The organism is Proteus penneri, from assembly GCF_003144535.1.
GTDB classification, from domain to species: Bacteria; Pseudomonadota; Gammaproteobacteria; order Enterobacterales; family Enterobacteriaceae; genus Proteus; species Proteus penneri.
The window spans coordinates 230,685-288,355 of record NZ_PHFJ01000002.1 but is presented as its reverse complement, the minus strand read 5'-3'; the positions used below and the strand labels follow the sequence as shown (position 1 = coordinate 288,355).

The 57,671-nt window shown below is 37.8% G+C and carries 47 protein-coding genes (2 of these 47 cut by a window edge); 25 read left to right on the top strand and 22 right to left on the bottom strand.

What is annotated here, in order from left to right:
- From CUB63_RS04320 to serC, 6 genes are all read right to left on the bottom strand, one after another.
- Positions 1-382, bottom strand: the beginning of a protein-coding gene (locus CUB63_RS04320) for a DNA internalization-related competence protein ComEC/Rec2 (protein ID WP_109847534.1). Its footprint begins 1,988 nt before the window's first position; 382 of the gene's 2,370 nt are visible here — the first part of the coding sequence; it begins with the start codon at positions 380-382; its stop codon lies off the left edge, out of view.
- Between the two features lie 399 nt (positions 383-781).
- Positions 782-1,069, bottom strand: coding sequence for an integration host factor subunit beta (ihfB, locus tag CUB63_RS04315; RefSeq protein ID WP_006537420.1), 288 nt, complete (start codon positions 1,067-1,069; stop codon positions 782-784).
- A 62-nt stretch (positions 1,070-1,131) separates the two neighbouring features.
- Positions 1,132-2,805 (bottom strand): 30S ribosomal protein S1, encoded by a 1,674-nt coding sequence (gene rpsA / locus CUB63_RS04310; protein WP_109847533.1) that lies wholly within the window; start codon positions 2,803-2,805, stop codon positions 1,132-1,134.
- 185 nt (positions 2,806-2,990) lie between these two features.
- Positions 2,991-3,665 carry a (d)CMP kinase gene (gene cmk, locus CUB63_RS04305; protein ID WP_006537422.1) on the bottom strand — a complete coding sequence of 225 codons (675 nt, stop codon included), beginning with the start codon at positions 3,663-3,665 and terminating at the stop codon, positions 2,991-2,993.
- A gap of 311 nt (positions 3,666-3,976) precedes the next feature.
- Positions 3,977-5,263 (bottom strand): 3-phosphoshikimate 1-carboxyvinyltransferase, encoded by a 1,287-nt coding sequence (gene aroA / locus CUB63_RS04300; protein ID WP_109847532.1) that lies wholly within the window; start codon positions 5,261-5,263, stop codon positions 3,977-3,979.
- Between the two features lie 200 nt (positions 5,264-5,463).
- Entirely contained in the window at positions 5,464-6,552 is a 1,089-nt protein-coding gene (gene serC, locus CUB63_RS04295) for a 3-phosphoserine/phosphohydroxythreonine transaminase (protein ID WP_006537426.1), read from the bottom strand.
- 136 nt (positions 6,553-6,688) lie between these two features.
- Here serC and CUB63_RS04290 point away from each other — a divergent pair, with 136 nt between their 5' ends.
- The 3 genes from CUB63_RS04290 (at position 6,689) to CUB63_RS04280 (ending at position 10,867) form a co-directional block, all read left to right on the top strand.
- A complete protein-coding gene (locus CUB63_RS04290; protein ID WP_109847531.1) occupies positions 6,689-8,116 on the top strand; it encodes an MFS transporter in 1,428 nt (475 codons plus the stop codon).
- 130 nt (positions 8,117-8,246) lie between these two features.
- Positions 8,247-9,467, top strand: coding sequence for a two-partner secretion domain-containing protein (locus CUB63_RS04285; RefSeq protein ID WP_109847530.1), 1,221 nt, complete (start codon positions 8,247-8,249; stop codon positions 9,465-9,467).
- Positions 9,468-9,604: 137 nt separating this feature from the next.
- Positions 9,605-10,867, top strand: a complete 1,263-nt coding sequence (locus CUB63_RS04280) for a two-partner secretion domain-containing protein (protein WP_109847529.1) — start codon at positions 9,605-9,607, stop codon at positions 10,865-10,867.
- Between the two features lie 82 nt (positions 10,868-10,949).
- Here CUB63_RS04280 and ansB read toward each other — a convergent pair whose 3' ends face one another.
- Positions 10,950-11,987: an L-asparaginase 2 gene (ansB, locus tag CUB63_RS04275; RefSeq protein ID WP_109847528.1), complete on the bottom strand. Its 1,038-nt coding sequence runs from the start codon at positions 11,985-11,987 to the stop codon at positions 10,950-10,952.
- 228 nt (positions 11,988-12,215) lie between these two features.
- On the opposite strand from ansB, the gene ycaO reads away from it, so the two are divergent.
- From ycaO to CUB63_RS04250, 5 genes are all read left to right on the top strand, one after another.
- Positions 12,216-13,973 (top strand): 30S ribosomal protein S12 methylthiotransferase accessory factor YcaO, encoded by a 1,758-nt coding sequence (gene ycaO, locus CUB63_RS04270; protein WP_109847527.1) that lies wholly within the window; start codon positions 12,216-12,218, stop codon positions 13,971-13,973.
- Between the two features lie 672 nt (positions 13,974-14,645).
- A complete protein-coding gene (gene focA, locus CUB63_RS04265) occupies positions 14,646-15,500 on the top strand; it encodes a formate transporter FocA (RefSeq protein WP_072062807.1) in 855 nt (284 codons plus the stop codon).
- Between the two features lie 54 nt (positions 15,501-15,554).
- Complete coding sequence (pflB, locus tag CUB63_RS04260) at positions 15,555-17,837, top strand: formate C-acetyltransferase (protein ID WP_109400828.1); 2,283 nt, start codon at positions 15,555-15,557, stop codon at positions 17,835-17,837.
- A 109-nt stretch (positions 17,838-17,946) separates the two neighbouring features.
- A complete protein-coding gene (gene pflA, locus CUB63_RS04255) occupies positions 17,947-18,687 on the top strand; it encodes a pyruvate formate lyase 1-activating protein (RefSeq protein ID WP_023581312.1) in 741 nt (246 codons plus the stop codon).
- A 372-nt stretch (positions 18,688-19,059) separates the two neighbouring features.
- Positions 19,060-19,947 carry a BPSS1780 family membrane protein gene (locus CUB63_RS04250; RefSeq protein WP_072062809.1) on the top strand — a complete coding sequence of 296 codons (888 nt, stop codon included), beginning with the start codon at positions 19,060-19,062 and terminating at the stop codon, positions 19,945-19,947.
- A gap of 83 nt (positions 19,948-20,030) precedes the next feature.
- On the opposite strand, the gene allD is transcribed toward CUB63_RS04250, so the two are convergent.
- Positions 20,031-21,080 (bottom strand): ureidoglycolate dehydrogenase, encoded by a 1,050-nt coding sequence (gene allD, locus CUB63_RS04245; RefSeq protein WP_109847526.1) that lies wholly within the window; start codon positions 21,078-21,080, stop codon positions 20,031-20,033.
- A gap of 385 nt (positions 21,081-21,465) precedes the next feature.
- On the opposite strand from allD, the gene CUB63_RS04240 reads away from it, so the two are divergent.
- Positions 21,466-21,798 carry a hypothetical protein gene (locus tag CUB63_RS04240; RefSeq protein WP_109847525.1) on the top strand — a complete coding sequence of 111 codons (333 nt, stop codon included), beginning with the start codon at positions 21,466-21,468 and terminating at the stop codon, positions 21,796-21,798.
- A gap of 103 nt (positions 21,799-21,901) precedes the next feature.
- On the opposite strand, the gene serS is transcribed toward CUB63_RS04240, so the two are convergent.
- The 5 genes from serS to lrp form a co-directional block, all read right to left on the bottom strand.
- Complete coding sequence (serS, locus tag CUB63_RS04235; RefSeq protein ID WP_072062811.1) at positions 21,902-23,191, bottom strand: serine--tRNA ligase; 1,290 nt, start codon at positions 23,189-23,191, stop codon at positions 21,902-21,904.
- 118 nt (positions 23,192-23,309) lie between these two features.
- Positions 23,310-24,659 carry a replication-associated recombination protein A gene (locus tag CUB63_RS04230; protein ID WP_109847573.1) on the bottom strand — a complete coding sequence of 450 codons (1,350 nt, stop codon included), beginning with the start codon at positions 24,657-24,659 and terminating at the stop codon, positions 23,310-23,312.
- Between the two features lie 7 nt (positions 24,660-24,666).
- The gene (gene lolA / locus CUB63_RS04225; protein ID WP_109847524.1) at positions 24,667-25,275 is read right to left on the bottom strand and encodes an outer membrane lipoprotein periplasmic chaperone LolA; all 609 of its coding nucleotides are present in this window, start codon (positions 25,273-25,275) and stop codon (positions 24,667-24,669) included.
- A gap of 112 nt (positions 25,276-25,387) precedes the next feature.
- Entirely contained in the window at positions 25,388-29,047 is a 3,660-nt protein-coding gene (locus CUB63_RS04220; RefSeq protein WP_109847523.1) for a DNA translocase FtsK 4TM domain-containing protein, read from the bottom strand.
- A gap of 132 nt (positions 29,048-29,179) precedes the next feature.
- A complete protein-coding gene (lrp, locus tag CUB63_RS04215) occupies positions 29,180-29,674 on the bottom strand; it encodes a leucine-responsive transcriptional regulator Lrp (protein ID WP_109847522.1) in 495 nt (164 codons plus the stop codon).
- Positions 29,675-30,219: 545 nt separating this feature from the next.
- Here lrp and trxB point away from each other — a divergent pair.
- From trxB to infA, 5 genes are all read left to right on the top strand, one after another.
- A complete protein-coding gene (trxB, locus tag CUB63_RS04210) occupies positions 30,220-31,179 on the top strand; it encodes a thioredoxin-disulfide reductase (protein ID WP_072062814.1) in 960 nt (319 codons plus the stop codon).
- 140 nt (positions 31,180-31,319) lie between these two features.
- Positions 31,320-33,089 (top strand): heme ABC transporter permease/ATP-binding protein CydD, encoded by a 1,770-nt coding sequence (gene cydD / locus CUB63_RS04205; RefSeq protein WP_109847521.1) that lies wholly within the window; start codon positions 31,320-31,322, stop codon positions 33,087-33,089.
- Between the two features lie 3 nt (positions 33,090-33,092).
- Entirely contained in the window at positions 33,093-34,844 is a 1,752-nt protein-coding gene (cydC, locus tag CUB63_RS04200; RefSeq protein WP_072062816.1) for a heme ABC transporter ATP-binding protein/permease CydC, read from the top strand.
- 1 nt (position 34,845) lies between these two features.
- Positions 34,846-35,538 (top strand): leucyl/phenylalanyl-tRNA--protein transferase, encoded by a 693-nt coding sequence (aat, locus tag CUB63_RS04195; protein WP_109847520.1) that lies wholly within the window; start codon positions 34,846-34,848, stop codon positions 35,536-35,538.
- Between the two features lie 340 nt (positions 35,539-35,878).
- Positions 35,879-36,097, top strand: a complete 219-nt coding sequence (infA, locus tag CUB63_RS04190; RefSeq protein ID WP_004244560.1) for a translation initiation factor IF-1 — start codon at positions 35,879-35,881, stop codon at positions 36,095-36,097.
- 122 nt (positions 36,098-36,219) lie between these two features.
- Here infA and clpA read toward each other — a convergent pair whose 3' ends face one another.
- Both clpA and clpS read right to left on the bottom strand, forming a co-directional pair.
- Positions 36,220-38,511: an ATP-dependent Clp protease ATP-binding subunit ClpA gene (clpA, locus tag CUB63_RS04185; protein ID WP_109847519.1), complete on the bottom strand. Its 2,292-nt coding sequence runs from the start codon at positions 38,509-38,511 to the stop codon at positions 36,220-36,222.
- A gap of 30 nt (positions 38,512-38,541) precedes the next feature.
- Positions 38,542-38,856: an ATP-dependent Clp protease adapter ClpS gene (clpS, locus tag CUB63_RS04180; RefSeq protein ID WP_072062819.1), complete on the bottom strand. Its 315-nt coding sequence runs from the start codon at positions 38,854-38,856 to the stop codon at positions 38,542-38,544.
- Between the two features lie 288 nt (positions 38,857-39,144).
- Between clpS and cspD the strand changes: the two genes are divergently transcribed.
- A complete protein-coding gene (gene cspD, locus CUB63_RS04175) occupies positions 39,145-39,354 on the top strand; it encodes a cold shock domain-containing protein CspD (protein ID WP_006537462.1) in 210 nt (69 codons plus the stop codon).
- Positions 39,355-39,494: 140 nt separating this feature from the next.
- Here the strand turns inward: cspD and macB are convergent, their stop codons facing one another.
- The 3 genes from macB to CUB63_RS04160 form a co-directional block, all read right to left on the bottom strand.
- Positions 39,495-41,441, bottom strand: coding sequence for a macrolide ABC transporter ATP-binding protein/permease MacB (gene macB, locus CUB63_RS04170; protein WP_109847518.1), 1,947 nt, complete (start codon positions 41,439-41,441; stop codon positions 39,495-39,497).
- Positions 41,441-42,550, bottom strand: a complete 1,110-nt coding sequence (gene macA, locus CUB63_RS04165) for a macrolide transporter subunit MacA (protein ID WP_109847517.1) — start codon at positions 42,548-42,550, stop codon at positions 41,441-41,443. The genes macB and macA overlap by 1 nt, the downstream gene beginning before the upstream one ends.
- Positions 42,551-42,685: 135 nt before the next feature.
- On the bottom strand, positions 42,686-44,362 hold the full coding sequence (locus CUB63_RS04160; RefSeq protein WP_109847516.1) for an ATP-dependent nuclease: 1,677 nt from the start codon (positions 44,360-44,362) through the stop codon (positions 42,686-42,688).
- Between the two features lie 338 nt (positions 44,363-44,700).
- Between CUB63_RS04160 and CUB63_RS04155 the strand changes: the two genes are divergently transcribed.
- The 6 genes from CUB63_RS04155 (at position 44,701) to artM (ending at position 50,093) form a co-directional block, all read left to right on the top strand.
- Positions 44,701-45,603, top strand: coding sequence for a LysO family transporter (locus tag CUB63_RS04155; RefSeq protein WP_072062825.1), 903 nt, complete (start codon positions 44,701-44,703; stop codon positions 45,601-45,603).
- A 52-nt stretch (positions 45,604-45,655) separates the two neighbouring features.
- Positions 45,656-47,113: a DUF2867 domain-containing protein gene (locus CUB63_RS04150; RefSeq protein ID WP_109847515.1), complete on the top strand. Its 1,458-nt coding sequence runs from the start codon at positions 45,656-45,658 to the stop codon at positions 47,111-47,113.
- A gap of 112 nt (positions 47,114-47,225) precedes the next feature.
- Entirely contained in the window at positions 47,226-47,954 is a 729-nt protein-coding gene (gene artP, locus CUB63_RS04145; RefSeq protein ID WP_006537475.1) for an arginine ABC transporter ATP-binding protein ArtP, read from the top strand.
- Between the two features lie 14 nt (positions 47,955-47,968).
- On the top strand, positions 47,969-48,703 hold the full coding sequence (artJ, locus tag CUB63_RS04140; RefSeq protein ID WP_006537476.1) for an arginine ABC transporter substrate-binding protein: 735 nt from the start codon (positions 47,969-47,971) through the stop codon (positions 48,701-48,703).
- 17 nt (positions 48,704-48,720) lie between these two features.
- The gene (gene artQ, locus CUB63_RS04135; protein WP_006537477.1) at positions 48,721-49,425 is read left to right on the top strand and encodes an arginine ABC transporter permease ArtQ; all 705 of its coding nucleotides are present in this window, start codon (positions 48,721-48,723) and stop codon (positions 49,423-49,425) included.
- Positions 49,425-50,093, top strand: coding sequence for an arginine ABC transporter permease ArtM (artM, locus tag CUB63_RS04130; protein WP_006537478.1), 669 nt, complete (start codon positions 49,425-49,427; stop codon positions 50,091-50,093). Before artQ ends, artM begins: the two co-directional genes overlap by 1 nt.
- Before the next feature lie 142 nt (positions 50,094-50,235).
- On the opposite strand, the gene rlmC is transcribed toward artM, so the two are convergent.
- From rlmC to CUB63_RS04115, 3 genes are all read right to left on the bottom strand, one after another.
- Positions 50,236-51,369, bottom strand: a complete 1,134-nt coding sequence (gene rlmC / locus CUB63_RS04125) for a 23S rRNA (uracil(747)-C(5))-methyltransferase RlmC (RefSeq protein ID WP_109847514.1) — start codon at positions 51,367-51,369, stop codon at positions 50,236-50,238.
- 30 nt (positions 51,370-51,399) lie between these two features.
- Positions 51,400-51,909: a type III secretion system chaperone family protein gene (locus CUB63_RS04120; RefSeq protein WP_109847513.1), complete on the bottom strand. Its 510-nt coding sequence runs from the start codon at positions 51,907-51,909 to the stop codon at positions 51,400-51,402.
- A gap of 166 nt (positions 51,910-52,075) precedes the next feature.
- A complete protein-coding gene (locus tag CUB63_RS04115) occupies positions 52,076-52,378 on the bottom strand; it encodes a YbjC family protein (RefSeq protein ID WP_072062830.1) in 303 nt (100 codons plus the stop codon).
- A gap of 171 nt (positions 52,379-52,549) precedes the next feature.
- Here CUB63_RS04115 and CUB63_RS04110 point away from each other — a divergent pair, with 171 nt between their 5' ends.
- Positions 52,550-52,813, top strand: a complete 264-nt coding sequence (locus CUB63_RS04110; RefSeq protein ID WP_036912158.1) for a GrxA family glutaredoxin — start codon at positions 52,550-52,552, stop codon at positions 52,811-52,813.
- Positions 52,814-53,066: 253 nt separating this feature from the next.
- On the opposite strand, the gene CUB63_RS04105 is transcribed toward CUB63_RS04110, so the two are convergent.
- Positions 53,067-53,492 carry a secondary thiamine-phosphate synthase enzyme YjbQ gene (locus tag CUB63_RS04105; RefSeq protein ID WP_109847512.1) on the bottom strand — a complete coding sequence of 142 codons (426 nt, stop codon included), beginning with the start codon at positions 53,490-53,492 and terminating at the stop codon, positions 53,067-53,069.
- Positions 53,493-53,728: 236 nt separating this feature from the next.
- Here CUB63_RS04105 and ybjG point away from each other — a divergent pair, with 236 nt between their 5' ends.
- The 3 genes from ybjG to CUB63_RS04090 form a co-directional block, all read left to right on the top strand.
- Positions 53,729-54,340, top strand: coding sequence for an undecaprenyl-diphosphate phosphatase (gene ybjG, locus CUB63_RS04100; RefSeq protein WP_072062832.1), 612 nt, complete (start codon positions 53,729-53,731; stop codon positions 54,338-54,340).
- A 904-nt stretch (positions 54,341-55,244) separates the two neighbouring features.
- Positions 55,245-56,561: an HAAAP family serine/threonine permease gene (locus CUB63_RS04095; RefSeq protein WP_006537486.1), complete on the top strand. Its 1,317-nt coding sequence runs from the start codon at positions 55,245-55,247 to the stop codon at positions 56,559-56,561.
- Positions 56,562-56,683: 122 nt separating this feature from the next.
- A protein-coding gene (locus tag CUB63_RS04090) for an L-serine ammonia-lyase (RefSeq protein WP_072062833.1) crosses the window boundary here: on the top strand, positions 56,684-57,671 show its 5' portion. 377 nt of this gene lie beyond the right edge of the window; 988 of the gene's 1,365 nt are visible here — the first part of the coding sequence; it begins with the start codon at positions 56,684-56,686; the stop codon falls past the right edge of the window.

Here is a 57,671-nt window from a genome sequence, read left to right as displayed (position 1 = left end):
CTGTTAATTGGCGATACTCTATCACTTTGGTTTCGATTGTTGCCACATTATCAGCAAATTGTTCCGTTCTCGTCATTAAGGATGACGCTGCCATATTTGAATAAACCCAAAAAAATAGAAATATTGCTAAAAATCGGAATAAAGCAAAAGGGACAAGTAATAGAAATAGTGCAACAAGAATAATAATGTAATAAATAGTCTGGCTAAAAAGTGAATGTTGAATTAATAACGGTAAGCAGCCTAATATCATCGCCAAAGCAATATTATCTAAAGTTAACGTTGTGAAATAGAGTTTTTGCAAATAGATTGAATGAAAGCACCTCCGTTTTATTGAAGCCACCTCTAAACCCAAAAAACTTATCATTCGATTCAATAAAATCATTTCCAGCATCCTTACTTTCAATCATTCTTTAAATATCATGATATTACCATTTGATTAAAGAAAGGATTTTAGGCTATTTTTTAGTAATGCTTTATAAAAAGAAAAAGCTCCCTTGTTACATACAATAAATTTTGAGAAGAAACTCATAAAAAGTAAAACAACTAAGTGATATCGATAATTAAGTAGAGAAATTAAAACTGAAATAAAATACAGTAATAGAAAAGAAAGATGCGAGTAAGATAAAGTAAATAGAACGAATCGATTAATTCAGGATTAGAAATAGAAGAAGATTAGGGAGTAAAAAACACACTAAAAGCTATAATAATTACTAATAAAAAACGGCACCTAAGCGCCGTTTTGAGAAAGTTAACTAACATCGTGCCATTTCGACAGGAGTTATTATTCCGTATAAATATTTACACGGTCACGTAACTCTTTACCTGGCTTAAAGTGTGGAACGTATTTGCCTTCCAGATCTACTTTATCACCAGTCTTCGGGTTACGACCCGTACGCGGCGCACGGTAGTGTAGAGAAAAACTGCCGAATCCGCGGACTTCGATACGCTCACCATCAGCTAAAGTATCAGCCATATGATCAAGCATTTCTTTTACAGCTTCTTCAACCGTCTTAGCCGAAAGATGAGATTGTAGGCCTGCAAGTCTTTCGATTAACTCAGACTTGGTCATATTACCTCCCTAAACTACCGATAAATAGGCAACGATTAACGTTGCCTCGTTAATAACTTAAATTATTCGCCTTTAGCTGCTTTGAAAGCTTCAGCCATAGCGTTGTTTGAAAAACCAACTTCTTCTTTATTGTTTACAGAAGCGATAGCGTCTTTCTCGTCTGCTTCGTCTTTAGCACGAACAGATAAGTTGATAACGCGGTTTTTACGGTCAACGCCAGTGTATTTAGCTTCTACAGCTTCGCCAACATTCAGAACCAGAGTTGCATCTTCAACGCGGTCACGTGAAGCTTCTGAAGCACGCAGGTAACCTTCAACACCGTCAGCTAATTCTACAGTTGCGCCTTTAGCGTCAACAGCAGTTACTTTACCAGAAACAATAGCACCTTTTTTGTGAGCAGACAGGTAATTATTGAATGGATCTTCTGATAATTGTTTAACGCCCAGTGAGATACGCTCACGCTCAGCATCAACTTGCAGAACTACAGCAGCGATTTCGTCGCCTTTTTTGTATTCACGAACAGCTTCTTCACCTGCAACATTCCAAGAAATGTCAGATAAATGAACCAGACCGTCAATACCGCCGTCTAAACCGATGAAGATACCGAAGTCAGTGATAGACTTGATTTTACCTTCAACACGGTCGTTCTTGTTATGAGTTTCTGCGAACTGCTGCCATGGGTTAGATTTACACTGTTTTAGACCCAGTGAAATACGACGACGTTCTTCATCGATGTCAAGAACCATAACTTCAACAACATCACCAACATTAACAACTTTAGATGGGTGAATGTTTTTGTTAGTCCAATCCATTTCAGAAACGTGTACCAGACCTTCAACGCCTTCTTCGATTTCTACGAAGCAACCGTAATCAGTCAGGTTAGTTACACGACCAGTCGGTTTAGTACCTTCTGGATAACGTTTAGCGATAGCTACCCATGGATCTTCGCCCAGTTGTTTCAGACCTAATGATACGCGAGTACGTTCACGGTCGAATTTCAGGACTTTAACAGTGATTTCGTCGCCAACATTGACAATTTCGCTTGGGTGTTTAACACGTTTCCAAGCCATATCAGTGATGTGCAGTAAACCGTCAACACCGCCCAGATCAACGAATGCACCGTAGTCAGTAAGGTTCTTAACGATACCTTTAACTTCCATGCCTTCTTGCAGGTTTTCTAATAACTGATCGCGTTCTGCGCTGTTTTCAGATTCGATAACCGCACGACGAGACACAACAACGTTGTTACGTTTTTGGTCTAATTTGATGACTTTGAACTCAAGCTCTTTGTTTTCCAGATGAGTTGTATCGCGAACTGGGCGAACGTCTACCAGTGAACCTGGTAAGAACGCACGAATGCCGTTCAGTTCAACAGTGAAACCACCTTTAACTTTACCGTTGATGATACCAACAACAGTTTCGTTTTCTTCGTAAGCTTTTTCCAGCATCAGCCACGCTTCGTGACGTTTAGCTTTTTCACGAGACAGAACGGTTTCACCGAAGCCATCTTCAACCGCGTCCAGAGCAACATCAATTTCGTCGCCCACTTGGATTTCTAATTCGCCTTGAGCGTTTTTAAATTGTTCTACAGGAATAGCAGATTCTGATTTCAGACCTGCATCAACCAGAACAACGTCTTTATCGATAGCAACTACAACGCCACGAACGATAGCGCCAGGACGAGTTTCGATTGTTTTTAGGGATTCTTCAAAGAGTTGAGCAAAAGATTCTGTCATGTTAATGATCTTCAAGTAAATTTAATTAACGTCCATTTAGCATCCAGCCGAATGGGGTTGTTTCACATACCTCGTTACATCCTTTGTGACAAGGTCATCGGGCATTGTTGTGTTTTCATTAACACGTCAACCCGATTTTGATAATTACCTAGTATAAACGAAATAAAAATTAATTACGCTGATAATTACAGATTTTTTTTAGCATAAGTTAACGATTTTTCAATAACTTCGTCGATAGACAAACTTGTAGAATCGAGAATTAATGCATCTTTCGCTGCAACAAGTGGCGCAACTGCGCGATTCCGATCACGGTGATCGCGTTCTTTTATCTCGGATAAAAGGCGTTCAAAGTTAACATTAAAGCCTTTTTCCTGCAACTGTAACATGCGACGACGTGCTCGTTCCTCTGCGCTAGCTTCAAGAAAAATTTTCACTTGAGCATCAGGGAAAACTATCGTTCCCATATCTCGCCCATCGGCAATAAGACCAGGTTCTGTACGAAATGCTCGCTGACGACGCAATAATGCTTCTCTTACACGAGGAAACGTTGCTGCTTGTGAGGCCGTGTTCCCAACTGTTTCCGTACGAATTTCATTCGACACGTCTTCACCTTCGAGAATAACACTTAAACCCTTCTCACTAGGAACAAAACGTACATCTAAATTTGCTGCTAGAGGTACTAATGCATCTTCAGAAGTAATATCAACATGGTGGTGTAAAGCAGCTAATGCCAACACTCGATAAATAGCACCAGAGTCAAGTAAGTGCCAGCCAAATGCTTTTGCTAATGCTTGGCATAATGTTCCTTTACCTGCTCCGCTAGGCCCATCAACAGTTATAACAGGGACGATAACCGCCATGAGTTTCTCCTTTTCATGGGCACTGTGTTTCTGTGTTTAATGCTTTTATTGCATTGATATAATAGACATTGTATTCAAACAGAGAAAAACAGTATTAATGTATACGCGACATTATACGCATACAATGTATAGGAAGAAACAAGCAGATAAGCGCTAAAGTGTCTTATTTAATATAATTTTTTCGAGATAGCGAGTTTTTTAGAAAAATTAGTTTAATTACAATAAAAATCGGCCATATTATTCTTTAAAAAATCCAATACGGCCGATTTAACTGATTTAATTTTAACTCATTTTAATTAATGATTTTCACATTAATTATTACAATGAGAAAGTGTTTCTAACTTCTCAAAATAATCAGGAAAGGTTTTTGCGGTACATCCTGGATCAAGAATGGTGATTGGCGTATCTGAAAGTGCCACCAGCGAAAAACACATCGCAATGCGGTGATCATTATAAGTTTCGATATCCGCAGTTGTTAACTGTTTTGGTGGTATTACTTTTAAGTAGTCGTGCCCTTCTTCGACAATCGCACCCACTTTTTGTAACTCTGCTGCCATTGCTGCTAATCGATCAGTTTCTTTTACGCGCCAATTATAAATATTGCGGATAACGGTTTCACCTTCAGCAAAAAGTGCCGTGGTAGCAATGGTCATTGCTGCATCAGGGATAGTGTTCATATCCATATCAATGCCTTTTAATATTCCACGTTCACACTCAATATAGTCATCCCCCCAACGCACTTTCGCCCCCATTTTTTCAAGTACAGAAGCAAAATGAATGTCCCCTTGTAAGCTATTTTTACCGATACCTGTAACGCGTACAGTACCACCTTTAATGGCAGCAGCAGCTAAAAAATAAGAAGCAGATGAAGCATCACCTTCTACAAGGTATTTTTCTGGAGATTGATATTGCTGACCACCTTTTATAACAAAGCGTTGGTAGTCTTGGTTTTCAATTTTCCCACCAAAAGTATTGATTAACGCTAAGGTAATATCGATATACGGTTTAGATACTAACTCACCTTTAATTGTAATCGTTGTATCTTGCTCAGCTAATGGAGCGGTCATTAATAAGGCGGTCAAAAATTGGCTTGAAACACTGCCATCGACTTCTACATTTCCCCCCTTAAAACCACCACGTAAACGAATAGGTGGATAGTCCGTTTGTTCAAGATAATCGATACTCGCGCCACCTTGGCGTAAAGCGTCAACTAAATGCCCAATTGGACGTTCTTTCATTCGTGGTTCACCCGTCAATATAATATCATGCGAACCTAAACTTAATGCGGCTGCCAATGGACGCATTGCTGTACCTGCATTACCTAAAAAGAGCTCTAATGGTGAATGTGTGTTAAATTCCCCTCCTAGCCCTTCAATATCACATACCGTATTGTTATTTGATAATTGATACTGCACACCTAATGTTTTTAATGCATTTAGCATATGACGAATATCATCACTATCTAATAGGTTAGTTAAACGTGTATTACCTTTAGCTAAAGCGGCTAATAATAACGCACGATTAGAGACACTTTTTGAACCTGGTAAATTAATAGTGCCTTCAATATGAGCAATAGGCTGTAATGTTAACGATTCCATAAACAGGTAAGAACTCCGATAAACAAATAAAATATGATGGGATGGGATGCTGTTTAATCAAAAAAAATAAGAAAACGACTTAGGTACTTATTATTTATTTTTATTTTTTAGTACAGGGATAATTTGATTGTCATTATCAACATCTTTGGATAAAAGGAAACCCACTTTCACATAGGTTTCCTAAACATATAATGTATGAATTATGCGTGGCGACGTTCAAAATCAGCCATAAAATCAACTAATGCTTGAACACCAGCTAATGGCATTGCGTTATAAATTGATGCACGCATACCTCCTGATACACGGTGGCCTTTTAATGCGACTAACCCTTGAGCTTCGGCCTCTTTTAAGAAGACTGAATCTAATTCAGGGGAAGACATTTGGAAAGGTACATTCATTAGTGAACGATTTTCTGTAGCAATACGATTGATATAGAAATCACTATTATCAATTGCGCTATAAAGAAGCGTCGCTTTTTCATAGTTACGTTTTGCCATTTCTTGCAAGCCACCTTGCTCTTTTAGCCATTTAAAGACCATGCCTGATAAATACCAAGCAAAGGTAGGTGGTGTATTAAACATGGAATCATTTTCAGCAAGCACTGTGTAATCAAACACAGAAGGTGTTTCTTTACGCGCTTTACCTAATAGATCTTCACGAATAATAACGATGGTTAGACCCGCAGGGCCAATATTTTTTTGTGCACCTGCATAGATAACACCAAAACGGCTAACATCTATTGGTTGAGATAAAATAGAAGATGAATAGTCAGCAATAACAATTTTGCTGTCATCAAAATCTGGCTCTTCATGAATGGCAATACCATCAATAGTTTCATTTGGGCAATAATGTACATAAGCAGCATCGGTACTTAATTGCCACTCTTTCATTGGCTTAACACCAATTTTGCCATCAACTTCTGTTTTAATTTTAATGATATTTGGCGAACAATATTTTTCAGCTTCTTCGGCTGCACTTTTAGCCCAGTAACCACCATCAATATAATCAGCGCTTGCTTTATCACCCAATAAATTGAGAGGTAAAGCAGCAAAATGGCCTCGAGCGCCACCGTGACAAAAAAGAATTTTGTAGTTTTCTGGCACATTGAGAAGATCGCGAAGATCTTGTTCTGCCTGATGAGCAACTTCAAGAAACTCTTTACTGCGGTGACTAATCTCCATAACCGAACGCCCAAGTTCATGCCAGTTGCATAATTCCAATTCTGCACGACGAAGAACTTCTGCCGGTAACATAGCCGGGCCTGCACTAAAGTTATATACCTGACTCATTCAAATTCACCCTATCTGAATATGTTTTTACAAAATGACCTTTATCGGTTGTATCATTCCCGTTAAATTGGCGCAATGATTATTGTGAACTAACGCATAATATGCAGAACATAAAAATGATGGTTAGGAGTGTTTTATGTCGGGGAGTGTAAATAAAAAAGAAGAAGCGAGCTGGGGAATGCTTCTTCATGGAAAAAATAGTCTAAAATCGCTTGCTTTAGCAGGAGGCGTCGCATTACACGCCATTAATGTCTATATTACGATCACAACGCTACCTTCAATTGTGCGTGATATTGGTGGGCTTAATTTATACGCATGGAACACCACCGTTTTTATTCTGGCTTCAATTCTCTCTTCTGCATTAACTTCACGATTATTGAGTGTATTTGCACCTCGCAATAGTTATCTTTTTGCCACAATTTGCTTTTTAACAGGTTCAGTTATTTGTGCGACAGCACCTTCAATGCAAATATTGCTTTTAGGGCGATTTATTCAAGGGGCTGGTGGAGGAATGTTGCTAGCACTTGCTTACTCTTTAGTTCGAGTCATGTTTCCTCAACCACTTTGGTCTAGAGCTATGGCATTAATGTCTAGCATGTGGGGGATATCGACACTATTAGGCCCTGCACTAGGTGGAATATTTGCTGAATATGATGTTTGGCGTGGCGCATTTTGGTCTATTTTATTTGTTGGTATTCCTTACGCTATTTTATTATTTACTATTCTTCCTACCGAAAATAATGCCGATAATATCGTTGCAAAAAACCCATTACCTTACCAACAGCTTATTTTATTAATGCTTGCTGTATTATCTATTTCTATTGGTAGTCTTTATAACGTTATTTTATATAACACCTTATCTTTTGTATTTGCTTTTAGCTTTATTCTACTGTTAGTCAATATTGATAAAAAATCAAATGATGGCTTATTTCCTAAAGGAACCTTTTCTTTTTCTGCACCGTTAGCACCAATATATCTCACCATGGCTTTATTAGGAATTAGTGTACAAACAGAAGTCTTTGTACCCTATTTTTTACAAATTATCCATAATATTACCCCGCTACTTTCAGGTTATTTAGCAGCATTGGTTGGTGCTGGTTGGTCTTTCTCTGCCATTATATCTTCATCAAGTAAACAATCTACTGCTCAGAGATTAATGCGTTTTGGCCCAATAATTAATTTTGTGGCTATTGTGATCCTTGGTTTATTTATTTCTAATATTCTAACAATACCTTATGGGCAAATTATTATTATTTGTATCGCTCTCTTTTTTACAGGTGCCGGAATTGGTATGGCATGGCCTCACTATTTAACCCGCGTTTTACACGTTTCTCAGGGACAAGAAGCTCAAAAAGCGGCAACTTCAATTACCACTATACAACTTTTTTCAACCGCCGTAGGTGCTGCCATTTCAGGCACTATTGTGAATATGGCTGGATTAACCGAACCGGGTGGGATTGCTGGGGCACAAAATGCCGCTCATTGGTTATTTATTGTCTTTTCTGTTACCCCAATTATTGCATTTATTACTGTAAAAAAAGTAATAAATAATAAAAACAAATAATAAATCAAAACTTATAATTATTATTTTTATGGATAATTTTCAAATAAAAACCTTTTACACCAGCACATATTTATTTTAATAAATAATAATTATAAAGTTAACTTAAAAATTAGGTGTAAAAGGAAAAACCATGAAATTTAAGTTACTAGTAATCGCTTCAATCTTTACTTCAACATGTTACTCTAATGATAAACTCTATGCTATCTATGATGATAGCACCCATATTTCCATTCAAAAAAACTCATCTGCAACAGTAAGAGATTATAATAATCGTGATGATATAGCAGAGATATTAATTGCAGATAGTGATAAAAACAAAATATCACATAATAAGTATAATCAATTTAGTGTAGATGAAAACGGTATTATATTAAATAATGAAACAGCAAAAGCAAAATATATTATTAATGAAGTCGTCAAAGGTCCTTCTTCTTATTTAGCAGGTAATATTAGTGTAAAAGGGAATGCTGCCCATGTTATTATCGCCAATCCAAATGGTATCAGCTGTAATGGATGTAGTTTTTCTAATACATTATCTGAAACTTTAGCAACAGCATATATTGATACTTCTAAAGATAATTTAATTTCATACAACACGGCTAATTTTTTATCTCCTTTGAATTCTGATAGTAAAGAAGGAATAGATACTAAATATTTTGGGAAAATTATTTTTAGCGAAAATAAAAACATACCAACTAAATACTTAAACCCAAATTTTAATAAGCTTAATATTATCAGTGACAATGTCAGTATTGACATGAGAATTCATGCCAGTCAGAATATCAATATTTATAGCGGAATTAATATCGTAGAACAAAGGCTAGGAACCAATAAATTTCATTTAATTAATAATGAAAAAGGAAGTCGTTCGCTAGAAAAATACATCAGTAAAAATATTATTATTGGTAATGAAGTCAATATGGATGAGATTTTATTTACAAATAAAATAAACATACACACAAGTAATTCAACTATAAATAACCATGCTATTATAAGTTCAAATAAATTAAATATTAATCTAAATAATGCATCCACTTTTAACAATCATGGTGTTATAGCTGGAAATTCCTCTTTAATAAAATTAATAAATAATTCACATTTTAAAAATACTTCAACGGGAGTAATAGCGAATATACGCACTGATGATTATGGATGGTACAATAGCCCAGATCCCTTTTTTATGTATTCAAAATTACATCGTATAGCTATCAACGCAGATAATAGTAGTAGTTTTACTAATCAAGGCGCACTAAAAACACATCGATACCTTACTCTAAATAAATCAACACATAATATTTTTAATGAAGATGCTCTAATTAATTTATATGATAAATTTCATAAAATAAAATAATACTGGTATTCAATCTAAAGGCTATTAAAAATAGCCTTTTTCAAAATTTATAAATAAACACCATTTAATTATTACTATCTTTATTTATTTTATCAACATCGATAAATTAGCTCTGAACAATAGATAAAGGTAAAAATATGAAATTAAGAAATACAATAATAATAGGAATAATATACGCACCATCAATGTGCCAGGCAGCAATACAACCAAACTATGAGCATGATAAGCATTATGCTGCTCAGATTTTTATTAATAAAGATTCTTCAACAACAATTAAACCAAATGAAGCTAATCTCAATCAAGCAGAAATATTAATTGCACCGAAAAACGCCAAAGGTGTTTCTTATAATAAATATGATGAATTCCATGTAACGAAAGACGGAGTTATCTTAAATAATAACGGGGTTGCCGCTGACTTTATTATTAACGAAGTGATTAATGGGACAACATCATTATTAGATGGAAACATTGGTATAACTGGGAAGGCTGCTCATGTTGTTATTGCTAATCCCAATGGGATTGCGTGTAATAATTGTAGTTTTTCTAATACATTATCTGAAACACTGGCAACCGGAAAGCCCATTATCCATGATGATGAATTAGTCGGTTACCGCATAGAAAGATCCATCTCTGCCTTAGACTATAGAGCTTTTGGTGGTAAATCAATTAAGCATATAGGTAAAATAGTATTCAGAAATGAAAATAACCGTCATCCGGATAATTCCTTTAATAATATTAATATCATCTCTAATAACATTAATTTAGAAAAAGGATTTATATCTTCTAAAGGAGATATAAATATTTATTCTGGGGAAAGAAAAGTAATGATAAAAAAAGATATTAATATTTTAGAAAATGGTATGCGTACAAGAGAGCTTAGATATTATTTACCCAATAAGATCATATTAGGTGATAAGAATGGTGATCCTAGAAAACAAGGCTTGACTTCTTATAAAAATATCATTATCAATGCCTCTGATACGACTATTGATAATTATGGTTCTTTAGAAAGTACTAATAGTAGTAGAAAAGCAATTCAAGTGAATCTAAACAAAACAACATTTAATAATCATGGATATATCCTAGCCAAGGGTGGATATTTAACTATCCAAAACCATTCTTTCTTTAATAATTTAGCTAATGGAACTATTGGAATGCAATATTGGCTTGGCCTTAACAAGGCTGACAGTAAATATAGTAGTATATATATAGGGAATGTACCTAAAAATACTGTTTTCCCAATGAATAACTTAACATTAAATATTAGTGAGGATAGTCAGCTAGTAAATGATGGTACCATCAAGGCTTACCGATTATATACTCAAAATAAAAAAATGAATAATATTCAAAATAATAGACAAGATATCAATCTTTATACTAAATTACTCAAAATAAAATAATATTTAATAAAGAAAATCATCCGTTATTAATTGACGGATGATTTTCTGGTTTAACGTTAAAAACTAAAAAATCTAACTAACATTAATATCTTTCAAAGTTTTCTTGGATCTTCGCTGGATCTTGTGTTTCTGTCAAAGATAACTGCAATAACACTCTCGCTTTTTGTGGGTTTAAGCGCTCTGATGCAACAAAACCATATTTTGCATCATCCACTTCACCATTTTGTGTAGTAAAACCAACTGGTACACGACTTGCACGAACAACAACGACACCTTTTTTAGCGCCATCGGCTAAAGTGTCAAAAATATCAGTATATAAATTACCATTGCCCACACCGGCACTGACAATACCTTTGTAGCCGTTATCAATAAAGGCTTTTGCTGGTAAATTAGAGGCATTTGAGTAGTTATAAACAATACCCACTTTTGGTAATTCAGTCAGTTTACTGACATCAAATGCAGGCTTATCTGCACGAGGTAATGCTGCTGTATAATAATGAACCTTACCATTATGCACATAGCCTTGAGCACCTGCGTTAATAGGCTGGAACGCTTGTACTTCAGTTGTGTTCATTTTTACAACATCTTTACCACTGATAACCGCATTATTCATGGTCACTAACACACCGCGATTTTCAGAAGCTTTATCACTTGCAATCACAACCGCATTAAAAAGATTTAAAGGGCCTTCAGCACCTAATGCCGTTGCAGGGCGCATTGCCCCTACCATAACAACTGGTTTTTTGCATGCTGTGGTTAAATCAAGGAAATAGGCTGTTTCTTCCATGGTGTCTGTACCATGAGTGATCACAAAGCCGTCCGTTTTATCACAATCTACATTAATTTTATCAGCCAGCTTGAGCCACACTTGGTCATTCATATCTTGAGAGCCAATATTCACGACTTGCTCGCCTTTTAAATTAGCAATTTTTTTAGCCTCAGGTACTGCATTAATCAATGTATCAATACCTAATTTGCCTGCTGTATAGCTTGATGTCGTTGCTGAATCACCACCACCAGCAATTGTGCCACCTGTCGCTAAAATGGTGACATTAGGTAAGGCAAAAACAGAACCACTGATTACAGCTAACAGGCTAGCGAGCAATGTTTTTTTCATCATCGAACTGATCCCTTATGAATTTATAAATAAATCCAATTATGATGATTTAAAATTATTAATTCCGTGATAAATCGAACGAATTTATTAAAAAAATTCATATATCAAATAATTTATAAGTGAAGAATATAGTTAGCAATTGGTAAATGAGAGAAATAATTAGTGCATTACAGGGGATTTCAGTATTATGTGCCCCTAACTATCACCAGCAAAATATTGATGAAACCTGCCATGTCACAAACATTTATTCCTGGCAAAGATGCCGCTCTGGAAGATTCTATCGCTCGCTTCCAACAAAAATTAACCGACTTAGGATTTAACATTGAAGAAGCTTCATGGTTAAACCCTGTTCCTAACGTTTGGTCCGTTCATATTCGCGATAAAGATTGCCCTTTATGTTTTACTAACGGTAAAGGTGCCAGCAAAAAAGCAGCCTTAGCCTCCGCACTAGGTGAATATTTCGAACGTCTCTCCACAAATTATTTTTTCTCTGATTTCTGGCTAGGTACTGATATTGCAGAAGGTGAATTTGTTCACTACCCAAGTGAAAAATGGTTCCCACTAGCAGAAGATGATTCTGTTCCTGCTGGCTTATTAGATGAGCGTTTACGCAAATTTTATGATCCTGAAGGTGAGTTATGTGGTAGTGAGTTAGTTGATTTACAATCAAGTAATCATGATCGCGGGATTTGCGCCCTTCCATTCATACGCCAATCTGATGAAAAGCCTGTTTATATTCCTGTAAACATTATTGCTAACTTATATGCCTCTAATGGTATGTCCGCAGGAAATACAAAAAATGAAGCTCGAGTTCAAGGGCTTTCTGAAGTTTTTGAACGTTATGTAAAAAATCGCATTATCACTGAAAGAATTAGCTTACCTGAAATTCCGAAAGAAGTTTTAACTCGCTATCCTGCTGTTATTGAGGCGATTGAAACATTAGAGCAAGAAGGTTTTCCAATCTTTAGCTTTGATGCATCTTTAGGAGGTCAATTCCCTGTTATTTGTGTCGTGTTATTCAACCCACAAAATGGCACTTGTTTTGCATCTTTTGGTGCTCACCCTGATTTTGGTGTGGCTTTAGAACGTACAGTCACTGAATTATTGCAAGGGCGTAGCCTTAAAGATCTCGATGTCTTTAATCCACCAAGCTTTGATGATGAAGAAGTCGGTGATCATACTAACCTTGAAACACACTTTATTGATTCAAGTGGTTTAATTAGTTGGGATCTATTTAAGAAAGATGCCGATTATGCATTTGTTGATTGGAACTTCAGTGGGACAACAGAAGAAGAGTTTCACATCTTAATGTCACTTTGCCAGCAGTGCGATGCAGAAGTCTATATTATGGACTACTCACACCTAGGTGTTTACGCTTGCCGTATTTTAGTACCCGGTTTATCAGATATTTATCCCGCTGAAGATTTACAATTAGCCAATAACATTATGGGCGTACATTGGCGAGACACTATTCTTTCTCTACCAACGAGCCAGGGCACTCAAGAAGAGTATCTTTCTCTTATTGGTCAATTTGATGAAGATGGTTTAGACGACTTTACACGCATCAGAGAGATGATTGGTATTGCTCCAGGCAAAGATAATGGTTGGAGCCATTTACGTGTAGGCGAATTAAAATCAATGTTAGCGCTTGCGGGTGGTGATCTTGATCAAGCGCTCGTTTGGGTTGAATGGACTCAAGATTTCAACGCTTCTTTATTTACGCCAGAACGCCAAAATTATTATCGTTGCTTACACAATCTCTTATTATTACAACAAGAGACTGAACGTGAACCAGAACAATATATGCACGCGTTTTCTCGTATGTATGGCGAAAAAACATTACAGGCAGCCTTAAACGCAATACAAGGTAAACAAGCATTTTACGGATTACAAACGATTGATCCTGATTTAGCTAATTTACCTATTCATCAGTCATTACTTGTGGCCTATGAGAAATTACAGAAAGCAAAACGTCAATCGATTAAATAAACCTATTTTGCTTAAGGTTATTTATCAAATAATAACTAATTTTAACTGAATAATAAGCGCGTATTTAAATTGAAACACTCTATTGAAAAGTAGAGTGTTTTATTTCGCTAAAAATAAAATATTGACAGATTTGTCAATATGACAAATTTGCCACCTGACAAAATTGTCAAAATATGGCAAAAGTGACGATTTTAGGCATTTAATATGACACCAAAAACATATATTGAACTTTTACGCTAATAATATTACATAAATCCAGTTTAAATTGCTATTTGTTTAACCAGATCTCAAAAATTAAAAAACCTTATTTTTATAATGGGTATATGTCTGGAGTAATCTTTAAAGATTAACCACAAATAAAGTAATGTTTATATTTATTATAAAAGTAAATAAGGCGTTAAATTTGATTTTTAACTCTTAACATACGGGGTTTAAATAATACTTTATATTTACTTTTTACTTTATTTATCCAGCTAGTCTAAAATTTTTTGATAATTTTTAAAAAATTTTTTCATTTTATTAATCAAATAGTTATAGCAAAAATAACGGGTTTTTACGCACTGAAAACGGGGTTCTAATGAGCGACCATGATCCATATCAATTTTAGAAGTAAGCCCCTTTGCTACTATTATTGCGTGCTATAATTATTCCAACATATAAGAGAGTGTTAGTATGAAAGCTGACAGCCCTTTTAATTTATTATCACCTGCTGATATGGCAAAAGTTGCCGATGATGCATGTTGTTATAAAGCAAATAAACATATTCCAACGACTTACTTATCTGCATTTACTGCGGGAATGTTTATATCAATTGCTTTTGTTTTTTATATTACTGCTACTACAGGTACCGCATCTGTTCCTTTTGGGCTGGCTAAATTAGTCGGTGGGATCTGCTTCTCTCTGGGGTTAATGCTCGTTGTCGTTTGTGGCGCGGACTTATTCACCTCAACTGTTCTTACTATTATTCCTAAAGCAACTGGACGTATATCTTGGGGCAAAATGTTTGCTAACTGGATAAATGTCTATCTTGGTAACTTTATTGGCGCACTCTTTTTTGTCGCCTTAATGTGGTTTGCTGGTCAGCATATGGCAGCAAATGGGCTTTGGGGGTTGAATGTTTTACAAACTGCACAGCATAAACTTGAGCACACGTTTATTGAAGCTGTTTGTTTAGGCATTCTAGCTAACTTAATGGTTTGTCTTGCAGTATGGATGAGCTATGCAGGTCGTTCGCTGATTGACAAGCTTTTTGCACTTATTTTACCTATCGGTATGTTCGTTGCTAGTGGTTTTGAGCACAGTATCGCTAACATGTTCCTTATTCCTTTAGGTATTGTTATTAAAGATTTTGCACCTGCAGAATTCTGGACTAAAGTAGGTGCATCACCCGAACAATTTTCAAATTTAACTGTATCAAATTTTCTCTCTGATAATTTATTGCCTGTCACTATCGGTAACATTATTGGCGGGGCAGTCCTAGTCGGTCTGGTATACTGGTTAATGCATCTGCGCGGTGACAAACATTAATCCGTGCAGGTATGACTGATTTCTTAAGTTCCATTGTAAAAAGGTAGAAGTATCATGTCTGATTTAAATGAAAAATTTGCTGAAGCATGGAAAGGTTTTTCTGAAGGTGAATGGCAGAACGCCGTTAACGTTCGTGACTTTATTCAAAAAAACTATACTCCATATGAAGGCGACGAATCTTTCCTAGCAGGTTCCACTAAAGCAACTGATACACTTTGGGAACAAGTTATGGAAGGCATCAAAATCGAAAACCGCACACATGCGCCAGTTGATTTTGATACTTCTGTTGCTTCAACTATCACATCTCACGATGCAGGTTACATCGCTAAAGATTTAGAACAAATCGTAGGTTTACAAACTGATGCACCTCTGAAACGTGCAATCATCCCATTCGGTGGTATCCGTATGGTTGAAAGTTCTTGCCACGCGTATAACCGTGAGCTAGATCCAGAACTGAAAAAAATCTTTACTGATTACCGTAAAACTCACAACCAAGGCGTTTTCGATGTTTATACTCCAGACATCCTGAAATGCCGTAAATCTGGTATCTTAACAGGTTTACCAGATGCATATGGCCGTGGTCGTATCATCGGTGACTACCGTCGTGTTGCACTGTACGGTATTGAGTTCCTGCGTAAAGATAAATTTGCCCAATTCACCTCTTTACAAGAAAGAATGGAAAAAGGCGAAGATCTGGAAATGACTATCCAACTGCGTGAAGAAATCGCAGAGCAGCACGCTGCTTTAGGTCAAATCCAAGAAATGGCTGCGAAATACGGTTACGATATTTCTCGCCCTGCTCAAAACGCGAAAGAAGCAGTACAATGGACTTACTTCGGTTACTTAGCCGCTGTTAAATCTCAAAACGGTGCTGCAATGTCATTTGGTCGTGTATCTACATTCTTAGATATCTACATCCAACGTGATATTGAAGCGGGTTTACTGACAGAAGAACAAGCTCAGGAATTAATTGACCACTTAGTCATGAAATTACGTATGGTTCGTTTCTTACGTACTCCTGAATATGATGAGCTGTTCTCTGGTGACCCAATCTGGGCAACAGAATCTTTAGCTGGTATGGGCTTAGATGGCCGTACTCTGGTAACTAAGAATACTTTCCGTTTCTTAAATACCCTGTACACAATGGGTCCATCTCCAGAACCAAACATGACCATCCTGTGGTCTGAACAACTGCCTATCAACTTCAAAAAATACGCGGCGAAAGTCTCTATCGATACGTCATCAATCCAGTATGAAAATGATGACTTAATGCGTCCTGACTTCAACAGTGATGACTATGCTATCGCTTGTTGTGTTAGCCCAATGGTTGTGGGTAAACAAATGCAGTTCTTCGGTGCTCGTGCAAACTTAGCGAAAACCTTACTGTATACCATCAACGGTGGTGTTGATGAAAAACTGAAAATCCAAGTAGGTCCAAAACATGCACCAATCATGGATGAAGTCTTAGACTTCGATACTGTGATGAATCAAATGGATCACTTTATGGATTGGTTAGCAACTCAGTATGTAACTGCACTGAACGTTATCCACTACATGCACGATAAATACAGCTATGAAGCAGCTCTGATGGCACTTCATGATCGTGATGTTTATCGTACAATGGCATGTGGTATCGCAGGCCTATCTGTTGCTGCTGACTCACTGTCTGCAATCAAATATGCGAAAGTTTCTCCAGTCCGTGATGAAAACGGCTTAGCGGTTGACTTCAAAATTGATGGCGAATATCCACAATTCGGTAACAACGATTCTCGTGTAGATGACATCGCTTGTGACTTAGTTGAACGTTTCATGAAAAAAATTCAGAAACTGCGTACATACCGTAATGCGGTACCTACACAGTCTATTCTGACAATTACTTCAAACGTTGTTTATGGTAAGAAAACAGGTAATACCCCAGACGGTCGTCGTGCAGGCGCACCATTCGGACCAGGTGCTAACCCAATGCACGGTCGTGACCAAAAAGGTGCGGTAGCTTCTCTGACTTCTGTTGCGAAACTACCATTTGCTTATGCGAAAGATGGTATTTCTTACACCTTCTCAATCGTACCTAATGCATTAGGTAAAGATGATGATGTTCGTAAAGCGAACCTTGCAGGTCTGATGGATGGTTATTTCCACCACGAAGCCGGCATTGAAGGTGGTCAGCATCTGAACGTTAACGTCATGAACCGTGAAATGCTGTTAGAAGCAATGGAAGATCCTGAGAAATATCCTCAGTTAACTATCCGTGTTTCTGGTTATGCAGTTCGCTTTAACTCACTGACTAAAGAGCAACAGCAAGACGTTATCACCCGTACATTCACACAAACAATGTAATAAAGATAACTATATGCATTTATTTACTGAGAAAGTAGATAAAATCGCTTAGAATAAAGGCCCCTACTTTGGGGCCTTTTTATCTAGACAGTTTTGGAGTAACCCTGTTATGTCCGTACTTGGTCGTATCCACTCATTTGAATCCTGCGGTACTGTTGACGGTCCCGGAATACGTTTCATTGTTTTCTTTCAAGGATGCTTAATGAGATGCCTCTATTGTCACAACCGTGACACATGGGATACTCATGGTGGGCAAATCGTCACAGTTGATGAACTAATGAAAGAGGCAGTTACCTACCGTCATTTTATGAATGCTTCTGGCGGCGGTGTTACTGCTTCTGGTGGCGAAGCGATTTTGCAAGCAGAGTTTGTGCGCGATTGGTTCCGCGCATGTCAAAAAGAAAATATCCATACTTGCTTAGATACTAACGGCTTTGTTCGTCGTTATGATCCCGTTATTGATGAATTAATGGATGCCACTGACTTGGTGATGCTCGACCTAAAACAAGTCAATGATGAAATTCACCAAAAATTAGTGGGCGTATCAAATCAACGCACACTTGAATTTGCTCGTTATTTAGCAAAACGAGGCCAAAAAACATGGGTTCGTTATGTAGTTGTTCCGGGTTGGTCTGACGATGATGATTCTGCTCATCGGTTAGGCGAATTTATTAAAGATATGAAAAATATCGAAAAAGTAGAACTTCTTCCTTACCACGAGCTCGGCAAACATAAATGGGTAGCTTTAGGCGAAGAATACAAACTAGATGGTATTCATCCACCGTCAAAAGAGACGATGGAAAATGTAAAATCAATTCTTGAATCTTACGGTCATAAAGTTATCTATTAAGCTATTCAATTTAATATTAATTTAAGAGGCAGCGTTTTTAAGCGCTGCTTTTTTTGTTTATAACGTAAAGTCATATTGATACTAAAAAGCCTGTTTTTCATTTTTCTTCATGCCTTTCATTTTACATCGCCTAATCTTAAAAGTGATTATTAAGAAATAGTATACTTTTCATAGAATTAATGATTCTGACCTAGTTTTTATTTGGTTTTTATTATTAAGAATGAAATATACTTATCGATATATCTAAATATATCCTTATAAGATTATCCTTAACCTATATTAGCTTTAATACAGTTGATTAATAACAAAACAAAAAGATATTATAGATGGCTTATATTTATAAACAAAAACATTGGGATTAAGGTACAGGAAATGGAACAAGACAATAATTCATCGCTAACAGAGTCGCAAGAGATATTTACATCTATTCCTCAAGCGAGGGGTGCCTCAGGCGGTGTTCGCTGGTTAGGACTCGGATGGGATTTAATAAAAGAACGTTTTTGGATGTGGATAGGCGTTATTATTATCTACTTTATTGTTAGCCTTATTATATCAACCATTCTTGGATTTATTCCGCTAATTGGTCCAATCGTTTCGCCTTTTGTTACTACTGTATTAGCCGCAGGTGTCGTGGCAATTGCTCATCAACAATATGAGACTCAACGTATTGATGTTGATACTTTATTTTTTGGTTTTTATAACAAGCGTTACCTTAGCTTGATGGGTGCATATGGTATTAGTTTCCTAATTTTACTTGTGGGCTTTATTCTTGCATTTATCGTTAGCAGTGCCGCAATGATGGATATTTTATATGCTATCAATAGCGATTATCCTGAAGAAATCATTGCTGAAATGATGGTGGATAACTCATCTGGATTTATATTGTTTTTTGTTATTATCGCTATTTTTGGCGCGTTAAGTACTGCAGCCTATTGGTTTGTTCCTGCGCTTGTATTAGTCAATGGATATAAAGCATTCCCTGCGGTTAAAGCGAGCCTTGCAGCAGTAAAAACAAACTTATCTGGTGGTTTCTTCTTCTTTATTTTACTGTTCTTTATTATTGCTATTAGTGTTATTCCATTTGGTTTAGGATTATTAATTACTATTCCCCTCTCTTACACTGCGATGTATGGCTCCTATCGTGATATTTTTTATCACCATAATGTAGGAAATCAAGGAAATAACGGTGGTATCAATGGAAATGGTACAATTTCTCTAAATAAAACCGCTGAATCCAATATTGGAAAATTAGTGAGCTAATCTTAGCGTTAACAGCCTAAATAAAACAGCAGTAGACTGAAGCAATCTCATCTACTGCTTTTTATTATTTAAAATAAATCTTATTATCCTGCAAACGGATCTTTATTATTATACGATTTGTTATAAAGTACATCAGATATTAAATAGTCATAAATTTCATCGACAATTTCAATACCTTCATTTTCACTCCTCTGTTCTTCTATTTGACTATTTTCACCAGGATAAAGGACTTTATCTACATTCGGTGCGGGCTTAATAGCATTTAACTCCCCCATAACCTGTGAAATATGTTCTCTAAATAATGTGATATCAGTGAAGAAAGCCGGATTAATAACAATATGTAATTGCCCTAATTCTCGCCCTTGTGTTAAATCGTGATACATCGAACTGACATGTTTACCAAAAGGAAGCCCAAGCAAGATACCAGACAACACGTCTACCATCATCATTAAGCCATAGCCTTTAGGCCCCGCAATAGGCAATAACCCTTTTACAGCAAAAGGATCAGTCGTAGGTTTACCATTTTCATCGACAGCCCAAGTATCAGGGATCTCGGCATGACGAGAACGTGCATCAAGCACTTTTCCCCACGCCTGTACGGTTGTTGCCATATCAAATGTAATATGTTTATCGCCTACTCCGGGAACTGAAAAAGCGATAGGGTTAGTGCCGTAATACACTTCAGCACCACCAAAAGGAACAACCATTGGGTCTGATTGACATAGCGAAATACCAATCAGACCTGCTTGTGATGCTTGTTCAACAAAGTAAGACAGCGCTCCACTATGACCAATTCGTCTTACACCAACAACGGCAACCCCCTTCTCCTGTGCCATTTTAATTGCGCGTTCCATGGCTTCTTTCGCTGCAACATGCCCAGCACCATTATCACCATCAAATATAGCGCTACATGGCCCTGTCTCGGTATAAGTAAAATCTGGGGCTGTATTTGTGCCGCCTTTATTGATCCGCTCTGCATAATACTCTACACGTACAGCACCATGAGAATGAATACCTTTGGCATCAGCATGGACTAAAACATCAGCCACTGTATTAGCATGAGGCTCGCTCAATCCTGCTTGGTGTAATTTATTTTTTATTAGTTGATGTAACTGCTGTTTAGAAACTATCATAGAATATACTCTTTTGTAGGGTTCTAATTAAATAGGAATATCATAAAATAACAGAGGTAAATTCAAGCGATAGGTCTAATTTAACAGCATAAATAGGATCTGCCGTGATCGGTTTAACCAATAGCTGATTGCATTATATTTTTATTTAATCTCATTTTATTTAGTAAAATAATTTTTATAATCATCTATTAATTCTATGCTCTATAACTATATTTAAATTATATTAAGTTTTTTTAATAGTAAATTATGAGTAATAATCTTTTTTATTTTTGCAAAATATTATGCTTCATTTTTATATTAAAGCCTTTAGGCTTTATACATTTATTTTGAACATTTATATTTCTTTCTGTAATCTATGGCAATAATTATAAATTTGGGAGTAAACATGTTAAATAAAGAAATATTAAAGAATTTAAAATATTTTGAGAAAACACCATTAATTCATCATATTAATTATTCTCTAACTGAAGATGCGGAAAGAAACATATTAAACGGTTGGCAACCTACCTGTATGGAAGATAAATGGCTTTCTTATAGTATAGGAAACTGTATCTACGTTCACCGCAGTTGGAGTGGACATTTAATGTATAAATTTACTATTCACAATAAAACAATTGATTATATAGAAATAGCAATGGATGACTTTGTAAATATGACAAATGAAAGAAAAATAGAAATATTTTTTGACCTATTACCGTTTTTATCTAAATCTCATTAATAATTAAACAATTTTATCTCTATCACCTTTAAGTTATTTAGACAAAAAACCCCCTGCCGAAACAGAGGGTTAAATTATTACTACTTGATTAATTAGATAATAATTAACCGATATACTCTAAACCGTTCATGTATGGGCGTAACACTTCTGGAATTTCAATACGACCATCAGCCATTTGATAATTTTCCATAATTGCCACTAAAGTACGACCGACTGCTAAGCCAGAGCCATTTAAGGTATGAACAAGTTGTGTTTTCTTATCACCTTTAGAGCGGAAACGAGCTTGCATACGACGTGCTTGGAAATCCCACATATTTGAGCATGAAGAGATTTCACGGTATGTATTTTGAGCAGGAACCCAAACTTCTAAGTCGTAAGTTTTACGTGAACCAAAACCGATATCACCAGTGCAAAGCACAACTTTACGATATGGTAGATTCAGTAATTGCAACACTTTTTCAGCATGGCCTGTTAGCTCTTCTAATGCTTCCATTGATTTTTCAGGATGAGCAATTTGAACCAGCTCAACTTTATCAAATTGGTGCATACGAATAAGACCACGAGTATCACGACCATAAGAGCCTGCTTCTGAACGGAAGCATGGTGTATGAGCCGTCATTTTCAATGGTAAATCGTCTTCTTCGAGAATAACATCTCTTACCATGTTGGTAACAGGTACTTCTGCTGTTGGAATAAGCGCGTATTGGCTTTCTGCTTCTTCTTCTAACGGTTTAGTGTGGAATAAGTCTTCACTAAATTTAGGTAACTGACCTGTACCGTACAGAGTTGCGTGGTTAACCAAGTAAGGAACATACATTTCTTGGTAGCCGTGCTCTTCGGTATGCAGATTCAGCATAAATTGTGTGATAGCACGATGTAAACGTGCAATTTGACCTTTCATCACAACAAAACGTGAACCCGTAATTTTCACCGCAGACGCGAAATCTAAACCATCAGTCAACTCACCTAAAGTCACATGATCTTTTAATTCAAAATCATAAGTCTTTGGTGTGCCCCAACGAGAAACTTCTACGTTTTCGCTGTCATCTTTACCATTTGGCACAGAGTCATCAGGCATATTCGGGATAGTTAAAGCATAATCACGAATTTCAGCTTGCAGCACTTCAAGTTCAGCTTTTGCAACTTCAAGTTTTTCACCTAACAGGTTAACTTCCTGACGAAGTGGCTCAATATCTTCACCACGCGCTTTTGCCGCACCAATGGACTTCGATCGAGAATTACGTTCTGCTTGCAGGGATTCAGTTTCAACCTGTAACACCTTACGGCGTTCTTCTTGTTGACGAATTTTTTCCACATCGAGGGTGAACCCCCTGCGAGCCAGTTTTTCGGCGACCGCGTCTAGCTCATTACGCAGTAGATTTGGATCGAGCATGCTTATCCTGTGCTTATTGATAGATTAATAAAAACCTTCTCTCCTATCTTATAAAAAAGATATCTGAGACAAGGCATAGTTAAGAAATTAATGATAATTTAATAACCTTACCGCATCTTTACATTTTGCGATAGCGTTTTGTAACACTATTTTGATCTTGCTGAGAAAGCCAGTCTAATTTCTCTCCAACCTTGATCTCTAACCCTCTTTTTACGGGGTAATAGTATTGTGTATTTGCCATTTCTTTAGGGAAATAAACCTCTCCGGCTGCATAAGCATTAGGCTCATCATGCGCATAACGATATTCAGCACCAAGCCCCATTTCTTTCATTAATTTTGTTGGTGCATTACGCAAATGCTCAGGCACATCATAATCAGGTTTACTTTTGGCATCGGCAATAGCGGCTTTAAATGCGGTATAAACCGCATTACTTTTTGGTGCACAAGCCAGATATACAATTGCTTGAGCAATAGCACGCTCACCTTCTGCAGGACCAACACGAGTAAAACAATCCCATGCAGCAATTGCCACTTGCATAGCACGAGGATCGGCGTTTCCTACATCTTCTGATGCAATCGCCAATAAGCGACGAGCAACATAAAGCGGATCGCCACCTGCTGTTATGATCCTTGCATACCAGTAAAGAGCCGCATCAGGTGCGGACCCCCTGACTGATTTATGTAATGCCGAAATAAGATCGTAAAAACGATCACCTTTATTATCAAAACGAGCACTTCGTTCACCACTGATTTCTGTCAGTAATGCGGGTGTTAATACTCGTTTTCCTTGATTATCAACTTCAGCAATATCCGCCATCATTTCAAGCAAATTTAATGAACGACGTGCATCACCATTAACCAATTGTGCAATCATTTTACGAGTGTCATTAGGTAAAATGATATTGCGCCCACCTAAACCACGTTCAGTATCATCTAATGCTTGTTGAAGTACTAACTCAATATCAGCTTCAGTCAATGAGCGTAATAGATAAACTCTCGCCCTAGAGAGCAAGGCTGAGTTGAGTTCAAAAGAGGGATTTTCTGTTGTTGCGCCAATAAAAGTGATTGTGCCATCTTCAATATGAGGTAAAAAAGCATCTTGTTGACTCTTATTAAAACGATGGACTTCATCAACAAACAGGATAGTTCTACGCCCTGCATTGCGGTTTTGGCGCGCAATTTCAATAGACTCTCTAATTTCTTTAATACCCGATGTTACCGCAGATAATCGTTCTATATCAGCTTGCGCATAGCGGCCAATGATCTCAGCAAGTGTGGTTTTACCCGTACCAGGAGGCCCCCATAAGATCATGGAATGCAATTGACCCGCTTTAATCGCTCGAGGTAATGGTTTACCTTCAGCAAGTAAATGAGTTTGTCCGATATATTGCTCCAGCGTTTCAGGTCGCATTCTTGCGGCTAAAGGTTGGAACTCATTGCGTGAAAAATCGAGTGATAAATTACTCAAAATGTCCTCACTGACGTTGGTCATCCACAGTCACACCAGCAGGAGGTGTAAAGCGAAATGCTGATGCATCGATTGGCGCAGCCGTTTGAGCTGTTAATTGATAATTACTCACCTGACCATCCTGTTCTGTGGCAGCAAATTGCTGGATTTGCCCATTAGGTAACACGGTGATCGTAAAATGTTTTAAGTTATTTTCTACTTTTGGCGTTAGCTCAAAACAGTCACCCGTTTGTTTAACTTCATAATTTTGCCATTCTTTACTGTCGTTACGCGCGATCAACATAAACGGAGTATTGGTTGTGGCACTTTCAAGCCAAGTTGCAGTAACTTGCTCCACAAAGGGATTATAAAACCATAATGTTTTGCCATCAGAAATCAGTGTGCTTTCATCCGGCGCAGTCATTTGCCAATTAAACAAATCAGGGCGTTGTACTTTTAAATTTCCTTCCCCTTTTTGAATAAGGGTACCTTCATTGCTAGTGACAGTTTGGCTAAAGTTAGCTTGAAAACTATTTACTTTATTTAATCGTTGTTGCAGGTCTTGACGTGCATCAGCCCAAGCGGCTTGACTACTGATTAATGTTATCGCACACACTGCAAATAATACTTTTTTCATTTTACAAGCCTCGGCATGAGATTACGCCGACATAATGTCGGCGTATAAATTTTAATGATATTGTGCAGATTATCATGCTATCTCATTAGCTGATAACTGAGTTTTCAAGATATTACATATCAGAAGGCGGTGGTGAAAGTACATCACGTGTATTATTGTGATTTGGCGTACTGACAATACCTTGCATCTCCATTTGCTCCACAATTCTTGCTGCACGGTTGTAGCCAATTCTAAATTGACGTTGTACACCAGAAATAGAAACCCGTTGTTTTTCAACAACAAATTCTACCGCTTGGTCAAATAACGGATCAAGCTCTTCACCATCATCATATCCACCGCCACTATTACCTTCACCATCTTCACTACATTTGGTGATGGCTTCAATATATTGAGGTCGACCCCGTGCTTTCCAGTCAGTTGCCACAGCATGTACTTCATCATCACTAACAAAAGCACCGTGAACACGTTCAGGAACAAAACCATTGGGTGCGTAAAGCATATCACCCATTCCTAGTAATGATTCTGCGCCACCTTGGTCTAAGATAGTTCGAGAGTCGATTTTACTCGATACAGTAAAGGCGATACGGCTCGGAATATTGGCTTTAATTAAACCTGTAATAATATCAACAGAAGGTCTTTGTGTAGCAAGTACAAGGTGAATACCCGCAGCACGCGCTTTCTGTGCTAAGCGAGCAATCAGCTCTTCCACTTTCTTACCCGCAGTCATCATTAAATCAGCGAATTCATCGACCACAACCACGATATAAGGTTCTTTTTCCAACGTTGGCATTTCTGTTGCCATACTGTCTGTTGGTTTCCAGAATGGATCAGGAATAGGACGCGCCATTGCTTCGGCTTCTTTAATTTTTTCGTTATAACCTGCGAGATTACGCACACCTAATGCTGACATGAGTTTATAACGACGTTCCATTTCAGCCACACTCCAACGCAGAGCGCTTGCGGCATCTTTCATATCGGTAACGACTTCTGTCAGAAGATGCGGGATCCCTTCATAAACCGAAAGCTCAAGCATTTTAGGGTCAATCATAATAAAGCGAACATCTTCTGGTTTCGCTTTATAGAGAATGCTGATGATCATCGCATTCACACCGACAGATTTACCTGAACCTGTTGTACCAGCAACAAGTAAGTGAGGCATTTTAGCCAGATTGGCAACAACTGGTTGACCGCCAATATCTTTACCTAAAACAACAGTCAATGGAGAACGGCTATCACGGAATGCATTACTATCTAATAATTCACGCATATATACGGTTTGACGTTTTTTGTTAGGTAATTCCAATCCTACATACGGTTTTCCTGGAATAACTTCAACAATACGTACCGCAATGGCGGACAATGAACGTGCTAAGTCACGTGATAAATTTGATATACGCGCAGCTTTTACACCCGGCGCCAGTTCAAGTTCAAATCGTGTGATAACAGGCCCAGGTGAAATACCAACCACTTTGGCTTTAACACGATAATCATTAAGTCGCGCTTCAATAAGTTTACCAATACGCTCAAGCTCAAACATATCAACAGGTTCTTCTTCTACCGGCGGTGTTGTTAACAGATCCAAAGAAGGCATTGGCGTGGTTGGTTTTTGTAACGGTATGTCATTACGCATCAAGAATGGATGAATTAATGATTCTTGTTGCTGTTGCTGTTGCTGTTGCTGAGCCATATTAGACTGTGGCTCAATACGTGATTGCGATGCAGTTTGAGGTGCAGCTTGTGGCGTAACCGGTTCTGAAACAATCGGTGTAAATACTGGCTCTATCGGCTCTTCATCCAATAAGTCATCAATTGGCGAGAATGCCTCTAATGCTGTGAGCTCTTTTTCTAGCTCAATTTTAGGACTGTACTCTTCCTCTTCTTCATCACGAGGCGAAATTTGTAGAAATGCATTGCTGGTTGGGTATTCAACTTTTTTCTCAATAGTTTGCGTCGGTTGCGCTGATTGTGAAGCAAATGAATGTTGAATATGAGGTTGATAACCCGTTGTTGCTTGCAATGAAGGTGCTGGTGTTGATATTTGAGGTAAACCATCATCTTCTTCATCATCTAACGAAACATCATCACCATAACGATCCTGCAATTGTTGCTTAAATTGTGCTGCTAGTTGTTGCTGTTCATAAAGCTCATTCTCGTCGAGATCATTGCTATTATCTTCTGCTGAAGAGAATGTATTTGCAGTAACAGTAGGTTCGTCTCGATTATTATCTTGTTGATGATTAAAGGAAGAAAGCGGCGTCTCAATATTCGGCTCATAATGAGAGGCAGATTGCTCAATAACCTCATCAGCTTCGTCGCCATAGCGTTCACGTTGCTGTTCAAGAAATTGTTGGCGTAATTGCTGTTCAAAATTCGCTTGCTCTTGGATATCAGCTAATTCATCTTCAGGCTCTGATTGAACAGCTTCTTCACGGCGGCGTAGCTCTGCTTCACGTTGAGAAGGAATATGAATACCATAAAGCTCTCGACGTGTTGGTAATCGTACTGGATTTGGGCGTGGTAATTCAGGACCTAATCCTTGTTTAACTTGAGAACCATGACTCACAAAAGCACTTGTCGCCACCGTAGCAGCTTGCGTTAAAGCGTCTGTATCAGGTGCTAGCGAAAATGTTGGTTCAACGCTGCCCGCCGGCATAAAATTCTCTGTTGATGCAGACGATGGCTGTGCCATAGATTCATTTTCAAACGGCTCCACAGAAGATGTGTTTTCTCCAGGGATTGGCTCAGCAGCATATTGAGGAGCATTGACTTTTGATTGAGCTTCTTTTTTCAAGAAGGCTTCTGGAATATCAAAACGGTAATGTTCTGGTTCTTCCTCAGTATAAGTGGGTTGTGAAACCGTTGCAGACACAACCGGCTCAGTTTGCGTCAATGTTTGCGCATGTTCATCTGCGTCGTTTGTTGCAGAGAAAGATGGCAAATCATCGTCTTGTTTTGTTGCTTCAGATTGTAATGTATCTATCTCTTGCTGACGAGCTAGTTCAAGTGCTGAAGGTGCAGAAAATAAAATATCATCACTCTCTTCTGTTGCTAATTCAGATTGCTGATTTTCTTTTTGATTTGAATTTTCAGTTATTTCTGTAACAACATCCTGAGTATCATTTTCCTCTTCTTCATCCTCGTAATCAGCTTCATTTTGGCCTCTATTGGTAATAAAACTAATACATCCCAAAATAACAGCACCTATTTTTTCTGTGATTGTTAACCAAGACCAGCCAGTAAATAGTGTGAAACCAATAGCCCAAACTGATAACAGTGCAAGAGTCGCACCTAAAACATTAAACCATGGTAATAGGGCTTTGCTAAACAAACTTCCAATAACACCACCAGAGCTGAAATTATAGATATCATCAAAATTAAGATCAGCCAATGCACAAGAGGTAGAGATCAGAGCCAAAGCACCAATCGTGCGAAGTGCAAGAGAAAAGAAGTCGGTGTATTCACGGTTTTTTTGGTAGCGCAGAGAATTCCAGCACCCAAAAACCACAACGACAGGAATTGCATAGGCCAGTAAACCAAATGCGGAAAACAGAATATCAGCTAACCATGCTCCAATACTACCGCCTAAATTTTGAATAGGCTCATTCCAAGTGGTTTGTGACCAACTAGGATCAGAGGGATGGAAGCTAAGTAATGAAACCATTAAAAAGACAGCGCCAATGCCGATAAGAATGAGAATTGCCTCCCAAATACGGCGACGGTTGCTTATCTTTGTTAAACGAATATTTTTATCTTCTGTATATTCCTGGCTCAAAGAGAACTCTCCAGGTTTAACTTAGGGTGAATTAAAACGGAACAACGCTGAGATACCCCAGCGTTGAAACTGTATGCATAAACAGGAGTGTACCTAACTTTTTCCTGCTTTGCACCAACCTATTAAGTTGGCTTAACGAGTTTTAATTACAAGGCGGTTACTTTGTTTCACTTCTTCCATAACCACGTATGTACGTGTGTCATTAACACCAGGAAGACGTAACAGAGTTTCACCAAGTAATTTACGATAAGCGGACATATCAGGTACACGAGTTTTCAACAGATAGTCAAAATCACCAGAAACTAAATGGCATTCTTGGATTTCTTCAAGTTTTTGAACGGCCATATTGAATTGTTCGAAAACATCTGGTGCACCACGGTTTAATGTGATTTCCACGAATACCAGTAATGATGCATCTAAGTAATGTGGGTTTAACAGTGCTGTATAACCAGAAATAAATCCTTGGCGCTCTAAACGGCGTACACGCTCTAAACAAGGTGTTGGTGATAAACCTACACGTTTAGATAACTCAACGTTTGAAATACGCCCATCTTTTTGAAGCTCATTTAGAATATTCTGGTCTATTCTATCAAGATCTTTACCCGGACGTTTTTTATTATCAATCATCTCTATACTCTCTTTCTCTTTTTCTCTTACTTTATTTTCCTATACCCATACCTGTACACCTTCAGCATCAATGTCGAAACCTCGGTATCAAACGGTCAGAGCAAACTACCAATCTATTTTCTTTTAATGCCAGATAAAAATTCTATTTTATCCAAATACTCATTAGCAAATATCACAAAGTAACTATCCCATACCCTGTCTGTCTAAAAAATAATACGTATAACATCCGAGGATAATTGTCTTTAACAATCATGTTTTCGCAAATGTACAGCGGATTGTCAAAGTAAATGAGTAAAAATCAGAACAAGGCGCTATGTTTATTCTCTATATACGCAAGATAAACATCAATTGTAAAGCAAAATGTTTCATGTTAATTCGATGATGTTAGCGTAATATAACTCTATAATTATTAAACTATATTAGTATTAACTATTGCTAAAATAGCTAAAATATTATGTCTATTTCTCGTCATTAGCTTTTTTTAACGTCTTATTTCTCCTACAATCCCTCAATTCGCATCACGCCTAATCAGAGATGAGGTATACATGAGCACCATCAAACATAGCAAACTTATTATTTTAGGTTCTGGTCCTGCGGGTTATACCGCCGCCGTTTATGCTGCAAGAGCAAACTTAGAACCAGTACTGATTACGGGTGTTGAAAAAGGTGGCCAACTGACAACGACAACAGAAGTCGAAAACTGGCCCGGTGACCCAGAAGGGCTAACAGGTCCCGGATTAATGGACCGCATGTTTCAGCACGCCGAAAAATTTAATACAGAGATTATCTCTGACCATATTAATAAAGTCGATCTGAAAAACCGTCCATTTCGCCTATTTGGTGATGAACAAGAATACACTTGTGATGCATTAATTATCGCAACAGGTGCTTCTGCACGTTATATCGGTTTACCTTCAGAAGAATCTTTTAAAGGCCGAGGCGTTTCTGCTTGTGCAACCTGTGACGGATTTTTCTATCGTAACCAGAAAGTCGCTGTTGTTGGTGGCGGTAACACCGCAGTAGAAGAAGCTCTGTATTTAGCTAATATTGCATCTGAAGTTCATCTGATCCATCGCCGTGACTCTTTCCGTTCTGAAAAAATCTTAATTAACCGTCTAATGGACAAAGTAAACAATGGCAATATTATTTTGCATACTGATCGTACCTTAGACGAAGTTCTTGGCGATGAAATGGGTGTAACGAAAGTTCGCTTAAAAGATACTAAGAGCGATAAAACCGAAGAATTAGATGTTATGGGTGTCTTTATCGCTATTGGACATAGCCCTAATACTGCTATTTTTGATGGTCAATTAGAATTAGACAATGGTTACATCAAAGTACAATCAGGTACTCAAGGTAATGCAACACAAACCTCTATTGAAGGGGTGTTCGCAGCAGGTGACGTAATGGATCACATTTATCGTCAAGCAATTACCTCTGCAGGCACAGGCTGTATGGCTGCTTTAGATGCAGAACGTTACTTAGACGCACAAAAATCCAACTAAAATCATCACTTCCTTTCAAGGCGCTATTTCAGTAGCGCCTTTTACCATGTAACATACTAGCCTGGTTGCCAAAGCGTATAACTACTTACCTTGGCCTTTCTGATACTTTGTATCTCACCTGCAGATTTGAATCTTTTCTTATGGATAAAACTAAACAAAATGAATTGGTTCGATGGCTGAAACAGCAAAGTGCTCCAGCCCGTCGATGGCTACGGCTATCAATGATCCTAGGTGTTGTAAGCGGTTTATTAATTATTGCCCAAGCATGGTTATTAGCTGTTTTACTTCAAGCGTTTATCATGGACAGTCTGAGCCGTGATACGCATATACCTACCTTTCTCACTCTTATTGGCATTTTTATCTTACGTGCCATCATTATGGCGATACGAGAGCGTGTAGGTTATCGCTGTGGTATGGCGGTCAGGCAACAAATTCGTAAAATCGTTCTTGATCGACTTGAAGAACTTGGTCCCGTTTGGGTTAAAGGTAAACCCGCGGGGAGCTGGGCTACAATTATTCTAGAGCAAATAGAAGATATGCAAGATTACTATGCACGTTATCTTCCACAGATGTATCTCGCAACGATTGTACCTATTCTTATCCTTATCACCCTCTTCCCAGTTAACTGGGTTGCCGGATTAATTCTCTTTTTTACCGCACCACTGATCCCACTATTTATGGCATTAGTTGGATTAGGTGCGGCAGATGCTAACCGTAGAAACTTTCTCGCATTAGGCCGCTTAAGTGGTAACTTCCTCGATAGATTAAGAGGGTTAGATACCTTGCGGTTATTTAACCGTGGTAATGCCGAAGTAAAACAAATTACAGAAGCAACAGAAGACTTCCGTAAACGCACGATGGAAGTGCTAAGAATGGCGTTCCTTTCTTCTGGCGTATTGGAATTTTTTACTGCTGTTTCTATTGCTGTAGTTGCTGTTTATTTCGGGTTTTCTTACTTGGGTGAACTTAATTTTGGTAGTTATGGTTTGGGTGTTACCCTCTTTTCAGGTTTCTTAGCGCTGATCCTTGCTCCTGAATTTTTTCAACCTTTACGAGATTTAGGCACTTATTATCATGCAAAAGCACAAGCAGTAGGTGCTGCAGAGTCTCTGGTTGAGTTTTTAGAGACCGACGGTGAAAAACCACAATTCACAGGCAATGAGCGTATCAATACAACAGAAAGTATTGAGATAATCGCTCATGATCTAGAAATTCTATCTCATCAAGGAGTCAAACTTGCGGGACCATTAAACTTTACCATTAACCCTAATCAACGAATTGCGATTGTGGGTCTAAGTGGTGCGGGCAAAAGCTCGTTATTAAATGCGCTACTCGGTTTTTTACCTTATCGTGGTTCATTAAAAGTAAATGGTGTTGAATTGACGCAACTCTCGCCTGAAGCATGGCGTCAATGTTTAAGTTGGGTGGGACAAAATCCAAATTTACCAGAACAAACCTTGCTAGATAATATTCGCTTAAGCAACCCTAATGCCAGCGAGGAACAAATCAATCTTGCTATTGAAAAAGCGTATGTCAGCGATTTTATTGATGAGTTACCCGACGGCTTAAATACGATTATTGGCGATAGTGCTGCTCGCCTTTCCGTTGGCCAAGCTCAGCGTATTGCTGTTGCTCGTGCTTTGTTGTCACCTTGTCAATTTTTGTTATTAGATGAACCAGCAGCAAGCCTTGATTCTCATAGTGAACAACGCGTGATGTATGCGCTTAATAACGCCTCATTAAATCAAACAACCTTGCTTATTACTCATCTACTCGAAGAGACTTTGGATTACGACCAAATTTGGGTGATGGAAAAAGGTCAAATTATTGAAACGGGCACTTATGCATCATTAAGCCAACAGAATGGCACTTTTGCTCGTCTTCTTGCTCATCGTAAAGAGGAACTTTAATTTATGAAAGTATTGCTTCCTTTTCTCGCACTCTATCGTCGCCACTGGTTTATGTTATTGCTTGGTATTGTTCTTGCTATCTTAACTTTACTGGCGAGCATTGGTCTCTTAACACTGTCAGGTTGGTTTTTAGCAGGAACATCTCTTGCGGGCTTTGCAGGGATTTATAGTTTTAACTATATGCTACCCGCCGCAGGTGTGCGAGGTGCTGCAATTTTTCGTACAGCGGGCCGTTATTTTGAAAGACTTGTTAGCCATGATGCAACGTTTCGCGTATTGTCACACCTGCGTGTATTCACCTTTAAAAAGATCCTCCCTCTTTCACCAGGTGGAATTGCACGTTTTCGTCAAGGTGAGTTACTTAACCGCTTAGTTGCTGATGTTGAAACGCTAGATCACCTTTATATTCGCGTTATTTCCCCTATTATTGCCGCTTTTGTCGTCATTATGACAATTATGTTTGGCCTTGGGTTAATCGATGCACGCCTAGCCAATACGTTAGGTGGTATTATGCTTACCTTGCTGATTGTTTTGCCTTTCATATTCTATTATGCAGGTAAACCAATTGGACGTGATCTCACCGATTTACGAGGCCAATATCGCACAGTATTAACTAGCATGTTGCAAGGACAAGCTGAATTAACTGTTTTTGGCGCATTACCTCGTTTTAGACAAAATTTGGCACAACTTGAAGCCAAATGGCTACGTAGACAAGCACAACAGGCAAACTTAACTGGCTTATCACAAGCACTAATGATCCTTGCATCAGGCCTAACAGCAACATTAATTCTATGGTTGGCGGCAGGGGGTATCGACAATAATTTTATGCCAGAAGCGTTAATTGCCTTATTTACATTCTGCGCATTAGCAGCATTTGAATCTTTAGCCCCTGTTACTGTCGCTTTCCAGCATTTAGGACAAGTAATGACGTCAGCAACACGTATTTCTCATTTAATTGAGCAAAAACCTGATGTCACTTTTCCTGAAAAAGGGGGAGAAACAGACGATCGCGCTACACTGACAATGCGCAATATTTGCTTTACTTATCCCACCCAACCAATGCAAGTTATCAATCACGTTGATTTAACGATTGAAGCAGGACAACACATTGCACTGTTAGGAAAAACAGGTTGTGGTAAATCAACACTATTGCAATTAATCAACCGCGCTTTTGATCCGACTCACGGTACTATCAGCTTAAATAACTTACCTATTGCTGAGTATGATGAAGCGACATTACGTTCAATGATGTCAGTTGTCCCTCAACGCGTTCATGTCTTTAGTCACACATTAAGAGAAAATCTATTGATGGCAAAAGAACAGGCAACAGATGAAGAGCTTAAAGATGTTCTTCAGCAAGTTGGTCTTGGGCAACTACTTGAAAATGATGAAGGCTTAAACGCATGGATGGGTGATGGCGGTAGACAGCTTTCTGGCGGCGAACAGCGGCGTTTAGGACTTGCAAGAGCGCTACTCCACAATGCACCTCTTGTATTGCTTGATGAGCCAACAGAAGGCCTTGATGCCGATACAGAACAGCAGATCCTCGCACTCTTGCATCAGCATTGCCAAGGTAAAGCCGTATTAATGATCACTCACAGACTTCACGGTTTAGATAAAATGGATAAAATCTGCGTTATGGATGGCGGAAAAATCGTTGAAACAGGCACCCATGCTTCGTTGTTACAGCAACAGGGGCATTATGCTAAATTTCATCAAAGACAAGCACTATTAACTCCGACTCACGAGGCATAATATGCCGTTGTTTCAATTAGATGATAGTGATTTGGATTTTCCAGAGCCTCATTTAGCATTAAAAGAGCCTAATGGATTATTAGCGATAGGGGGAGAAATCTCCCCTTCTCGATTACGTGTTGCATATCAATCAGGGATCTTCCCTTGGTATTTTCCCTACGAAGAGCCATTATGGTGGTCACCTGATCCCAGGGCTGTTTTACCAGCAGGTGATTTGCATATTGGGCGCAGTTTACGTAAATTTATTCGTCATCATCCGTATAGAATAACGCTAAATCATGCCTTTGCTTCAGTGATAGAGGCCTGTTCTATTCGTGATGAAGGTACATGGATAGGTCCTGATATTAAAGAAGGTTATGAAGCGTTGTATCATCAAGGTGAAGCACATTCTGTTGAAGTATGGGAAGGTGATAAACTCGTAGGTGGATTATACGGAGTCAATATCGGTGCGGTTTTTTGTGATGAATCGATGTTTAGTCGCAGAGATAATGCTTCTAAATGTGCCTTTATTGCTTTTTATAACCATTTTCTTCGTTATGGGGGTCAACTATTTGATTGCCAGGTGCTAAACTCTCATACTGCCTCGTTAGGCGCCAGTGAGATCTCGCGTGACCATTATTTAGATGCATTATCGCGCTGGAAAAAAGTGATTATTGATAAAAAGTGTTGGTATCAGCAATCGTTGGAATTATAATCACTGCTTGTTTTTGTAAAGCCCTTCTTAATTTAAGACAGAATCGAGAAGATCATTCTGTTATTTATGCAAAAAGGTTTATACAAAAATTTTATCTTGCACACCCATTATGTGGTTAGGGTGTTGCTATTTTATTGCTACAAATACCACAAAACAAAGAATTACGACTTCTGTTATTACTTTTTATTTCACAAAGTAAAACGCAAGTTGCGGTAAGGATGTTAAGTGCAATAGCAAGGTGAACACCATTGCTATCCAATAACATTCCTTTACATAGGACAATATTTTCGGCATTATCTTGCCGTTTAAAAAATATGGTTATTAAAACTTAGAGGATTAGATGGCCAAAGAAGACAACATTGAAATGCAAGGCACTGTACTGGATACTCTGCCAAACACGATGTTCCGCGTAGAATTAGAAAACGGACACGTCGTTACCGCTCATATCTCAGGAAAAATGCGTAAAAACTATATTCGTATCCTGACAGGCGACAAGGTTACCGTTGAGCTGACCCCATATGACCTGAGCAAAGGCCGTATCATCTTCCGTAGCCGTTGATCCCAATCTGTTCTCTCCCGCTATTGTCATATAACGGGTGAAAAAAACACCACAGGCAAGGCATTTATTGATGCTCACCTGTGGTGTATGTTTTTATAGCTTAGTAAGATTAACCGCTATCGTTAGATAACGGTGTCTTCATTCTTGGCCAGTTTCTCTTGGCTAACAAACTCATAATTCAATTTGCCTGCCAACTTATCTAATGTCACAGAAACTGAACCACCATTGACAAGAGAACCAAATAAAATCTCATTAGCTAATGGTTTTTTCAAGTTGTCTTGAATAACACGCGCCATTGGCCTTGCGCCCATCGCTTTATCATAGCCTTTATCGCACAACCATTGACGTGCTTCTTGACTAACTTCTAGCGATACCCCCTTATCATCTAGCTGCACTTGTAGCTCGACAATAAATTTATCCACTACCATAGAGATAATTTCTGGTGATAATGCATTAAACCAAATAATACTATCTAAACGGTTACGAAACTCTGGTGAGAACGTTTTTTTGATTTCGACCATCGCATCAGTGCTGTTATCTTGCTCTGTAAACCCAATCGATTTACGTTGCGTTTCACGCACACCGGCATTGGTTGTCATCACTAAAATGACATTACGAAAATCGGCTTTACGACCATTGTTATCCGTTAATGTACCGTTATCCATGACTTGTAACAGGATATTGAATACATCAGGATGTGCTTTTTCAATTTCATCAAGTAACACAACGGAATATGGATTTTTAATAACGGCGTCCGTTAATAATCCACCTTGATCAAAACCAACATAACCAGGAGGCGCACCAATTAAACGACTTACCGTATGTCTTTCCATATATTCTGACATATCAAAGCGTAGTAGTTTTACATTCAACGCTTTCGCTAATTGTACAGTAACTTCTGTTTTACCTACCCCAGTTGGGCCAGCAAATAAGAATGAACCTACTGGTTTGTTATCTTGACCTAAGCCTGCTCGACTCATTTTAATGGATTCAGATAATGCATGAATTGCAGGATCTTGACCGAATACCAACATTTTTAATTGGTTATCAAGATTTTTCAGTATTGATTTATCACTACTAGAAACTGTTTTTTCAGGAATACGTGCAATTTTAGCAACGACTGATTCAATATCAGAAACATTGATCGTTTTTTTGCGTTTACTTGGCGCAATTAAACGTGTTTTTGCACCCGCTTCATCAATAACGTCAATGGCTTTATCTGGTAGATGCCTATCAGTGATATATTTAACCGATAAGTCCACTGCGGCCTGAATCGCTTTATTAGTATAACGGACTTCATGGTGCGCTTCGTATTTCTGGCGCAATCCTTTAATGATCAAAACCGTCTCATCTGGAGATGGCTCAGTGACATCAATTTTTTGGAAACGACGCGCAAGCGCTCTGTCTTTTTCAAAAATATTACTAAATTCTTGATAAGTCGTAGAACCTATAACGCGAATTCGACCACCAGATAACAATGGCTTAATTAAGTTTGCCGCATCAACTTGTCCCCCTGATGCTGCTCCTGCACCAATAATGGTGTGGATCTCATCAATAAATAAGATGCTTTTTTCATCTTTTTCAAGGGTTTTCAGTAACGCTTTAAAGCGTTTTTCGAAATCACCACGATATTTAGTTCCCGCTAATAGCGAACCAATATCTAGTGAGTAAATAGTGTATCCCTTCATAACGTCAGGAACATCATCTTGCTCAATACGCCATGCAAGCCCTTCTGCAATTGCCGTTTTACCGACGCCTGATTCGCCCACTAATAGCGGGTTATTTTTTCGACGACGACATAATACTTGAATGGTTCGTTCTAATTCAGCTTGACGCCCAATCAGAGGATCTATTTTACCTTGGCGCGCTAACTGATTAAGGTTAGTGGTAAAATTATCCATATGATCGTCACCTTGAGGCATCTCTTGCTGAGATTGTGCGTTCATATCATTCATGTCAGAAAGATCTTCGTTTTGTTGATCTTCTTTTGAAATACCATGAGAAATAAAATTCACGACATCAAGGCGACTAACGTCATGTTTACGTAATAAGTAAGCTGCGTGAGATTCTTGTTCACTAAAAATAGCCACCAGCACATTAGCACCAGAGACTTCATTTTTACCTGATGATTGAACATGAAAAACAGCACGCTGTAATACACGCTGAAAACTCAGCGTTGGCTGTGTTTCTCTGTCTACATTTTCAGGCAAAATAGGGGTTGTTTTACGAATAAAGACTTCAAGTTCTTCGCGTAAGACTGACAGATCGACTTTACAAGCTTCCAATGCTTCGCGTGCCGATTTATTACTTAATAGCGCCAACAACAGGTGCTCTACAGTCATAAATTCGTGTCTGTTATCACGGGCTTTCGCGAATGCAACATTAAGACTCAGCTCTAATTCGTGATTAAGCATAAGCACCTCCTCCTTAAAAAACTAACCGGATCATGCCTGTTCAAGAGTGCACAAAAGTGGGTATTCATTTTCTCTCGCATACAGATTAACTTGAGCCACTTTTGTTTCGGCAATATCCGCACTATAAACCCCACAAACTCCTTTCCCTTTATGATGAACGTCCAACATAATTTGCGTTGCTTTTTCCTCGCTAAGGAAAAAATACATCGTAAGCACTTCTACAACAAAATCCATGGGGGTGTAATCATCATTATTCAAGATCACCTTATACATGGATGGTGGCTCATTTTTCTGATGAACATCTTCCCCTAACGTGGTTTCTGTTAAAAAATCAAACTGACCCATTGTTTTGCATTACTCATAGTTTTGTTAAACGTCATTTTCAATTATGACATTTAGTTTACCATCTCACAGGAAAGTCTGCCTATCAACGCTTTTTTATTCCTTCTTTTTGCATTCAAAAAATTACAAAGCGTTAGCTACATCAAAATTTCGCCTTATCGAAACACTTTCTATCCCTTCCACCTCTTGACGACTGAAACAATAAAATAGAGTATGTTTTATGAACAGCTCAGTAAATATACTGAAAGTGATGTTAAACAAATAAATACAAGTATATGAGAGAAGCTAAGTATGGAGACAGGTACAGTAAAGTGGTTCAATAACGCTAAGGGCTTTGGTTTCATTACCCCTGAAAAAGGTGGCGAGGATATTTTTGCCCACTATTCAACAATTAGAATGGAAGGCTACCGCACACTTAAAGCGGGGCAGAAAGTTAATTATAGCACGATAAAAGGGCCTAAAGGTGACCATGCTGACCTTATCATTCCTATTGTCGAATAGAAGATAATTTACAGTATAGATAAACCCAATAAAAAATACCTTTTACTCATAATAGTTGGGTATTTTTAGTTAAACAGAATACCTAATTCATTCAAATAAAAGCCCTTTATATTTTAAGGGCTTTTATCTTATGGTTTGAATTATTCTCTCGCGAGGGCATCTATTGGATTCATTTTTGCTGCATTTCTTGCAGGTAAAAATCCAAAAATAATTCCAATAGCAGTCGAACAAATAAAAGCACTCACTAATGCAATGGGCTGAAAGACAAAATGCCAATCAGGCAACATAGCACTTGCAATCATGGCAATACCAAATGACAGGCCTATTCCCAGTAATCCGCCTACTAGACAAACCAATACAGATTCTATAAGGAATTGTTGCATCACATCACTAGCTCTGGCACCAACCGCCATTCTAATACCAATTTCTCGCGTTCTTTCAGTCACTGAAACCAGCATAATATTCATTACACCAATCCCCCCCACGACCAATGAAATAACAGCCACTAAAGTGAGAAACAGTTGCATTGTTTGAGTGGTACTTTCAGCAGCCTTAATAAAACTATCAAGGTTATAAGTGAAAATATCTTTTTTACCATGCCTAATCGTTAATAAACGGAGAATTTGTTGTTCTGCAACGCTGGCATCATAACCTTCAATTGCCCTTACTGTAATACTATCAAGATAACTTCGATTCAAAATGCGACTATTTAGAGTACTGTAAGGCACCCAAACACGTAATGACTGTCCATTGCCAAAAGCCGATTTTTTCTCAGCAATGACACCAACAATCGTAGAGGGAATATTACGAATAATGATTTGCTCACCAATAACCTCTTTTTTATGAGGAAAGAATCGCTGACGGGTATTTTCATCAATAACAACAACTTGGGCTTGTCGCTGGATCATATCAGGTGTAAATGAGCGACCTTGTGAAAACGTCATCGCATACACAGTGAAATAATCATCACTAACTCCCGCAACAGATGCTGGCGAATCTTGGTTTCCACGACGTAATCGCGTACTAAATTGCACTTGTGGTGTAACCGCTTGCACATAAGATTGCTGTTTTAAAGCAAAAACATCTTGTAGCGTTAATGATTGCCTATCTTCTGGTGAGTCGCTCCCGAAATCTTTCCCGGGATAGATATCAATCGTATTAGAACCAATCGCTTTTATATCAGCCAGCACCATGCTTTTAGCTGCATCACCAATGACAATAATCGTGACGACAGAGGCTATGCCAATAATAATGCCGAGCATCGTTAGCAAAGTGCGTACTTTATTCACAACCATGGCACGCCAGGCCATATCTAATGCTTGTGTAAAACGCCCGAATATTTGCCCGAAATAAGGAGATGGTAAAACAGCTGTTGTCTCTTTTTTAACTTTATTTACTGTTATTTGATGGCAGTTATCATTAATGATTTCACCATCTTTTATTTCTATAATTCTTTCAGCTTGTGCCGCAATTAAAGGATCATGCGTTACGATAATAACTGTATGCCCTTGTTCATTTAATTGCTTCAAAATAGCCATTACTTCTTTACCAGAATGACTGTCTAATGCACCAGTAGGCTCATCAGCAAGAATGACCTCGCCACCATTCATCAACGCTCTCGCAATACTTACACGTTGTTGCTGGCCACCAGAAAGTTGATTAGGTCGATAATCAATACGCTCACCTAATCCTAAACGAGTTAATAATTCACGTGCTCTTTCTTTACGTTGAGTGGCATTTTTATCTGCATAGATGGCTGGAATTTCAACATTCTGTTCTGCACTTAAATGAGACATTAAATGATAGCGCTGGAAGATAAAACCAAAATGTTCACGACGTAATGCAGCAAGTTGATCGCCATCCATTTTCGCAACACTTTGGCCAGCAACTTTATATTCACCGCTATTGGGTTTATCTAAACAGCCTAAAATGTTCATTAAAGTTGATTTACCGGAACCAGAAGCGCCAATAATCGCCACCATTTCGCCAGCATTAATCGTTAATGAGATTTTATTGAGAACAACGGTTTCTTCTTCACCATTGTTATATATGCGACTAACCTCATTGAGTTCTAATAATGCCGGCATTATGCTTCTCCTGAAGTTTCACCCAGAATAACCTCATCGTTTTCTTTTAATCCGCTGAGAACTTCGGCATAAACATCAGTACGCATACCTATTTTTACTGTGCGTTTTTCTGGCTGACCATTAACCAATACATCAACATAATATTCATTAATGCCTACATTATCACCTAACACAGAAAGCGGAACGAGAAGCACATTTTTCTTATTTTCGATAAGAATTTTAACTTGAGCAGTCATTTGCAGCCGTAATAAATGCTGTTCATTAGGTACTTCAAAACGAGCATAGTAGAAAATAGCATCATTAATTTTTTCAGGGGTCGGCAAAATATCTTTCAACTTACCACTGAAGGCTTTATCTGGTGCACCTAACACTGTAAAAGAGGCACTAAGATCGGGTTTTAAATAGATAACATCCGCTTCAGAAACTTCCGCTTTTACCAGCATCGTATCTAAATCGGCTAAGGTTAAAATCGTTGGGGCCTCTTGTGCGGCAATGACGGTTTGGCCTTCAAGCGTTTTAATAAACGTCACTATGCCATCCATAGGCGCAGTGATACGTGTATATTGCAGATTCGTTTTTGCTGTATCTAACGTAGCTTGGTTCTTTTTAATTTGTGCTTGATAAGTGATGATACGTGCTTTTTTTACTTCAACATCGGTTTTAGTGCGATCAAGTTCATCTTGCGCAATAGCATGAGTACCAATCAGCTTTAATTGACGTTGATATGTAAGTTGCGCTAAACGTAATTCGGCCTGTGCCTGCTGAAGGTTTGCTCTAAGCTCATTGTTGGTTTCCTGCGATTCAGTGACGTCATTTTGCGCTTTCTTAGGATCAATAATCGCTAACAAGTCCCCCTTTTTAACCACATCGCCTTCTTTCACAAACAAAGTTTGTAATTGACCACTGACTTGCGCACCCACATCAACTTTACGCACAGCATCAAGCTTCCCTGTTGCGGTCACTTCTTTTGACAAATCACCTCGTGTGATCTGTTGCGTTTGATATATCGGTGCCTTCTCTTTAGGCCAAAAAAAGTATGTCGCAATTGCTGCAAAAATTAAAATAAGGGTGAGTATTCTCCCTCGCTTTTTTAAAGATAAAAAAGCCATGTTTTTTCCTTTTTAAACATAAAGATCTAATAAATAACACAACGCTTTAGCTATGAACTTTTATTCTCATAGCTAAATAAAATAAGTGTAGATCTCGTGAATTTATCTTACTGACACAAGTGTAATGAATCCGAACTAATTCGCCTTACCTCTTGCAAGCCATGCAACACGAGAAAACATACTTTTTAGTATGGAAGGGATGGAATCTATTCCGCGTTGAGCTGCATTGTTAGCCACCGTTAGTGCAAGATCTGGCTTTGATGAACGTTGAATAGCTTTAATAATCACTCGACGAGTCGGCCATTTTTCATTATCTGGCACACCGGCTACATCATGATATACATTACGAAAGCCTTCTTTGTATAAAAAGTGTTCCATATCTAATGCCGGGAGCTTCGTTAATCTATCACGCTCTGCGTCATTGCTTTTTAACGCAAAATCCTTAACGGTAGCGGCATATTTCTTACCCGCTTCATCACCATCCACTAAGGTATGCCATTCTATACCCATATAGGTTGCGTACTTTAATAATGGCTTAAGTCCACATTGAGCAAATTCAATGACTTTTATTCCTTCTGCTTCAAAGAAATAATTACATTGCCTTGCTAATTCGTTCATTAACCAAATCTCTGTTTCGCCTTCAACCAATAACCAACAACGCGCAAATAACGCAGAGGGTCGGTTATAACGAATATGAAAGGAGATACGTCGCTCTTCATCAGAATGTAGTTGCTGCTCCCCAACACGATAAGCAGCAACTTTATCGGTATCACGCACTAAACGACACACGCTCTCTAATGGTGCAAGTGACAATAATTCACCTGAATTTGTGGTTGTGATCCGTTGTAATGAGAAAAGATTGAGTAATCCCCAAGCCACCGAAAGCATAATAGGATGTAAACGCGTTTCTGGATTTTCAACAATTACAATAGGCCTTGCATAAGGATCTAACGCAGCACTACCACGAGATTGTAATATAGAAGAGAACATCCCCAAGATAATTAATCGAATACTTCTTTGATTGGGTTTTGCCAGTACTTTATTAATATTTTCTAAAGCGTGCCAACCACGTACATGAGGTTCGTTAACCTTGCGATGGCGAGGGCGAGATTTAAACAACAACGAACCGTGATCTGCAAAATAGTGCCCTAACAGTTGTTGCATTGCATCAAGGCCTTCACGTAAATCATCATCTGACAACTCATCAGGATTTTTGACTAACGCTTTGGTTAACTCACTCATTTTATTATTAAACGCTTCTCGGTGAGGATTATTATGAGGATCGATAACGTCAGAGGCAAGATCACGAACAAAACGCGCATCTTGTAAGCGAAGAACAGGATAAAGCCTAACTATCTCTGCAATGATTTCTTGAGTTTGTCCATTAGGTAAGCGAATTTGCTTTCCTTCTTTATCCAGAAAATAGCGGAATGTTTTTACATTCTTTTGTTCATCTAATTCAGCGCTGATACGGTAATAGATATGTTTTAGTTCATCACCATTTGTAACCCATACAGGCGCTATTTTATGGAAACGATAAGAACGATGTCGTCCAGGGCGTGATTCAGTAAATGTCAGAATAATTTGTAGACTTTTTTTACTATTTTCTTCCAACTCATTCGGCAAACGATGGAAATCCTCGGGTGTAAATGCATATTGATAGGTTTCAATACCCAAGCTGAGTGTTAACGCATCAAGTAATGAGCTTTTACCCCACGCATTTTCACCCACTAAGACTGTATTCATATCAAGAGGTAATGAAAGACGATTAAGTCCACGGAATCCAACAATTTCCACTCTTTCTAAATACATAAATGCCCTCGTTAGTTACGACTAAGCTATGTTTTTTTATTCTTTCTATCTTAATTTTATGCTTAATCTGCCAATAATTTCACTTAATAAATATTTTCATTAAATCACAGTTAAAGAGTGTCGTAATAAAATTTACTCAACTATTCGATATATACCCAAATCGTTCGCTTTTCAAACAATTAAAGCCACTTATCGGTAAACATGTTAGGCTCATGGCTTCAATAAAAATTTTAGATTTATCTCAGCTTCTGTATCCACAACAACATAAGTAAATGTTATAATACAGACAGCGTTATTAATTTATTTTATAATTTGAGTGCACTCAGTAAGGAATAGAAATGTTATCAGGGTTATTGATTATCCTACTGCCACTTTTTGTAGGGTATTTGATTAAGTTAAACAATCGCCCATTACTTCATCTGGCAAATCGCCTACTTAGTGCGATGGTTTACGTTATCCTATTTCTAATGGGCGTCAGTTTAGCCATGTTAGATAATATTGGTGAAAATTTAGTCTCTATTCTTGCTTATGCCAGCGTTTTCTTTTTATGTACCTTTGGTGCAAATTTACTATTTTTATGGCTATTGGATAAAAAAGATCCTTGGCATGTCCCTGCACATAAGCAATCTAAGCCCCCATCACGCATAAAAATGGTACTTGAATCACTACAATTATGCGGTGTCGTTGTTGTCGGTTTTTTTGTTGGCTTAACGGGCTGGTCAATCTTTCATTATGCATCTCATGCTAGCCAAGGTGCGCTTATCTTCTTGCTGTGGTTAGTCGGATTACAATTACGTAATAGCGGAATGAGCCCAAAACAAATTTTAATTAATCGCCGAGGAACAACCGTTGCTGTTGTCATGGGGGTGAGTGCGCTTGCAGGTGGTGCTTTAGCTGCTTATTTACTAGGGTTGCCGATGAAAATGGGATTAGCCATTGCATCTGGATATGGTTGGTACTCTTTATCTGGGATTGTACTTACCGATGCATTTGGTCCTGTTATTGGTAGTACTGCATTTTTCAATGATTTAATGCGTGAATTAGCGGCAATTATGCTTATTCCTATCATTGTTAATCGATATAGAAACACGGCATTAGGGATTTGTGGTTCAACTTCCATGGACTTTACTTTACCTGTTTTACAAAGAAGCGGCGGTGTTGCCATCGTTCCTGCGGCTATTGTGCATGGATTTGTTTTAAGTTTAATCACACCAATCTTAATGGCGTTCTTTACTTCATAGAAAAATCAGTAACAATAGAACGATAACGTTCTCTTTTTACAATGGATTAACCATGAATCAACAGCGTGTATTAGTACTTGGTGCAAGTGGGCATATTGGTCAAAATCTTATTCCAGCTTTGATAGAGCAAGGTCATCAGGTCACTGCAGGTGCCCGTCGAGTAGACTGGATGATGTCTCAAGGTTGGGAAAATACACGCTGTATCTTTGTCGATTTATATGATCCTGAAACCTTAACCAAAGTCATGCATGATACTGATATTGTTTATTACCTTGTTCATAGCATGAGCGATGCACATAATTTAATTGAGCAAGAGCGTAAAGCGGCAATCAATGTTGTGGAAGCATTAGAAGGCAGTAATGTTAAACAAATTATCTTCTTAAGTGCGTTACAACATAAAGACCAACAATATTCACCTCATCTTATTGCCCGAAAACTAACAGGAGAAGTGTTAAGAACCAGCACTATTCCCGTGACCGAAATTCGCACCTCAATGATTGTCGGACCAGGCTCTGCTGCCTTTGAGATTATGCGTGATATGGTTTACAACCTCCCTATTCTTACACCACCACGTTGGGTTCGTTCTAAATCTTCCCCTATTGCGCTCAAAAATTTAATTCACTATTTAACTGAAATTATTCATCATCCCACTCATCAACACCGTATTTTTGATGCCGGTGGTCCTGAATATATTAGCTATCAAACCCTTTTTGAGCGTTTTATTAAAATCTCAGGTAAAAAACGCGTATTAATCCCGCTACCGATGCCCGGCAGTCTTATTTCTGCCGGCTTTATCAGTATGATCACTTCTGTGCCAACCTCTATTGCCAAAGAGCTGATCCAAGGGCTTAAATACGATCTCCCAGCCAATGATGAACCATTACGTAAACTTATTCCTCAAACCCTAATTAAATTTGATGATGCAGTAAAAGAAACACTCGCTGATGAAGCAGCAGCTTTAGATAACAAAGATTGGGGTTACTCTCCTGCTGTTCGTAGTCGTTGGAAACCTGGCTATGGCTATTACCCTAAAAATGCAGGTTATACAGTATCCACACCAGCAAGCGCAGCATCGCTTTGGCATACAGTGCAACAAATCGGCGGAAAACAAGGCTATTTTTATGGTAATGCGTTATGGAAAATACGCGCCATTATGGATGATATCGCTGGAAATAAAGTTACTTACGGACGCCCTTCTAGAGAAACATTAGTGCTTGGCGATATGATTGATGGTTGGCGAGTGATCAAACTTGAGCCTGAAAAACAGCTCACACTATTATTTGGAATGAAAGCGCCCGGTTTAGGTAGACTTTCTTTCACAATCCACGACAGTGGTAATCTTCGTTCAATAGATGTTCGTGCTTGGTGGCACCCAGCAGGATTTAGTGGATTACTTTATTGGTTCGCGATGATGCCCGCGCACTTATTTATTTTCAAAGGTATGGCTAAAACAATAAGTATTAACGCTTATAAACTGGATAAAAATTCATCTAACGGTGAGAAAAAATAGCTAAACTACCCATTTTTATATAAAGAAACCACTTTATTATGCAGTTTTAGTTGCATAATTATTCTTACCGTTTTATTATTTGAAACAGTTGATGACTATTCAAAAAAAACGCATGAGTATTCAATTAAAAAACATAAATTGTTTCTACGGTTCGCACCAAGCGCTCTATGACATTAATCTAGAATGCTCTGCCGGTGAAACAATGGTTCTATTAGGACCAAGTGGTGCGGGTAAGAGCTCACTAATGAGAGTTCTCAATTTATTAGAAATGCCACGTTCAGGCGAATTAGAGATTGCTGGTCTGCATTTTGACTTTAGCCAACAGCCTAATGCAAAGGCAATTCGCTTATTACGCCAAAATGTGGGTATGGTATTTCAACAATACAATTTATGGCCACATTTAACGGTTCTTGATAATTTAATTGAAGCACCTTGTCGTGTATTAGGTTTATCAAAACCACAAGCCAAAGAAAAAGCAATGAAATTACTTGAGCGTTTGCGTTTAAGTGATTATGCAGGGCGTTTTCCTCTACATTTATCTGGAGGACAACAACAACGTGTTGCTATTGCAAGAGCATTAATGATGGAGCCTCAAGTTCTCTTATTTGATGAACCAACGGCAGCATTAGATCCTGAAATTACAGCTCAAGTTGTTGATATCATTAAAGAGCTTTCTGAAACGGGTATTACACAAGTTATTGTGACCCACGAAGTTGAAATTGCACGCAAAGCCGCGAGCAAAGTTGTATATATGGAAAACGGCCGTATTATAGAGCAAGGTGATAACTATCGTTTCACTGCTCCACAAACGGAAGCTTTTGCTAATTACTTGTCACACTAAATCAGGATCAGACAATGAAAAAAATATTATTTGCAGCACTTCTGACCAGTATTACACTTTCTGCAACTGCGGCTGAGAAAGAGACAATTCGTTTTGCAACTGAAGCAACGTATCCTCCATTTGAAATGATTGATGCGAATAATCAAATTGTGGGATTTGATGTTGATTTAGCCAATGCGATGTGTGCAAAAATTAATGCTGACTGTACCTTTACCAATCAGTCATTTGATAGTTTAATTCCGAGCCTGAAATTCCGTCGTTTTGAAGCGTTAATGGCGGGTATTGATATTACGCCAGAGCGTCAAAAACAAGTTGATTTCACTGATTCTTACTATGATAACTCTGCCGTATTTATCACAGTAAAAGGTAAAATTTCTGATGTTGCGAACTTAAAAGGCAAACAAATTGGTGTCCAGAATGGGACAACCCATCAGAAATTCATCAATGAACAACACAAAGAGATGAAAACTGTTCCTTATGACAGTTATCAAAATGCAGTATTAGATCTTAAAAATGGTCGTATCGAGGCTATCTTTGGTGACACAGCTGTTGTTAATGAATGGCTGAAAAAGAATCCTGAATTAGGTATTGTAGGCGACAAAGTTGCAGATCCTAACTACTTTGGTACAGGCCTTGCGATCGCAGTAAGAAAAGGTAATGCTGATTTACAAGATAAATTAAACAAAGCATTAGCTGAAGTAAAAGCTGATGGCACCTATGATGTCATTTATAAAAAATGGTTTGAATAACAATAATAGCTTAATAAATGAATGAAATAACAACTCTAGCAGGTGCGGCCGTCACAACGGTCACACTTGCTATTTCTGCTCTTATCATCGGGTTAGTTCTAGCCATGCTGTTTACAGCTTGGGAATCCGCGAGATGGAAAGCCTTTGCTTTCTTAGGAACATGTTGGGTAACACTAATTAGAGGACTACCAGAAATGCTGGTGGTTCTTTTTGTCTATTATGGCACCTTGCAAGGTGTCATGATGTTAATGGATGGAATTGATCTTGGTGCTTTCACCTTACAAATTGATTTTGGTGATACTGAATCATTGCCTTTCTATTGCGGTGTTATCGCCCTTTCACTTCTTTATGCGTCTTATGCCTCCCAAACTTTACGTGGTGCATTAAAAGCAGTACCTACAGGACAATGGGAAGCTGGCCAAGCCTTAGGCATGGGCCGTATTACTATTTTCTTCCGCTTTATCATGCCTCAAATGTGGCGTCACGCTTTACCGGGTTTAGGTAATCAGTGGTTAGTTCTATTAAAAGATACGGCTTTAGTCTCATTAATCAGCGTTAATGATTTAATGTTACAAACACAAAGTATCGCTAACCGAACTCAAGAGCCTTTTACTTGGTATAGCATTGTTGCATTAATTTATTTGGCAATTACGTTGGTCAGTCAATATATCCTGAAATGGTTAGAAATGAGAACGACCCGATTTGAACGGAGTGCCTCATAATGTGGGATTATATTGTTGATATTTTACCGGGATTACCAACTAGCCTTTCTTTAACATTTGTGGCTCTATTGGTTGCATTTACTCTCTCGGTTTTAATGACTTTTGTTTTGGCATTAAAAACACCGGTTATTAGCCAAATAGTAAAAGCCTATATTACCTTATTTACTGGTACGCCTTTATTAGTACAGTTCTTCTTAATCTATTATGGCCCTGGGCAATTTCCTGTGTTGAAAAACTTCCCAACAATGTGGGAGTTATTATCAACACCTTGGTTTTGTGCCATGGTCACATTAGCATTAAACAGTGCGGCTTATTCAACTTTACTTTTCTATGGTGCGGTAAGAGCAATTCCATCAGGACAGTGGCAATCCTGTCAAGCGTTAGGAATGTCACCCGTACAAACAGCAAGAGTGATATTACCTTACGCATTTAAGCGTGCGCTTTCATCCTATTCAAACGAAGTGGTCTTAATATTCAAAAGTACCTCACTTGCCAGTACTATCACCCTACTTGAATTAACTGGTTATAGCCGACAAGTTTTTGGTCAAAGTTATGATGTGATGGTTTTTGTTGCAGCAGGCATTATTTATCTGTGTATCAACGGAATACTGACACTCTTAATGAGATTGATTGAGAAGAAAGCCTTAGAGTTTGAGCATCGTAATTAAAAGCGCGTAAGCCGACTTGTCAATATAAAAACACCCCAGCAGTTTGAACTAACCCCAAAAGTTGGACACCAACTTTGGGGTGTTTTTTTATGTCTGAATAAATAATGTATTAACGCTGATCTGTTATTTTTTAATAACTATCTTAGCTATCTTTTAATACCAATAATGTAAGGACTTCATAGTGAGAAGTATGAGGAAACATATCAAACAATTGCACTCTATCTATCTGATAGTGTGTAAGTTGCTGAATATCTTTAGCCATGGTTTGAGCATTGCAGCTAGAGTACAAAATAAAGCGAGGTTTCATTGTATTTAAATAGCCACACAGTGCCTCTCCGATCCCTCGTCTTGGCGGATTAACAAGCACTAATTCAGGTACTGACTCTTTAGTTAATGCATATCCTGTTGAATCTAATGCTTGAAACTCAACATGCTCTAATCCTAATTCTTGAGCCGATAAACGTGCACATTCAATCGCTTCTGGACTAATTTCAATCCCTGTTAATTGAGTTGATTTATCTGCACAATGCAACCCAAACCCCCCTGTTCCACAAAACATATCCCACAAATGTGTGATATTTAATTCTCTCACCCAACGACCTGCCGTAGCATAAAGTGATGAAGCAACCTCTGGATTAGTTTGAAAAAAACCTCTAGGGCGAATATGTAATGGAATTTGATTAAAAGATTCATCCAAAAACGTTTTTTCAGTCAGAATAGTTTCTTTTTCACCTTCAAGAATAGCCATATGAATAGGTTGAATATTCACAGAGATAACAGCTAATTGAGGCAATTGTGCTTGTAACCAAGGAAGTGCTTTGCGAAGCTGTTCTAGTTTTTTTTCTGAGCGCAAAACAAAGCGTAACATCATCGTGCCATTGCTTCTGCTTTCGGTTAATAAGATAAACTTAAGTTCGCCACGACGACGCTCAATATCGTAAGGTACTAATCCTGCTCTCGCTATAAATGTTTTTAAAATCGAAAAGATCGGTGCAAAAGAGTCAGGATAAAGAGGACATTCGCATAAATCGACAGCCACTCCCTCTCGTGTTTTTAGACCTAATACTGGTTTTTCAACACTGCCACTGACTACCATTTTTGCTTTATTACGAAACTGTGCTTGCTGGCTTTCAACAGGCGTTAATTTATCAAAAGCATAATCTTCAGGTAGCAATGATAATAAACTGTGCTGTTTTTTCTTGATTTGTTCAGAATAAGCAAGAGAAAGCCATTCACAAGAATGACAATCACCCGCACTAAATCGTGCGCATTGCATAAGATTTTGTGACCGTTATGGAGATTAATATTAATGTACAGTATAGGAGGAGTCAGTTGATGCGCTAGTTATCTCAACATCTTCTTCATCTTCATTTTCACTTTCTTGCTTTTCGCCATACAAGAAACCGTTATTAAAAATTTCGCTGATAACTTCAGCAGATTGCTCTTCTGCTTTTTGTAAGAACAGGTCAAATTGATTAAGTGAGATACCTGCAGCAACCGGAAATGATTGGCAAAAAACTAATTTTGGTAAGTTCTCGTCACTAATTTCTAGAAATGTTTTAATAAATAAAGAACTTGCATTAATTTGGCTTAAATTTGCCATTAATGGCACTATTGCTGACGGTTTTAGCTCAGCGATAGCGGTAAATACAAGCACATCTTCAAGAATATCAATTTTGGCATCAAAAATACCACTGATATATTGAAGATGCGGTAAATGTAACGCCTGACAAGAGTCACATTCATAATAAGCGATCTGTAATTCATCAAGCCAAAACTTTAGCTGATCCAGATCGGTAGTCACAACAGCGTTCATTCAAATAACCTTTACGCGCAAAAAAAAGAGTGCCTTTTGGCATTGGTGCTATTTTGCCACTTTTTCTATCTTGAAGGCACTAATAAATAAAAAAACTAAGAAAATTAAGCCAATTTACACATTGTATTTTCTTAGTTTCAAATACATTTTGAGGAAAAACAGATAGCTACTTATTGTTATTCTCTTTTTTCTGTTTACTCTTTGTGGATTGATGGTCAATCCCTAAAAAAGTTAATCGATAAATAGCACGCCATACTATATGAATAGCTGGCGGGATCATGCAGATAACCCCTAAAACAACTAGCGTTAATTGTCCTGTATATGTTCCTAGCCACTGCGGAGAGGTCATATATTGATTGATATAAAGATAAGCAACCACCAATAAAATGATCCCTATTATTTCAATGATAATAATGGGTTTTGGCATATCTGACAGTGATTTCATATCTCGATTTGAAGGCTTTTCCATCATTTCTCCGCTAAATGCAGTGTTGCAGTCCTATCTCATTATTCAGCAAATTGGTATAATTTATCACACTAAAAGGCAATAACTGTTTTTGTTTAGCCTAATAAAAAGGCATAGTAACAACCAAGAGAAACTATTATGCCTGAATTTTATTTCCTCAATAAGGAGTGTCGTATGTTTGTTGTCATTTTTGGTCGCCCTGGTTGCCCATATTGTGTTCGTGCAAAACAACTGGCTGAAACTTTATCTGAAAAACGTGACGATTTCGATTTCCGTTATGTTGATATTCAAGCAGAAGGAATTACAAAAGCTGATTTATCTAAAACTGTCGGTAAACCAGTTGAAACTGTGCCACAAATTTTTATTGATGAGAAACACATTGGTGGTTGCACAGATTTTGAAGCTTATGCTAAAGAAAATTTAGGCATCTATAATTAATTCAAAAGCGCTAAAACAGATTATTTATCAATATGTTTTAGCGCTTTCTTTTTTTGTATCACCCATTTTTTCATTATCTTCCCACTCTTTCTAAAAAAAAATTCTATTTTTTTTCATTAGCCAGCGAACTTTCTTTCTAACTCGTAGTCTGAATTAGTGCCACTGCTTTTCTTTGATGTCCCCAAATATTGAGGAGCCCGATAGTTTCAACCCTTTTGGTGAAATAACTGTCGGGTTTTTTATTGCTTGATATTTAGTGACGCTCACCTTGCAATGTCACAATAATGCGACGATCCCCTCCGTGATTACGATGTTCACCAAGATAAACCCCCTGCCAAGTTCCTAAATTCAACTCACCTTGACTAATAGGGATCGTGACACTTTGCCCAAGTAAGCTACTTTTTATATGAGCTGGCATATCATCACTACCTTCATAAGTGTGAAGATAGTAATCTTCATTCTCTTTCACACTTTGATTAAAGAAGCTTTCAAAGTCACTTCGTACTGTCGGGTCGGCATTTTCATTAATCGTTAATGAAGCCGATGTATGTTGAATAAAAAAATGAGCTATTCCAATTTTATATTGTCTTAGTTCGGGTAATTCTTGAATCAATGCCTGTGTAATTAAGTGGAACCCTCTCGGCCTTGCCTTGAGTATGATGTTTTTTTGGAGCCACATTTTATACCTCGTTGATAATAAGAAAAAAGAACAATGTGAGAGCAATACCATAAGTGAAATACTCTTTTTAAGAGTGCTTTAGTTCAGTTAAATCTAAAACTGACAATTCTTTTAAAAAAGCACAATTAAATAAGAAAAAAACACTTTACCCTTATTACTCCCTCATTTACCCTTAAAAACTTGCGTATTATGTATCATAAACATCACTTATCAGCACGACATGTATGGAGCCTACTTTGCTGGAACAATTTAATTTAGCCGTATTTTCAATAATGAATGCAACACCTGCGGCATCTCCTTTAGAAATCGGTACGGCGATAGTTATTGCTAAGTACCTTGTCTATCTTTTTCCATTATCCTTAGTGTTCTATTGGTTATGGGGTAATGAAAAACATCTTAACCAGCAAAGAGCATTAGTATGTAAAGCTGCTGTCTCTTTGGGTATCGCACTTTCTATCTCTTGGATGATTGGTGCGATTGCTCCTCATGACCGTCCTTTTGCCGCCAACATTGGCTACAACTTTCTTGATCACGATGCAACACCATCATTCCCAAGTAACCATGGTACGTTTGTTTTCACCATTGCTTTAGCTTACCTGTTTTGGCATAACAGTAAACGTATTGGTTATATCATGCTAGGTTTAGGACTAGCGATTGCTTGGGCACGTATCTACCTTGGTGTGCATTGGCCAATCGATATGATTGGTGCTTTTATTGTTGCTCTACTTTCTTGTGGCCTTTGTCAGATCTTCTGGTCTAAAGGCGGTAAAATACTCCAAAAATGGGTACAACAGCTCTATCAACTCTGTTTTGCTTATCCTATTCGTAAAGGTTGGACAAAGGCCTAACCTTTCTAATTTCGAAAAGGCCACATTTATGTGGTCTTTTTTATATTTAACTTAAGCCCCCTTCAATATATTAATATATAAATAAAAATATTCTCTACTATTATATTAATCGTCCAAAATTAAATGTGTTGTTATTTTAATCAAATTTAAACTTTTATATTCGTTATATAACAACCTACCCAACTCATTTATTAACGAATTTATTGTTTTTTTTATAAACAATATTCTACTTATAAATGAAATATCGCTATCTTCATTTCATAAAATAAAAGGAATTCATTAATAAATAATCATATTTCATCATTTCTATATTCTTTCGTCTACTTTTAAACATTATTTAAATAAAATAATTTATTCTTAATTTTCAACAAGATAAATAGTTAATGTAATGTTTAAATTGTAAATAAAAATAACCTAATTGATTTTAATCATTTAATCTTTAGTTCATAAAAACACGTCAAAATAATCATTAATATGTGAATATTTAAGTATTTAGCTTTATTTTATACTTGCTTTAAACTTGGAAAATCATTTCAAAATATTTTAAAACTCTCCTCAAAAAACATAAAATATAAAAAATGTTACATTTTTAGGTTTTTCAGTTATATTTAGCATTTGAGATGGTGATCACGGTAGTTTATCCTGAAAAACACTATATTCTGCACCTCTTAAGTCTGGATATAAACTTATTGAATATTTTTTCAAATTTTAAAAGAGCTTAATTCTTTTGAAGGTTAAAGATTTTTATATTTATATGTAGTAATTGAAGATATTGAGATAACACCAGGTACTCAATACACTCATTTATTCATAATTAAATTTATACCGTAGTTGTTTCTAGAAAATACAATTGCGCTCTTATTTTTATTCATTATTTTTTTACCGCGTTATTTCGGAGAGTATTATGGATACAACCAAAGCTGGTTCTATCGCGTCGGGTAACACCCAAGGTGATTACAAAACATGGCGTAAGTCAGATACTGTATGGATGTTAGGTTTATACGGTACGGCTATCGGTGCTGGCGTTCTATTTTTACCTATCAACGCAGGGATTGGTGGTTTAATTCCTCTGTTGATCATGTTAGTACTTGCATTCCCAATGACCTTCTTTGCACACCGTGGTATGTGTCGCTTTGTGTTATCAGGTAAAAATCCTGGTGAAGATATTACTGAAGTTGTTGAAGAACACTTCGGTAAAACTGCAGGTAAACTGATCACACTGCTTTATTTCTTTGCAATTTATCCTATTTTATTAGTTTATAGTGTTGCTATCACTAATACTGTAGAAAGCTTTATTGTAAACCAAATGCATATGGCAGCTCCGCCTCGTGCAATTTTATCACTGATCCTGATTGTCGGTATCATGTGTATTATTCGCTTTGGTGAACAAGCTATTGTTAAAGCAATGAGCGTGCTGGTATTCCCATTTGTTGCAATATTGATGGTACTTGCACTGTATCTGATCCCAGAATGGAATGGTGCAATCCTTGAGACTCTCTCTTTTGATCACGCAACCACGTCTGGCATGGGGCAAGGCCTATTAGTAACTCTATGGTTAGCTATCCCTGTAATGGTGTTCTCTTTCAATCACTCTCCAATCATCTCTGCATTTGCTGTTGCAAAACGTGAAGAATACGGCGAAAACGCAGAGAAAAAATGTTCACGCATTTTAGCTTATGCACACATCATGATGGTTATCACTGTTATGTTCTTCGTGTTTAGTTGTGTATTTAGCTTAACACCAGAAAACTTAGCAGAAGCAAAAGCACAAAACATCAGTATCCTGTCTTACCTTGCTAACCATTTTGAAGCACCTGTTATCGCTTATATTGCACCTTTCATTGCATTCGTTGCGATTACTAAATCTTTCTTAGGCCACTATTTAGGTGCCCGTGAAGGTTTCAATGGTTTAATCATCAAATCACTGCGTGAAAAAGGTAAAACAATCGAAAAAGATCGTTTAAATAAAATCACTGCACTGTTTATGCTGGTTACAACTTGGATCGTTGCAACGTTAAACCCAAGCATTTTAGGTATGATTGAAACATTAGGTGGTCCAATTATCGCAATGTTACTGTTCCTGATGCCTATGTATGCAATCCGTAAAGTACCAGCGATGAAGAAATATGCCGGCCACATTAGCAACGTATTTGTTGTAGTTATGGGTCTTATCGCAATCTCAGCAGTTTTCTATAGCTTAATTAACTCTTTCATGAGCTAATAGAGCATCAAATGGCTACTTTCTTAAAAGGGAGTAGCCATTGCTTTAGACTTCAAAACTGACACTTAACATTCTAATAATCACACAGTTGCGCCTTTAAATGAATTAGGGAGGCGAATATTATGGTTAGCGTCTTTGATATTTTTAAAATTGGTATTGGCCCTTCAAGCTCACACACTGTAGGCCCAATGAAAGCAGGTAAAGAATTTGTTGATTTGCTTGCTGAAAAAAAACTTCTCTCTTCTGTTTCCCGTGTTATCGTTGATGTTTATGGCTCTTTATCTTTAACAGGTAAAGGTCACGCAACGGATATTGCTATTATTATGGGATTAGCAGGAAATTTACCAGATACCGTCGACATAGATTCTATTACCCCATTTATTAAACAAGTAGAAACAACAGGCCGCTTAATGCTAGCAAATGGCATTAAAGAAGTGGATTTTCCGGTTGAAGGCGGTATGAATTTCCATAAAAGCAATTTACCCCTCCATGAGAACGGCATGACAATCACCGCTTATAATGGTGAACAGGTTCTATTGAAAAAAACTTATTATTCTATTGGTGGCGGTTTTATTGTTGATGAAGAGCATTTTGGCCAACCTGAAGAAAATACAGTTCAAGTCCCTTATCCTTATCAATATGCGGCTGATTTACGTCGCCATTGTAAAGAAACAGGGCTCTCTTTATCTGCATTAGTGATGCAAAACGAATTAGCATTACGTAGCAAAGAAGAAATTTCGGCTCATTTAGCTGCTGTTTGGGAAGTGATGAAATCAGGTATTGAGCGCGGTGTAAATACCGAAGGCTTATTACCAGGGCCATTACGCGTACCGCGCCGTGCTTCTGCATTACGCCGTATGTTAGTCACAGAAGATAAAACGACAACAGACCCAATGACGGTTGTTGACTGGATTAATATGTTTGCCCTTGCTGTGAATGAAGAAAATGCGGCTGGTGGACGTGTTGTTACTGCACCAACAAACGGTGCCTGTGGTATTATCCCAGCGGTATTGTCTTACTATGATAAATTTATTCGTCCTGTAAATGAAAACTCTTACACTCGCTTTTTCTTAGTTGCTGGCGTTATTGGTTCACTTTACAAAATGAATG

Coding starts and splice junctions, on each gene's coding strand:
- artQ (WP_006537477.1), top strand. CDS start 48,721: ATGAATGAAATAACAACTCTAGCAGGTGCGGCCGTCACAACGGTCACA.
- artM (WP_006537478.1), top strand. CDS start 49,425: ATGTGGGATTATATTGTTGATATTTTACCGGGATTACCAACTAGCCTT.
- CUB63_RS04285 (WP_109847530.1), top strand. CDS start 8,247: ATGAAATTTAAGTTACTAGTAATCGCTTCAATCTTTACTTCAACATGT.
- CUB63_RS04290 (WP_109847531.1), top strand. CDS start 6,689: ATGTCGGGGAGTGTAAATAAAAAAGAAGAAGCGAGCTGGGGAATGCTT.
- aat (WP_109847520.1), top strand. CDS start 34,846: ATGCCGTTGTTTCAATTAGATGATAGTGATTTGGATTTTCCAGAGCCT.
- CUB63_RS04110 (WP_036912158.1), top strand. CDS start 52,550: ATGTTTGTTGTCATTTTTGGTCGCCCTGGTTGCCCATATTGTGTTCGT.
- clpA (WP_109847519.1), bottom strand. CDS start 38,511: ATGCTTAATCACGAATTAGAGCTGAGTCTTAATGTTGCATTCGCGAAA.
- CUB63_RS04115 (WP_072062830.1), bottom strand. CDS start 52,378: ATGGAAAAGCCTTCAAATCGAGATATGAAATCACTGTCAGATATGCCA.
- CUB63_RS04250 (WP_072062809.1), top strand. CDS start 19,060: ATGGAACAAGACAATAATTCATCGCTAACAGAGTCGCAAGAGATATTT.
- cmk (WP_006537422.1), bottom strand. CDS start 3,665: ATGGCGGTTATCGTCCCTGTTATAACTGTTGATGGGCCTAGCGGAGCA.
- CUB63_RS04105 (WP_109847512.1), bottom strand. CDS start 53,492: ATGTGGCTCCAAAAAAACATCATACTCAAGGCAAGGCCGAGAGGGTTC.
- trxB (WP_072062814.1), top strand. CDS start 30,220: ATGAGCACCATCAAACATAGCAAACTTATTATTTTAGGTTCTGGTCCT.
- serS (WP_072062811.1), bottom strand. CDS start 23,191: ATGCTCGATCCAAATCTACTGCGTAATGAGCTAGACGCGGTCGCCGAA.
- artJ (WP_006537476.1), top strand. CDS start 47,969: ATGAAAAAAATATTATTTGCAGCACTTCTGACCAGTATTACACTTTCT.
- macB (WP_109847518.1), bottom strand. CDS start 41,441: ATGCCGGCATTATTAGAACTCAATGAGGTTAGTCGCATATATAACAAT.
- cydD (WP_109847521.1), top strand. CDS start 31,320: ATGGATAAAACTAAACAAAATGAATTGGTTCGATGGCTGAAACAGCAA.
- CUB63_RS04150 (WP_109847515.1), top strand. CDS start 45,656: ATGAATCAACAGCGTGTATTAGTACTTGGTGCAAGTGGGCATATTGGT.
- CUB63_RS04240 (WP_109847525.1), top strand. CDS start 21,466: ATGTTAAATAAAGAAATATTAAAGAATTTAAAATATTTTGAGAAAACA.
- pflA (WP_023581312.1), top strand. CDS start 17,947: ATGTCCGTACTTGGTCGTATCCACTCATTTGAATCCTGCGGTACTGTT.
- pflB (WP_109400828.1), top strand. CDS start 15,555: ATGTCTGATTTAAATGAAAAATTTGCTGAAGCATGGAAAGGTTTTTCT.
- artP (WP_006537475.1), top strand. CDS start 47,226: ATGAGTATTCAATTAAAAAACATAAATTGTTTCTACGGTTCGCACCAA.
- CUB63_RS04155 (WP_072062825.1), top strand. CDS start 44,701: ATGTTATCAGGGTTATTGATTATCCTACTGCCACTTTTTGTAGGGTAT.
- ycaO (WP_109847527.1), top strand. CDS start 12,216: ATGTCACAAACATTTATTCCTGGCAAAGATGCCGCTCTGGAAGATTCT.
- ihfB (WP_006537420.1), bottom strand. CDS start 1,069: ATGACCAAGTCTGAGTTAATCGAAAGACTTGCAGGCCTACAATCTCAT.
- lrp (WP_109847522.1), bottom strand. CDS start 29,674: ATGATTGATAATAAAAAACGTCCGGGTAAAGATCTTGATAGAATAGAC.
- macA (WP_109847517.1), bottom strand. CDS start 42,550: ATGGCTTTTTTATCTTTAAAAAAGCGAGGGAGAATACTCACCCTTATT.
- serC (WP_006537426.1), bottom strand. CDS start 6,552: ATGAGTCAGGTATATAACTTTAGTGCAGGCCCGGCTATGTTACCGGCA.
- CUB63_RS04280 (WP_109847529.1), top strand. CDS start 9,605: ATGAAATTAAGAAATACAATAATAATAGGAATAATATACGCACCATCA.
- allD (WP_109847526.1), bottom strand. CDS start 21,080: ATGATAGTTTCTAAACAGCAGTTACATCAACTAATAAAAAATAAATTA.
- clpS (WP_072062819.1), bottom strand. CDS start 38,856: ATGGGTCAGTTTGATTTTTTAACAGAAACCACGTTAGGGGAAGATGTT.
- infA (WP_004244560.1), top strand. CDS start 35,879: ATGGCCAAAGAAGACAACATTGAAATGCAAGGCACTGTACTGGATACT.
- focA (WP_072062807.1), top strand. CDS start 14,646: ATGAAAGCTGACAGCCCTTTTAATTTATTATCACCTGCTGATATGGCA.
- CUB63_RS04120 (WP_109847513.1), bottom strand. CDS start 51,909: ATGAACGCTGTTGTGACTACCGATCTGGATCAGCTAAAGTTTTGGCTT.
- rpsA (WP_109847533.1), bottom strand. CDS start 2,805: ATGACAGAATCTTTTGCTCAACTCTTTGAAGAATCCCTAAAAACAATC.
- CUB63_RS04160 (WP_109847516.1), bottom strand. CDS start 44,362: ATGTATTTAGAAAGAGTGGAAATTGTTGGATTCCGTGGACTTAATCGT.
- aroA (WP_109847532.1), bottom strand. CDS start 5,263: ATGGAATCGTTAACATTACAGCCTATTGCTCATATTGAAGGCACTATT.
- rlmC (WP_109847514.1), bottom strand. CDS start 51,369: ATGCAATGCGCACGATTTAGTGCGGGTGATTGTCATTCTTGTGAATGG.
- lolA (WP_109847524.1), bottom strand. CDS start 25,275: ATGAAAAAAGTATTATTTGCAGTGTGTGCGATAACATTAATCAGTAGT.
- CUB63_RS04095 (WP_006537486.1), top strand. CDS start 55,245: ATGGATACAACCAAAGCTGGTTCTATCGCGTCGGGTAACACCCAAGGT.
- cspD (WP_006537462.1), top strand. CDS start 39,145: ATGGAGACAGGTACAGTAAAGTGGTTCAATAACGCTAAGGGCTTTGGT.
- cydC (WP_072062816.1), top strand. CDS start 33,093: ATGAAAGTATTGCTTCCTTTTCTCGCACTCTATCGTCGCCACTGGTTT.
- ansB (WP_109847528.1), bottom strand. CDS start 11,987: ATGATGAAAAAAACATTGCTCGCTAGCCTGTTAGCTGTAATCAGTGGT.